The 55,683-nt window shown below is 67.3% G+C and carries 55 protein-coding genes (1 of these 55 only partly in view); 27 read left to right on the top strand and 28 right to left on the bottom strand.

Annotated elements, in window-relative coordinates; genetic code table 11:
• A protein-coding gene (locus A5645_RS23860) for an SDR family NAD(P)-dependent oxidoreductase (protein ID WP_065038362.1) crosses the window boundary here: on the bottom strand, positions 1 to 467 show its 5' portion. 310 nt of this gene lie to the left of the window's left edge; the window shows 467 of its 777 coding nt (coding positions 1–467); its start codon is at positions 465 to 467; the stop codon falls past the left edge of the window.
• The gene (locus A5645_RS23855) at positions 457 to 888 is read right to left on the bottom strand and encodes a tautomerase family protein (protein ID WP_065131272.1); all 432 of its coding nucleotides are present in this window, start codon (positions 886 to 888) and stop codon (positions 457 to 459) included. The genes A5645_RS23860 and A5645_RS23855 overlap by 11 nt, the downstream gene beginning before the upstream one ends.
• A gap of 121 nt (positions 889 to 1,009) precedes the next feature.
• On the opposite strand from A5645_RS23855, the gene A5645_RS23850 reads away from it, so the two are divergent.
• A complete protein-coding gene (locus tag A5645_RS23850; protein ID WP_065131271.1) occupies positions 1,010 to 1,843 on the top strand; it encodes a hypothetical protein in 834 nt (277 codons plus the stop codon).
• Between the two features lie 56 nt (positions 1,844 to 1,899).
• Positions 1,900 to 2,568 carry a hypothetical protein gene (locus A5645_RS23845; protein ID WP_436405521.1) on the top strand — a complete coding sequence of 223 codons (669 nt, stop codon included), beginning with the start codon at positions 1,900 to 1,902 and terminating at the stop codon, positions 2,566 to 2,568.
• 62 nt (positions 2,569 to 2,630) lie between these two features.
• Here the strand turns inward: A5645_RS23845 and A5645_RS23840 are convergent, their stop codons facing one another.
• The 3 genes from A5645_RS23840 to A5645_RS23830 form a co-directional block, all read right to left on the bottom strand.
• Positions 2,631 to 2,900, bottom strand: coding sequence for a hypothetical protein (locus A5645_RS23840; protein WP_065038359.1), 270 nt, complete (start codon positions 2,898 to 2,900; stop codon positions 2,631 to 2,633).
• A 95-nt stretch (positions 2,901 to 2,995) separates the two neighbouring features.
• Positions 2,996 to 4,420 (bottom strand): amino acid permease, encoded by a 1,425-nt coding sequence (locus A5645_RS23835; RefSeq protein WP_065131269.1) that lies wholly within the window; start codon positions 4,418 to 4,420, stop codon positions 2,996 to 2,998.
• Between the two features lie 71 nt (positions 4,421 to 4,491).
• Positions 4,492 to 4,761, bottom strand: coding sequence for an EF-Tu/IF-2/RF-3 family GTPase (locus A5645_RS23830; protein WP_065131268.1), 270 nt, complete (start codon positions 4,759 to 4,761; stop codon positions 4,492 to 4,494).
• 22 nt (positions 4,762 to 4,783) lie between these two features.
• Here A5645_RS23830 and A5645_RS23825 point away from each other — a divergent pair, with 22 nt between their 5' ends.
• Positions 4,784 to 5,152: a hypothetical protein gene (locus tag A5645_RS23825; RefSeq protein WP_065131267.1), complete on the top strand. Its 369-nt coding sequence runs from the start codon at positions 4,784 to 4,786 to the stop codon at positions 5,150 to 5,152.
• A 56-nt stretch (positions 5,153 to 5,208) separates the two neighbouring features.
• On the opposite strand, the gene A5645_RS23820 is transcribed toward A5645_RS23825, so the two are convergent.
• Together A5645_RS23820 and A5645_RS23815 are read right to left on the bottom strand one after the other, a co-directional pair.
• Entirely contained in the window at positions 5,209 to 6,444 is a 1,236-nt protein-coding gene (locus A5645_RS23820) for a TetR/AcrR family transcriptional regulator (RefSeq protein WP_065131280.1), read from the bottom strand.
• A gap of 45 nt (positions 6,445 to 6,489) precedes the next feature.
• Positions 6,490 to 7,383: a haloalkane dehalogenase gene (locus A5645_RS23815; RefSeq protein ID WP_065131279.1), complete on the bottom strand. Its 894-nt coding sequence runs from the start codon at positions 7,381 to 7,383 to the stop codon at positions 6,490 to 6,492.
• A gap of 83 nt (positions 7,384 to 7,466) precedes the next feature.
• On the opposite strand from A5645_RS23815, the gene A5645_RS23810 reads away from it, so the two are divergent.
• A complete protein-coding gene (locus A5645_RS23810) occupies positions 7,467 to 8,075 on the top strand; it encodes a TetR/AcrR family transcriptional regulator (RefSeq protein ID WP_065131266.1) in 609 nt (202 codons plus the stop codon).
• Here the strand turns inward: A5645_RS23810 and A5645_RS23805 are convergent.
• Positions 8,065 to 9,078, bottom strand: coding sequence for an NADP-dependent oxidoreductase (locus A5645_RS23805; RefSeq protein ID WP_065131265.1), 1,014 nt, complete (start codon positions 9,076 to 9,078; stop codon positions 8,065 to 8,067). The genes A5645_RS23810 and A5645_RS23805 overlap by 11 nt on opposite strands.
• A 91-nt stretch (positions 9,079 to 9,169) precedes the next feature.
• Between A5645_RS23805 and A5645_RS23800 the strand changes: the two genes are divergently transcribed.
• From A5645_RS23800 to A5645_RS23795, 3 genes are all read left to right on the top strand, one after another.
• Complete coding sequence (locus A5645_RS23800) at positions 9,170 to 10,018, top strand: class I SAM-dependent methyltransferase (protein ID WP_065131264.1); 849 nt, start codon at positions 9,170 to 9,172, stop codon at positions 10,016 to 10,018.
• Between the two features lie 165 nt (positions 10,019 to 10,183).
• Entirely contained in the window at positions 10,184 to 10,390 is a 207-nt protein-coding gene (locus A5645_RS27380) for a hypothetical protein (protein WP_081288536.1), read from the top strand.
• A 134-nt stretch (positions 10,391 to 10,524) separates the two neighbouring features.
• The gene (locus A5645_RS23795) at positions 10,525 to 11,574 is read left to right on the top strand and encodes a M48 family metallopeptidase (protein ID WP_065131263.1); all 1,050 of its coding nucleotides are present in this window, start codon (positions 10,525 to 10,527) and stop codon (positions 11,572 to 11,574) included.
• A gap of 25 nt (positions 11,575 to 11,599) precedes the next feature.
• Here the strand turns inward: A5645_RS23795 and A5645_RS23790 are convergent, their stop codons facing one another.
• The 4 genes from A5645_RS23790 to A5645_RS23775 form a co-directional block, all read right to left on the bottom strand.
• The gene (locus tag A5645_RS23790; RefSeq protein WP_065038351.1) at positions 11,600 to 12,403 is read right to left on the bottom strand and encodes a glycoside hydrolase family 16 protein; all 804 of its coding nucleotides are present in this window, start codon (positions 12,401 to 12,403) and stop codon (positions 11,600 to 11,602) included.
• A gap of 64 nt (positions 12,404 to 12,467) precedes the next feature.
• The gene (locus tag A5645_RS29170) at positions 12,468 to 13,658 is read right to left on the bottom strand and encodes a PPE family protein (protein WP_081288535.1); all 1,191 of its coding nucleotides are present in this window, start codon (positions 13,656 to 13,658) and stop codon (positions 12,468 to 12,470) included.
• Between the two features lie 26 nt (positions 13,659 to 13,684).
• Positions 13,685 to 14,872, bottom strand: a complete 1,188-nt coding sequence (locus A5645_RS23780) for a PPE family protein (RefSeq protein ID WP_065038350.1) — start codon at positions 14,870 to 14,872, stop codon at positions 13,685 to 13,687.
• A 34-nt stretch (positions 14,873 to 14,906) separates the two neighbouring features.
• Positions 14,907 to 15,206: a PE family protein gene (locus A5645_RS23775; RefSeq protein WP_065038349.1), complete on the bottom strand. Its 300-nt coding sequence runs from the start codon at positions 15,204 to 15,206 to the stop codon at positions 14,907 to 14,909.
• 756 nt (positions 15,207 to 15,962) lie between these two features.
• On the opposite strand from A5645_RS23775, the gene A5645_RS23770 reads away from it, so the two are divergent.
• Positions 15,963 to 16,202, top strand: a complete 240-nt coding sequence (locus tag A5645_RS23770) for a hypothetical protein (RefSeq protein ID WP_231123362.1) — start codon at positions 15,963 to 15,965, stop codon at positions 16,200 to 16,202.
• On the opposite strand, the gene A5645_RS23765 is transcribed toward A5645_RS23770, so the two are convergent.
• Positions 16,203 to 16,895: a cutinase family protein gene (locus A5645_RS23765; protein WP_065131262.1), complete on the bottom strand. Its 693-nt coding sequence runs from the start codon at positions 16,893 to 16,895 to the stop codon at positions 16,203 to 16,205.
• Between the two features lie 198 nt (positions 16,896 to 17,093).
• Here A5645_RS23765 and A5645_RS23760 point away from each other — a divergent pair, with 198 nt between their 5' ends.
• Positions 17,094 to 17,678 (top strand): rhodanese-like domain-containing protein, encoded by a 585-nt coding sequence (locus A5645_RS23760; protein ID WP_065131261.1) that lies wholly within the window; start codon positions 17,094 to 17,096, stop codon positions 17,676 to 17,678.
• 1 nt (position 17,679) lies between these two features.
• Here the strand turns inward: A5645_RS23760 and A5645_RS23755 are convergent, their stop codons facing one another.
• Together A5645_RS23755 and A5645_RS23750 are read right to left on the bottom strand one after the other, a co-directional pair.
• Complete coding sequence (locus tag A5645_RS23755; protein ID WP_065131260.1) at positions 17,680 to 19,065, bottom strand: MBL fold metallo-hydrolase; 1,386 nt, start codon at positions 19,063 to 19,065, stop codon at positions 17,680 to 17,682.
• A gap of 100 nt (positions 19,066 to 19,165) precedes the next feature.
• A complete protein-coding gene (locus A5645_RS23750) occupies positions 19,166 to 20,419 on the bottom strand; it encodes a L,D-transpeptidase (RefSeq protein ID WP_065131259.1) in 1,254 nt (417 codons plus the stop codon).
• 76 nt (positions 20,420 to 20,495) lie between these two features.
• Here A5645_RS23750 and A5645_RS23745 point away from each other — a divergent pair, with 76 nt between their 5' ends.
• Entirely contained in the window at positions 20,496 to 21,335 is an 840-nt protein-coding gene (locus A5645_RS23745) for a hypothetical protein (RefSeq protein ID WP_065131258.1), read from the top strand.
• Positions 21,336 to 21,352: 17 nt separating this feature from the next.
• Positions 21,353 to 22,135, top strand: coding sequence for a DUF1906 domain-containing protein (locus A5645_RS23740; RefSeq protein ID WP_065038342.1), 783 nt, complete (start codon positions 21,353 to 21,355; stop codon positions 22,133 to 22,135).
• 84 nt (positions 22,136 to 22,219) lie between these two features.
• Here the strand turns inward: A5645_RS23740 and katG are convergent, their stop codons facing one another.
• The 3 genes from katG to A5645_RS23725 all read right to left on the bottom strand — a co-directional run bounded on the left by katG (position 22,220) and on the right by A5645_RS23725 (position 25,726).
• Complete coding sequence (gene katG, locus A5645_RS23735; protein ID WP_065131257.1) at positions 22,220 to 24,457, bottom strand: catalase/peroxidase HPI; 2,238 nt, start codon at positions 24,455 to 24,457, stop codon at positions 22,220 to 22,222.
• Positions 24,458 to 24,491: 34 nt separating this feature from the next.
• Positions 24,492 to 24,926 carry a Fur family transcriptional regulator gene (locus A5645_RS23730; protein ID WP_155768144.1) on the bottom strand — a complete coding sequence of 145 codons (435 nt, stop codon included), beginning with the start codon at positions 24,924 to 24,926 and terminating at the stop codon, positions 24,492 to 24,494.
• Between the two features lie 95 nt (positions 24,927 to 25,021).
• Positions 25,022 to 25,726 (bottom strand): DUF899 domain-containing protein, encoded by a 705-nt coding sequence (locus A5645_RS23725; protein WP_065038340.1) that lies wholly within the window; start codon positions 25,724 to 25,726, stop codon positions 25,022 to 25,024.
• Between the two features lie 198 nt (positions 25,727 to 25,924).
• Between A5645_RS23725 and A5645_RS23720 the strand changes: the two genes are divergently transcribed.
• The 3 genes from A5645_RS23720 to A5645_RS23710 all read left to right on the top strand — a co-directional run bounded on the left by A5645_RS23720 (position 25,925) and on the right by A5645_RS23710 (position 27,923).
• Positions 25,925 to 26,788 carry a cyclopropane mycolic acid synthase family methyltransferase gene (locus A5645_RS23720; protein WP_065131256.1) on the top strand — a complete coding sequence of 288 codons (864 nt, stop codon included), beginning with the start codon at positions 25,925 to 25,927 and terminating at the stop codon, positions 26,786 to 26,788.
• A gap of 62 nt (positions 26,789 to 26,850) precedes the next feature.
• Complete coding sequence (locus tag A5645_RS23715; protein WP_065038338.1) at positions 26,851 to 27,132, top strand: hypothetical protein; 282 nt, start codon at positions 26,851 to 26,853, stop codon at positions 27,130 to 27,132.
• A gap of 104 nt (positions 27,133 to 27,236) precedes the next feature.
• Complete coding sequence (locus A5645_RS23710) at positions 27,237 to 27,923, top strand: class I SAM-dependent methyltransferase (protein WP_065131255.1); 687 nt, start codon at positions 27,237 to 27,239, stop codon at positions 27,921 to 27,923.
• Here the strand turns inward: A5645_RS23710 and mmpH are convergent.
• Genes mmpH through manT form a run of 3 tightly spaced genes read right to left on the bottom strand, consistent with a single transcriptional unit; the run spans position 27,904 to position 30,975 of the window.
• On the bottom strand, positions 27,904 to 28,980 hold the full coding sequence (gene mmpH / locus A5645_RS23705) for an MMP endo-(1,4)-3-O-methyl-alpha-D-mannosidase (protein ID WP_065131254.1): 1,077 nt from the start codon (positions 28,978 to 28,980) through the stop codon (positions 27,904 to 27,906). The genes A5645_RS23710 and mmpH overlap by 20 nt on opposite strands.
• Positions 28,967 to 29,725 (bottom strand): class I SAM-dependent methyltransferase, encoded by a 759-nt coding sequence (locus tag A5645_RS23700; RefSeq protein WP_065131253.1) that lies wholly within the window; start codon positions 29,723 to 29,725, stop codon positions 28,967 to 28,969. The genes mmpH and A5645_RS23700 overlap by 14 nt, the downstream gene beginning before the upstream one ends.
• On the bottom strand, positions 29,719 to 30,975 hold the full coding sequence (gene manT / locus A5645_RS23695) for an MMP alpha-(1->4)-mannosyltransferase (protein WP_065038334.1): 1,257 nt from the start codon (positions 30,973 to 30,975) through the stop codon (positions 29,719 to 29,721). Before manT ends, A5645_RS23700 begins: the two co-directional genes overlap by 7 nt.
• A 245-nt stretch (positions 30,976 to 31,220) precedes the next feature.
• On the opposite strand from manT, the gene A5645_RS23690 reads away from it, so the two are divergent.
• The 3 genes from A5645_RS23690 to A5645_RS23680 all read left to right on the top strand — a co-directional run bounded on the left by A5645_RS23690 (position 31,221) and on the right by A5645_RS23680 (position 34,051).
• The gene (locus A5645_RS23690) at positions 31,221 to 32,030 is read left to right on the top strand and encodes a lysophospholipid acyltransferase family protein (protein WP_065038333.1); all 810 of its coding nucleotides are present in this window, start codon (positions 31,221 to 31,223) and stop codon (positions 32,028 to 32,030) included.
• A gap of 1 nt (position 32,031) precedes the next feature.
• On the top strand, positions 32,032 to 32,466 hold the full coding sequence (locus tag A5645_RS23685) for a hypothetical protein (protein WP_065131252.1): 435 nt from the start codon (positions 32,032 to 32,034) through the stop codon (positions 32,464 to 32,466).
• A 199-nt stretch (positions 32,467 to 32,665) separates the two neighbouring features.
• The gene (locus A5645_RS23680) at positions 32,666 to 34,051 is read left to right on the top strand and encodes a PPE family protein, SVP subgroup (protein WP_065131251.1); all 1,386 of its coding nucleotides are present in this window, start codon (positions 32,666 to 32,668) and stop codon (positions 34,049 to 34,051) included.
• Positions 34,052 to 34,132: 81 nt separating this feature from the next.
• Here the strand turns inward: A5645_RS23680 and A5645_RS23675 are convergent, their stop codons facing one another.
• Complete coding sequence (locus A5645_RS23675) at positions 34,133 to 34,774, bottom strand: cutinase family protein (protein WP_065038330.1); 642 nt, start codon at positions 34,772 to 34,774, stop codon at positions 34,133 to 34,135.
• A 56-nt stretch (positions 34,775 to 34,830) separates the two neighbouring features.
• Positions 34,831 to 36,078, bottom strand: coding sequence for an Rv1453 family transcriptional regulator (locus A5645_RS23670; protein ID WP_216638337.1), 1,248 nt, complete (start codon positions 36,076 to 36,078; stop codon positions 34,831 to 34,833).
• Between the two features lie 196 nt (positions 36,079 to 36,274).
• Between A5645_RS23670 and A5645_RS23665 the strand changes: the two genes are divergently transcribed.
• Both A5645_RS23665 and A5645_RS23660 read left to right on the top strand, forming a co-directional pair.
• Entirely contained in the window at positions 36,275 to 38,092 is a 1,818-nt protein-coding gene (locus A5645_RS23665; protein WP_065038328.1) for an adenylate/guanylate cyclase domain-containing protein, read from the top strand.
• 53 nt (positions 38,093 to 38,145) lie between these two features.
• Positions 38,146 to 38,466: a hypothetical protein gene (locus tag A5645_RS23660; RefSeq protein ID WP_065038327.1), complete on the top strand. Its 321-nt coding sequence runs from the start codon at positions 38,146 to 38,148 to the stop codon at positions 38,464 to 38,466.
• Between the two features lie 4 nt (positions 38,467 to 38,470).
• Here the strand turns inward: A5645_RS23660 and A5645_RS23655 are convergent, their stop codons facing one another.
• Complete coding sequence (locus A5645_RS23655) at positions 38,471 to 38,932, bottom strand: PPOX class F420-dependent oxidoreductase (RefSeq protein WP_065131249.1); 462 nt, start codon at positions 38,930 to 38,932, stop codon at positions 38,471 to 38,473.
• A 57-nt stretch (positions 38,933 to 38,989) separates the two neighbouring features.
• Here A5645_RS23655 and hrpA point away from each other — a divergent pair, with 57 nt between their 5' ends.
• A complete protein-coding gene (hrpA, locus tag A5645_RS23650) occupies positions 38,990 to 42,901 on the top strand; it encodes an ATP-dependent RNA helicase HrpA (protein WP_065131248.1) in 3,912 nt (1,303 codons plus the stop codon).
• Positions 42,902 to 42,908: 7 nt separating this feature from the next.
• Here hrpA and A5645_RS23645 read toward each other — a convergent pair whose 3' ends face one another.
• A complete protein-coding gene (locus tag A5645_RS23645) occupies positions 42,909 to 43,988 on the bottom strand; it encodes a YihY/virulence factor BrkB family protein (RefSeq protein ID WP_065131247.1) in 1,080 nt (359 codons plus the stop codon).
• A 92-nt stretch (positions 43,989 to 44,080) separates the two neighbouring features.
• Between A5645_RS23645 and zwf the strand changes: the two genes are divergently transcribed.
• Together zwf and A5645_RS23635 are read left to right on the top strand one after the other, a co-directional pair.
• On the top strand, positions 44,081 to 45,580 hold the full coding sequence (zwf, locus tag A5645_RS23640; RefSeq protein ID WP_065038029.1) for a glucose-6-phosphate dehydrogenase: 1,500 nt from the start codon (positions 44,081 to 44,083) through the stop codon (positions 45,578 to 45,580).
• A gap of 90 nt (positions 45,581 to 45,670) precedes the next feature.
• Entirely contained in the window at positions 45,671 to 46,906 is a 1,236-nt protein-coding gene (locus A5645_RS23635; RefSeq protein WP_065038023.1) for an osmoprotectant NAGGN system M42 family peptidase, read from the top strand.
• An 8-nt stretch (positions 46,907 to 46,914) separates the two neighbouring features.
• Here the strand turns inward: A5645_RS23635 and A5645_RS23630 are convergent, their stop codons facing one another.
• Positions 46,915 to 47,763 (bottom strand): aldo/keto reductase, encoded by an 849-nt coding sequence (locus A5645_RS23630; protein WP_065131246.1) that lies wholly within the window; start codon positions 47,761 to 47,763, stop codon positions 46,915 to 46,917.
• 106 nt (positions 47,764 to 47,869) lie between these two features.
• Here A5645_RS23630 and A5645_RS23625 point away from each other — a divergent pair, with 106 nt between their 5' ends.
• Complete coding sequence (locus A5645_RS23625; protein WP_065131277.1) at positions 47,870 to 48,745, top strand: HpcH/HpaI aldolase/citrate lyase family protein; 876 nt, start codon at positions 47,870 to 47,872, stop codon at positions 48,743 to 48,745.
• A 6-nt stretch (positions 48,746 to 48,751) separates the two neighbouring features.
• On the opposite strand, the gene A5645_RS23620 is transcribed toward A5645_RS23625, so the two are convergent.
• Together A5645_RS23620 and A5645_RS23615 are read right to left on the bottom strand one after the other, a co-directional pair.
• Entirely contained in the window at positions 48,752 to 49,357 is a 606-nt protein-coding gene (locus tag A5645_RS23620) for a cyclic nucleotide-binding domain-containing protein (protein WP_065131245.1), read from the bottom strand.
• A gap of 101 nt (positions 49,358 to 49,458) precedes the next feature.
• A complete protein-coding gene (locus A5645_RS23615; RefSeq protein ID WP_065131244.1) occupies positions 49,459 to 49,716 on the bottom strand; it encodes a hypothetical protein in 258 nt (85 codons plus the stop codon).
• Positions 49,717 to 49,797: 81 nt separating this feature from the next.
• On the opposite strand from A5645_RS23615, the gene A5645_RS23610 reads away from it, so the two are divergent.
• From A5645_RS23610 to A5645_RS23595, 4 genes are all read left to right on the top strand, one after another.
• Positions 49,798 to 50,910 (top strand): spore photoproduct lyase family protein, encoded by a 1,113-nt coding sequence (locus A5645_RS23610; RefSeq protein ID WP_065131243.1) that lies wholly within the window; start codon positions 49,798 to 49,800, stop codon positions 50,908 to 50,910.
• A 24-nt stretch (positions 50,911 to 50,934) separates the two neighbouring features.
• On the top strand, positions 50,935 to 52,050 hold the full coding sequence (locus A5645_RS23605; protein ID WP_065131242.1) for a M42 family metallopeptidase: 1,116 nt from the start codon (positions 50,935 to 50,937) through the stop codon (positions 52,048 to 52,050).
• A gap of 86 nt (positions 52,051 to 52,136) precedes the next feature.
• Entirely contained in the window at positions 52,137 to 54,761 is a 2,625-nt protein-coding gene (locus A5645_RS23600; RefSeq protein WP_081288534.1) for an ATP-binding protein, read from the top strand.
• 77 nt (positions 54,762 to 54,838) lie between these two features.
• Positions 54,839 to 55,683, top strand: an 845-nt coding sequence (locus A5645_RS23595) for a PE family protein (protein WP_065131241.1), incomplete at its 3' end; no start/stop codon positions are given.

The raw sequence follows: 55,683 nt of genomic DNA, 5'->3' as shown, positions 1-55,683 counted from the left end.
GAGCCCCGCTGCGCGCTCGACGAGGACACCATCACGATCCTGCCCCACCCCGCGGCGACCATGTCCGGCAGCGCGACCTGACAGCAGTGGAAGGTTCCCGTCAGGTTGATGTCGATGATCTCGGCCCACGACTCGACGGTGATGTCGGCGAAGGGTGCAAACGCCGCCTTGCCCGCACTGGTCACCAGGACGGCGACTGGACCCAGCTCGGCTCGTACCGCGCCGAACGCAGCCTCGACGCCGGGGCGGTCCCGCACGTCGACCTCAATACCCGTTGCGGTGACACCGTTTTCACCCAGCTCTGCGGCGACCCGCCCGGCGGCGCCGCCGTCGATATCGAGCACCGCGACTCGGTGACCGCGGCGGCCGAGCTCATGACAGATGGCCTCGCCGATTCCCGACGCGCCACCGGTAACCACCGCCACGCGATCCTGCACCGACAACCCGGCACCCCCTTCAAGACTCATCCGTCAGATCCTGCACGTGGCGGCGGTATACGACTCTGCCGGCGCCCGCCCAATTTCCTTCCGGTATTTCGTGGATCAATGTCCACACGTGGTATGCGCGCGGACCCCCCGGGTCTATGTCCGCCGCCGCGCAGACCGCCGCATGTACATCAGCGGCCAGCTGCTCCTTACCCGCCGTCGACAATGCCGCGTCGAACGCTGTCACATCAACCCGGAACCGGGGTTCGCCGGGATGCCGCCCGCCGACCAACTGCGCCTCAGGGTCGGTCGGGTGCAGATAAACCACGGTGTTGTCCCGCAGGAACGGGGTGTCCGGCGCACGTTCGGCTCGCAGCAGCGCCGTGACCAGTTCGTCGGCCAGCGTCCGTAGCGCGTCATCACGTATCGATCCGCGCACGTACGTCAGATCGATCATCGGCACTTGGCGAGCGTAACCGCTGTGTCGATCGGCTTTTCTGCGGCCGTGCCGCGATAGTGTTACGCCCGGCAAACCCCGGTGGCGATGCGGTGCCGCGCTGGCCGGCCCGCGGGGAGGAGAGTGGATGGCAGCCGTCGCCCCCACTCCCGTCGCGTCGCGCCGCGCTCTCTGGCCGCGTCTGGTGGGTGGAGCCGCTGTTGTCGTCCTCGGTATGTGTGCGGCCGGCGTGCTGGTGACCGCACCGCGCTCGACCATCGGCAGCCTGGCCACGCGCACCAACTGGGCGCTGGCGACCGCGCTGCCGGTGAGCACCGATTTCCCGCAGGACTGGGGTTATTCGTTGACCGGACGGTTGGAGCGCCCCGCGACGGCGCCCGTATCCAAGACCGTCTCCAAAGCGTCGGGTCCGCAAAGCCAGGGTCCGGTTGCCGCGCTGTATGCCCCGGACAGCTGCAGGGACATCCCCGCCGTACTTGACCATGCCGGTTCCGCGCTGGCCGCGTTCGTACACGTGGACCGGTACGCCCAGTTGTTCGTCCAGGACGCTCCGCCGGCCGATGCCGCAGCTACCGGGGAGTCGCATGAGCACGGCCCCAACGCCCGCTTCGCGATCTGGGTCGTCGACGACGGTCCGGGGCAGATCGCCCAGTACTCGGACTGGCTGGACCGGTGCGGCTCATACCAAGTCACCAACCACTTCCTGGACGGCGAGGTCAAGAACCGGCGCGAGGTGACCACGTCGGTCGAGGCGCGTTCGGCCGAGGGCGCCGACGCAGCGGTCGCGGTGACCCGCACGTTCAAACCGATCGCCGGACGTGACCCGGCTTCGACTTACCACGTCGCGTACTACGCCGTGCGTGGCGTGCTGCTGGAGTGCACGATCTACCTGGACGGCGACGAACTCGGCCGGGCGAAGCAGATTGCGGCACGCACGCTGCAAAGGTTGCGTGCATTGTGAATTCGCGAACTCCCTGGCTGATCGCCGGCGCGCTGTGCGTCATCGCGGCGGCGGCGGTGCTGGTTTCGGTCCCGGCCGTGCTCAAATCCGAACGCCATCAAGATAATTCAAGCCAGGGCGCACTGGCCCCGAACCTTGCCGCACTCAACGATCGGCAGCTGGCCGACCTGCTGCCCAGGGAACAGGACTTCCCGGCCTCCTGGACGGTCAGCGAAATCAAGCAACTGTCGGATACGTTCGGTTACTTCAGGTATCACGTCGACGACGAGGGCCTGGGCATCAACCCGGTGGAGTGCTTCTCGGTGCTCGGCGTGGCGTCCACCGGCGCCTTCGACGCGGCCGAGGTCTTCGGACATGACCGCGCCGATCCGCCGGAGGTCGCCGCCCGCAGGGACATTCGACTGATGATCGGCCGGGAGTTCGACTCCGCGGGGTTCGACGCATTCACCTCTCAGGTGTCGCGGTGCCTGCAGTTCAGCAGTGCCGCCGCGGGTAGCTACACCGTTCGTATCCTCGAGGACACGCGCACCGGCGGCGGGCCGCAACGGTTCCGCTATTCGGTCACCACCACGATCGGCACCGACCCGTCCGACGAAACGCGCATCGACTATTACTCCTATGCGCGCACCTCGGGGTTGATCCTGACCGGCGCGGCCAGCACCGGCCATCAACAACCCTTCGACGCGCTGTTCGACAGCACGCTGAACCGGATCGTCGACCGTTGAGGCCGGCCCTCAAACGGGAGATGGTTCCGAACCTGAGGGTCCGGAACCATTCCAGCGGTCGGTCAACGCCGGTCTGAATCGGCGCCCTTGTAGTAGCGAGTCAGGAATCCGGTCGCGCCGATGGCCGCGGCGATTCCGACGATGGCGGTGAACACCAGGCTGAAGGCCACCGACCCGGCGAACCAGCCGAACGTCATGGAGATGTAGACCATCCAGAGCAGCCGGAAGAAGGACGCGGCGGCCACGACGGCCAGGCTGATGCCGATCCACAGGCTGCGCTGCCGGTCGACGCGGTTGATCTGCTGTTCGATGCCGGCGGGAACGATGTTCATGGTGTTGTCTTCCTCTCGTGGGGCGCGCCTCGTTGGCGTCGTCGTTGCGCCAACTACACATCCGCCGCACGGCTACCGATCCCAACCCTGCTGCCTCATACCTGTCCAGCCGGGCGGTTCATCTCGTCCTGGAACATCCGGTACCGCTCGGCGCGGCCGGGTCTGCGCCGAACGATCAACCAGCCCGCAGCCAACAGCACAAACCACGCCGGGAACCACATCATCCCGGCCGCTGTATCCGGTTCGGTGGACAGCGTCCAGACGACGAATACGAAGAACGCCAGGATCGCCCAGCACATCGTCACGCCGCCGGGCATCTTGTAGATCGATTCGGTGTGCCGCGCGCCATACCGCCGGCGATAGACGAGGTAACTGATCACGATCATCGTCCAGATGAACATGAACAGCAGCGAGGCGACGGTGGTGACCACGGTGAAGACATCCATCACCGAACCGCCGAAGTAGAGCAGCGGGATCGCGACCAGCAACAGTGGGGCGGTCAACAGCACTGCGGACCCCGGCACCCCGCCACGGTTGAGTCGCCTGAATACCGACGGGGCGCTGCCTTCGTCAGCAAGACCGAAAAGCATTCGCCCAGTGGAGAATACGCCGGAATTGGCCGACGAAGCCGCCGATGTGATCACGACGAAGTTCACGATCGACGCCGCGGCGCCCAGGCCGGCCAGAGCGAACATGGTCACGAACGGCGACTCACCACTGGCGACCTTCCGCCACGGCACCACCGCCAGAATCGCCAGCAGCGCACCGATATAGAAAATTGCGATGCGCATCGGAACGGCGTTGATGGCCCGGGGAAGAGTGCGTCGGGGATCGGCTGTTTCGGCCGCGGCGGTGCCGACCAGTTCCACGCCGACGAAGGCGAAGAAGGCGATCTGGAAACCACCGACCAGGCCCATGACTCCGGTGGCGAAGAATCCACCGCCCGTCCAGAGGTTTCCGACCGTAGCGAGGTCACCGGTGGGGGAGACGAAGCCGACGGTTACCAGGACCACCCCGACCACGATCAGTCCGAGGATCGCGATGATCTTGATCAAGGCGAACCAGAACTCGATCTCCCCGAAGTTGCGGACGCTGAACAGATTGATGAGCACCACCAGCAGGACCGTGATCAACGCCGGTACCCACAACGCGATGTCGGGCCACCAGAACCGCGAATAGCCCACGATCGCAACGATTTCACCGATGCCGGTGACCACCCAGGCAAACCAGTAGGACCATCCGACGAAGAATCCCGCGGCCGGTCCCAACAGGTCGGCGGCGAAGTCGACGAAGGACTTGTAGTTGAGGTTGGACAGCAGCAGTTCGCCCATCGCGCGCAGCACGAAAAATACGAAGAATCCGATCACGGCGTAGACCACGACGACGGCTGGGCCGGCCTGGGTGATCGTGCGTCCCGACCCCATGAACAAGCCGGTGCCGATCGCACCGCCGATCGCGATCAACTGTATTTGGCGGTTGGACAGCTCCCTGTGCAGATGGGGGAGACCGCCGGTCGCCATGGGACGACAATAGAGGTCGCGCCGGGCAATTCAACCGCTTTGCCCAACCCCGCCCCGCGGGTCTCTTCCGGCTAGGACAGAAAGGCACCCGACGAGGTGATGACGTCCCCGGCGGCCAGGTCGTCCTTCTTCAGTTTGGACAGCAGGATGCCGATGTTGTCGCCAGTGGTCGCGGTGTCCACCTTCTTCCGGAATTGCTCGATGGCGTCCACTCGTACCGAAGGCCCGTCATTGATGCGTACCTGATCACCGACGCGCAATTCTCCGTACTCGACCCGGCCGGTGGCCACCGCACCGCGGCCGCGGATGACGAATACGTCCTGCACGGTCATGCGAAACATGCGCCAACGCTACTCTGACCCCATGGGCTGGTTCGAGAGGGCACGGAAGGCCAGCGCGGGCCAGCGGGTCACCCGTGCCGACAAGCGGGCGGCGCTGGGATATCTCGCAGAACTCAACGCGCTCAACGCCGATCGGGAACGGCTGATGCGAGACGGTCTCAGCGGCGTCGCCACCATTGCCGGCATCCGGCGCAACGTCGCGACTACCGCACTGGGCGCTTGGCACGAGTTGGTGCTCGATGTCCGGCTGCCCGAGCGCGATGAATACCGCGCCACCCGACGCGTCGCATTGGAACTGTCGACCGCGCCGCACATCACGGCGGGCGCCCAAGTGCCCGTCCGCGTCGACCCGCGGGATTTGTCGACGGTCCTAGTGGTGGCGGACCGGTAGCCAGGAGTGCGCGAGCAGACGTAAAAGCCCGCGACACGCCGGGCGTGCGCGGACTTTTACGTCTGCTCGCCAGTCACGGCCCTGCCTAGGAGGGTGATCTCCATCAGCCGCCGCAGCACGGCATACGCGCTCTGGTCCGCACCCGGCCCGGACAACCGGCCGACATCGACGGCGAGGGCGAAGGCCGCGTGCACGGCGTAACGGGCCCGGCCCATGGTCAGCTCCGGCCGGGCGGCCACGGCGAGCCGGGCCCAGGATTCGACGGTGGACCGCTGGATGTTGTAAAGCATCACCGCGTCGGCCTCCGGAAGATTGTGCCGCTCGGTGAAATACACATGCGCCAGTTCGGGGTTGGCCAGTGACCGCGCGACGTAGGCGTCGATGAGCCCCGTCAGCGCCGCCTCGGGATCGCTGTTGAGGGCCAGCACGGTGGACAGGTCACCGGACTGTTGATCGGCTGCCCGCCGGTAGGCGACACCCAGGATGTCCGCCTTGCCCGGGAAGTACTGATAGATGCCGGCCACCGGGATACCGACCGCGGCCGCGATGTCCTCCATGCTGGTCTCGCGGTAGCCGCGCTCGTGGAACAGCCGCATCGACTCGTGCAGCAGTAGCTCGTAACTCCCCGCAGACCTCGTGATCGCCTGTGGCCGTTGTGGTTTGACATCGCCGGCGGGCCTGGTGGGGAGCTCGGCGAACAGCAGCGCGGTGGTGATGTCGGTCAGCGTGGCGCGAATCTCGCCGGTGGCAAGGCGGGATCGGTGATCGGTGATGCTGCCGATCACGCTCAGCGTCGCCGCCGACAGCGTCCAGCGCTGGCGTGAGGTCAGCTCCGGCCGAATCGCCATCAACGGCCGCTGCAGGCGCCGGTTGGCCACCTTGATCTGGTTCGCCAGCGCTTGCTGGTCATCGCCGTGCAAATAGCGGCCTTCCCAGCGGTACAGCCCGCCGGCGGTGCGGTTGACAATCGTAATGTCGATCAGGGCACGGATCAGTGCCCGCAGTGTATGTTCGGGGTCCGCGTCGGCGGGCAACCCGTCGACGAATGCCGTGGCGTCCACCAGATGTTGACCGAGTGCCAGCACGGCATCCCGAAACAGTTCGTACTTGCCTTGGGAGTGCCGGTACAGTGCCGCGGCCGAGATCCCAACGCGCGCCGCGATGTTTTCCATGCTGACCGCGTGGTAGCCGAGCTCGCTGAACGCATCGGCCGCGGCCCGCGCGATCTGGGCCTTGCGGTCCTTCGGGCGCCGCTTCACCTGATCCGTGGGCGGGCGGCTGGCCGGGGGCATATAGATCACCGTAGCGGCGCGGCGACCTCGGGCAATTCTGGCCCGCTAGTTGAGCCGGGTGAGCAGCTCGGCGGCGAGTTGTTCGCCCCGGTCTTCCTGCAGGAAGTGCGCCGCCCCTTCGATACGCACCTGCTCCCCGGCGGTGGGGATCAGCTCACAGAACAGCTCGCCGGACTTTGGATAGGGGAATACCGGGTCGCTGTCCGAAAAGGCAACCAGCGCAGGCTTATTCCAGCGGGACAGCTGATCGGCGATCTCCAGCATCCGGGCAGCGCCGGGTGCGTCTTCTTCGATCGGGACCAGCAACGGGAACTGGGCGGCGCCGGCCTTGGACTCGGGAGTGGGGAACGGCGCGTCGTAGGCGGCGACGATCTCGTCGGGCAGCTCGGTCGTGGTGGCGCTCTGAATCACGAAGCCCACCGGCAGGTCCGGATTCTTCTCGGCGAAGTTGCGCCAGGCCATGAAGCCCTTGGACACCCGACCGGTGAACAGGCCGGTGTTCATCACCATCAAGGCGCCCACCTGTGGCTCGTGCTCGACCGCCCAGCGCAGCCCGATCGGGCCACCCCAGTCCTGGACGACGACGGTGGCTTGCTCCAGCTCGAGAGCGCCGAGCACCTCGGCGACCAATTCGCTGTGCCGGTCGAAGCTGTACCAGCGCCGGTCGGTCGGTTTGTCGGACCGTCCGAAGCCCGCGTAGTCGGGAACGATAACCCGGCGCCCGGCGGCGACCAGCGGCGGCAACATCTTCCGATAGAGAAAGGCCCACGACGGCTCGCCGTGGAAACACACGACCGGTGACCCATCCCTCGGCCCTTCGTCCAGATAGTGCATTCGCAGGCCGTCGACCTCGAGGTAGTGCGGGGTGAAGTCGTATCCGGGGAGGTTTTCGAAGCGGGTATCGGGAGTGCGAAACACCTCTGGGGCGGGGGAATTCATAGCGGCGATCTCCATTCGACGTGCTGCCGCGCCAAGGTAGCCGACTTTTGACTGACCAGTCAACTATTCGCTACCATTCCCATGTGCCACGCACTTCGGACGCTCGCGATCGCATCGTGTCGAACGCGGCCCGGCTGTTCCTCGAACGCAGCTACCACGCCGTCGGCGTGGAGGAACTCTGCGCGGCCGCCGACGTTCGCAAAGGCAGCTTCTACCACTATTTCCCGTCCAAGGCCGACCTGGCGAAAGCCGTCATCGATCTGCATCTGCAGTTGTTCGCCGCCCGGCTGGCCGGTCAGCCGGGGGATACGCCGGGCGACACCCTGTCCTCGATCCCGTCCGCGATCGGCGGGATTCAGGCCGCGCTCCATGCTCAGTTCGGACGATTCGTCGGCTGCCCGTTCGGCAACCTCGCCGCCGAACTGTCCACCACCGACGAGGCCGTCCGCAGCCACCTCGCCGACCGACTCGTGGAGCTGCAGGGCCGGCTCGCCGCTATCTGCCGCGACGCCGCGGAGCGGGGAATGCTGCGCGCGGACGTCGACCCGGACCAACTGGCCCACGCCCTGTTCGCGCACTACCAGGGTCTCATCCTGCTCGCCAAGCTGCACGGCTCAAGCGTGTCGGAGTTGGAACCCGCGCTGCGGAATTTCCTCGACGCGTATCTGGCCGGGCCGGCCGCTAACCGTTGATCTTGACCATCAGCTTGCCGACGTTCTTGCCGTCGAACAGCATGTTGATCGCGGTCGGCAGCTGCTCGAAACCCTCCACCACCGTTTCCAGCGGCGTGAGCTTGCCCGCCGAAATCAGCCCGGCGATCTCGCTCACCGCTTCCTGCGCGCGGCCGAGATGGTCCAGCACGATGAACCCCTGCAGCGTCGCGCGCTGGACGAGCAGGTTGCCGAAGGCCCGCGGCCCCGGCGGCGGCTCCGCGTCGTTGTAGCCAGAAATCAAGCCGCACAACGCAACTCGTGCATTGATGTTCAGCCGCGCGAAGATCGCGTCCATGATGTCGCCGCCGACGTTCTCGAAGTCGACGTCGATGCCGTCCGGGGTCGCCGCGGCCAACTGTGCGGCCCAGTCCGGAGCCTTGTGGTCGACGGCCGCGTCGAAGCCGAGTTCATCGGTCAGCAGCGCGCACTTCTCGGGGCCGCCGGCGATCCCGACGACACGCGCGCCGTCGGCCTTGGCCAGCTGTCCGGCGACCGAACCCACCGCGCCGGCGGCAGCCGAGATCACTACCGTCTCACCGGGTTTCGGCTTCCCGATGTCGCGGATACCGATCCACGCGGTCAAGCCGGTCATCCCGAGCGCCCCCATGTACGCACTCGGCGACACGCCCTCGGCAACCTCGACCGGCATCACCATCGTCGACGCCGAAGCGACCACGTACTCCTGCCAGCCGAGCAGGCCCTGCACTACCTGGCCCACCGGAAGGTTCGGGTTCTTGGACGCGATGACCTCGCCGATCCCACCACCGCGCATCACCTCGCCGATGCCCACCGGCGGCAAATACGAAGGCAGGTCGTTGATCCAGGCACGGTTGGTCGGGTCGAGAGAGATCCAGTCGACGCGGACCAGCGCCTCACCGTCGCCGATGTCGGGTATCAGCTGCTCGTCGAGCTCGAAGGTATTGGGCCCGATCCGCCCGGTGGGACGTTCGCGGAGCAGGAAACGACGGTTTCGGTCGGCCATGAGCGAACCGTACCGGACCCCGCAACGGGGGCGAATGCGCCCGCGCGCACGATCGGGCTCGTTGTCACCGCCGGCTGCTATAACCCAACGTATGGCAGGCACCGACCACGTCATCACTCACGTTTCCGATACCGCGCGGTGGACCGCCTTGCACCGGGCCACCGAGTCGGCTCGGCCGGATGCGTTGTTCGACGATCCGCTCGCCGAGCGGCTCGCGGGCCCACAGGGCCGGGCCATCGTCGCCCACGTTCCCCGCTCTACCCGCAACGGCTGGTGGCTGGTCGCGCGCACCAAGATCATCGACGACACGATTCTTCGCGCCATCGGCGACGGCTGCGACCGGGTGCTGAACCTGGCCGCAGGCCTGGACACCCGCCCCTACCGGTTGCCCTTGCCGGCCGAATTCCCCTGGGTCGAAGCCGATCTGCCGCCGTTACTGGCCGAAAAGACGCAATTGCTCGCCGACCAGACGCCGCACTGCCGGCTCACCCGTGCCTCCGTCGACCTGGCCGATGCCCACGCCCGCGATGCGTTCCTGCACGAAGCGCTCGCGGGCGCCACCAAGGCGCTGGTGCTGACCGAGGGGCTGTTGATGTACCTCGAGGAACGGGACGTGGCTGCGCTTTCGGCGGCCATCAAGCGACCGGAGGTGGGTTGGTGGATGCTCGATTTCGCCGGGCCGGGCCTGAAAAAAATGATGAACAAACGGATGGCCGGGCTCCTGCAGAACGCGCCGTTCCGGTTCGCCCCCGACAACGGGCTGGCCTACTTCGAAGGACTCGGGTGGCACGTCGTCGAAGCCGAATCGCTGCTGGTCGCGGCACGCCGATTCGGTCGCCTACCAGTGCCGATGCGCGCCGCGGCGCTGCTTCCCCAACCGGATCCGCGCCAACCCGGACCCCGTAGGCCATGGAGCGCGGTCACCCTGCTAACTCCCTAGACCCGTCGCATATCGGACCCGGATCATCGTGCGATAACGAATTCACGGCAAATTCTCATCTTGGGACACGGTTAGGTCTCAGCTTTGCTGGGCATCCTGGCAAACAGAGCTTGAAAACCACAGGTTGGTGGTTTTCGGTGCTAGATCGGAGAGGAGTTGACAATCGTGGCGAATTCTTCTGAGGCGAACGTAATTTACCTGCAGTCCCATCCTCGCTGGGCCGCAGCTCAACGCCGCGAACGCCAACTTCAGGAAGCGATGCGCAGGCATCCCGCGCATATCGGCCGGCAACGCGCCGCCGCGGCGGGCGGCGCCGTGCACGCCCGCGACCGCGCATTTGGCCTGTACTCGACCGGCGACGCACCCGCCTAGCATTTTCGGTCGCGTAGCCGCTTCATCCACTGCCGCTTAACCGATACCCCGACGCACGTCTTACCCCGGTATTTGCTGCCTTTTTACGCCTGGCTACCCCCTTATCCTGAGAGCGACCAACGAGGGGAGCCGCCATGTCCTACCCGCCGGCCACGACGCGCGCGCTTTTCCCCGATATCAGCTCCCGGGCATGGGAGCACCCCGCGGACCGGACCGCGTTGTCCGCGCTGCGCCGGCTCAAGGGCTTCGACCAGATCCTGAAGCTGCTGTCCGGCATGCTGCGGGAACGCCAACACCGGCTGCTCTACCTGGCCAGTGCCGCGCGGGTGGGCCCGCGCCAGTTCGCCGACGTGGACACGCTGTTGCAGGAGTGCGCCGACGTGCTGGACGCGCCGGAGAAGCCGGAACTCTTCGTCATCCAGTCACCGGAGGCCAACGCCTACACCATCGGCATCGACCAGCCCTTCATCGTGCTCACGTCCGGGCTGTACGACCTGATGACGCACGACGAATTGCGGTTCGTGGTCGGCCACGAACTCGGGCATGCGCTGTCCGGCCACGCCGTCTACCGCACCATGATGATGCATCTGATGCGGCTGGCACGGTCGTTCGGATTCATGCCGGTTGGCGGCTGGGCGCTGCGCGCGATCGTCGCGGCCCTGCTGGAATGGCAGCGGAAGTCGGAGTTGTCCGGAGACCGCGCGGGGCTACTGTGCAGCCAGGACCTGGACACCGCGATCCGGGTGGAGATGAAACTCGCCGGCGGCAGCCGGCTGGACAAACTGGACTCACAGGCCTTCCTGGCCCAGGCCCGGGAGTACGAGCGGTCGGGCGACATGCGCGACGGCGTGCTCAAACTGCTGAATCTGGAACTGCAAACCCACCCGTTCTCGGTGCTGCGCGCCGCCGCCCTGACCCAGTGGGTGGACACCGGCGGGTACGCCAAAGTGCTGTCCGGCGACTACCCACGCCGCGCCGACGACGACAACGCTTCATTCGCCGACGACCTGGGGGAGGCCGCTCGTCACTACAAGGACGGCTTCGACCAGTCCGACGACCCGCTGATCAGGGGGATTCGCGACGGCCTCGGCGGCTTGGTCGACGGCGTCGGGCGCGCGGCCACCACCGCGGCGGATTCGTTAGGCCGCAAGATCAACGAGTGGCGGCAGAAGCCGGAGGAGTGACGTCGACGGATGACCGGCGGGCTAGTTACCAGACGCGCACATAGTCGACGAGCATCTGCGCGGGGTAGGTGCCCGGTCCGGGATCACCGCCGCCCGAGCCGGCCACGGCGAGATTCAGAATCGGGAACAGCCGGTAGCCGGGGCTGTTGAACGGCCAGTCGGCCAGGGAATTCGCCGGAACGGTGAAGTACGGCTGGGCACCGTCGGTGTAGTCCTGCCAGAACCGCATGCCGGCGTCATCCCACTGGACTCGCCACGTGTGCCAGGCACTGTCTAGGGCGAGGTTGTGGGTTTTCCACTCCGAGCCGTTGGCTTTGGCGTGCACGGTGGTCGCGGCGGGCCACTTGCCGTTGCCGTACCACTCGAGGATGTCGATTTCACCCTGGGCGTCACTGGACAACCACCACGCGGGCCAGCAACCGGCTGTCAGGCAGTCCAGTTTGATGCGGGCTTCCCAGGTGTGGCCGATATCGCCTTCCCAAGGGCTGAAGATCTTGCCGCCGTAGTAGGTGTTGCCGTCTTTCGCCGCGCGGATGACGAGGTTGGAATTGCCGTCTATGAAGACGTTCTGCCGGTCGTCGCGGTACTGGCCGACGTGCTCGGGCAACTCCCAGTAGGTGGGGTCCTTGATCGTCTCGCGGGCCTTGGACACGGTCCACTTGGACGGGTCGGGCGCAGAGCCGGCCGGCCCGTCGAACTCGTCGTGGAAGATGTACGGTCCCGATGCGCCGCTGGGCGCCGCGGAGACCTTTGCAGCGGGGGCCAGGGCGGCGGCACCTGTCATCAGGCCCGCCAGCTTGAGCATGCGGCGTCGATCCATTTCGGGCATTAGCAAGCGACCATAGCAGTCACGCCAGACGCGTTGAAAATTCGCTGATCCGCCGCACTGGGCGTTAGCCGGCCGCCGGTGGCCGTGTCATGAAGGTCAGTCGGTGTCCATATGCCGGCGTCTTGCGTCCGTTGCCGGCGTTGATGAACTGCCCGAACGGTGGGGCTACCGGGGTGTTGCCGACGACGGCTCCCTCCGCCGCGGCCGGGATGGCGGTGCCGTTGCTGATCGCCGTCGCCCCGGTACCCGTTGCCGCGTTCACCGAGGTGGTCCAGCTCGCCGGCACCGACAATCCGCTGAGCGGTACCGCCCTGCCGAGTCCCGCGGTGACGCTGCCGACCTTGGTGCCCAGGGTGCCCGCCGCCGATCCTGCGGCCTGAGCGGCACCTTCGGCCACCTGAGCCGCCTTGGCCGCGCTGTTCATGAACGTGGTGATGGCGATCGAACCGCTGCTGGCCTGGCCGAAGGCCTGCCCGGACTGGAACACCGCCGTGATCGCCGAGACGTACGGCGAGAGGTATTTGCTGTACAGCGGCACGATGTCGTCCAGCGGTGTGTTGGCCATCAGCCATTGGTCGATCGCCGAGCCGTTGATGGGCGAGGAGAGTGTCTGTAGGACGTCGGCCACTCGCGGGTTCACCTGACCGGCGATGTTCATGATGTTGCTGAGACCGCTGTTGTACTGCGACTTCAACACAGCGATTGCCTGATCGATCAGCGCGTAGGGATCTGCGACGTCCGTCGGCTCGGGCAACTCCACCAGCTCGGTTGCGGCCGCCGAGTTGCCCGCATAGGTGTACATGGCCGTGGCGTCCTGGGCCCAGAATTCGGCGTACAGGGCTTCGGTGGCCGCGATCGCCGGGGTGTTCTGCCCGAGGAAGTTGGTCGCGACCAACACCGCCAACAGCGCGCGATTGGCCTCGATCACCGGCGGCGGGATCGTTGCCGCGAACGCCGCCTCGTAGGCGGCCGCGGCGGCGAACGCCTGACTTGCCGTCTGCTCGGCCTCCAGCGAGCTGTCGTCCAGCCAGGTGATGAACGGCGTCACCGCGGCCAGCAGAGACGCCGACGACGGCCCCAGCCACGGGCCGCTGGTCAGTTCGGTGATCACCGACCGGTGGCCTGCCGCGGCGGACTGCAGGTCGGCGGCGAGTGCACTCCAGGCGGCCGCGGCAGCCAGCAACGGACCCGATCCGGGACCGGCGTACATGCGCCCGGAATTGATCTCAGGCGGCAACAAGCCGTAGTCAACCATCAGCTTTTGTCCCCCTGCTCCGGCCGTTAGCCGGCGGCCGGTGGCTTCGCCATGACCGAAGGCTTGAAGCCGTAGGTCGGTTGGTTGCGGCCGTAACCGCCGTTGACGAACTGGCCGAACGGCGGGGCCATCGGGAAGCTGTTGCCTTCGGCGCCGGTCGAAATCGCGGACACCAAGCCCGGGTTGGTGGTGGCCTGCCACGGAACCCAATTCGCCGGCACCGAAAGGCCACCGATCGGAGTTGCCTTACCCAGGCCCGCGGCCACGGCGCCAACCTTGGATGCCACCCCGGCAGCTGCCGACCCGGCGGCTTGCGCGGCGGCGCCGGCGGCCGACGCCGCACCTTCGGCTGCCTTGCCCGCCGCCGCGGCGGCGGGTTTCGCGAAGTTGGCCATGGCGGTCAGACCGTTGCTGACCTGACCGAAGGACTGCGTCGACTGGATCATCGCCGCCAGCGAGTTCACGTACGGGGACAGGTACTTGCCGTACAGCGAGACGATGTCGTCCAGGGGAGTGTTGGCAACCAGGAACTGGTCGATGGCCGCGCCGTTGATCGGCGCAGACAGCGTCTTCAGCATGTCACCGACCCGTGGCGTGATTTGCGACGTCACGTTGTTGACGTTGGTGTAGACGCTGTTGACCTGCGCCTTGAAGACCGCGATGGCCTGGTCGGCGACCCCCAGTGGGTCGGCGACTTCGGCCGGTGCGGGCAGCTCCGACAGCTGGGCGGCCGACGCCGACCGGCCGGCGTAGGTGTACATCGCCCCCGAGTCCTGCGCCCAGAATTCGGCATACTGCGCCTCGAGTTGCGCGATCGCCGCACTGTTCTGGCCCAGCAGATTCGTGGTGATCAGTTCCTGCAACTGGGCACGGTTGGCCGCGATCAGGGGCGGCGGCACGCTGGCCGCGAAGGCCGCCTCATAGGCGGCCACGGCTGCGCTCGCCTGGCTGGCCGCCTCACCGGCCTGCTCGGCGCTGGTCTCCAGCCAGGTGATGAACGGACTCACGCTCGCCAGCAATTTCCCCGCGGCCGGCCCGAGCCACGGTCCACTGGTCAACGCGGTGACCACCGATCGATGCCCGGCCGCTGCGGCTTGCAGATCAGCCGCCAGCCCACTCCAGGCGGTGGCGGCCGCGAGCAGCGAACCTGCGCCCGGACCGGCGTAGATGCGCCCTGAGTTGATCTCGGGCGGCAACAGGCCGTAATCAACCATCGCTATTTATCCCCTAAGTCCCGGTGTTTGTGCGCTAGTGAGCGGCAGCGGCGTTGGCGGCTTCGGTCTCCGCATACGAACCCGCGCTGGTGGCCAGCGTGGCCGTCAGAGCCGCTTGGATCTGGGCCGCACGCGCGTGCAGTTCTTGGAACCGCGCGGCGTGGGTGGCGAACTGCGCCGCCGTCAGGATCGACACCTCGTCCGCGGCCGCCGGAACGACGCCCGTCGTGGGCGCGGCCGCTGCCGCGTTACCCACGTTCAGGGCTGCCCCCAGGGACCGCAGGTTGCTGGCGGCCGCGGCCAGGTGCTCTGGATAAGTGCGGACGAAAGACATAAAGTTCCTCCATACGAGCTGTGGGGACAGACGCTCGGCTCAATACACGTCAATGTGCTGCCGTTGTCTAGGACGGTATTGACAGAGCGTCCGCCCGTTCAACGAGCCCGATTCTCCGGAATGGACCCTGATCTTGATGTTTCCTCAACATTCATGTTGATTTTTAGTCACATCTAGTTCATAGAAATCCCGCAGCCTCCCAGCAGTTCTTCGGCGGATAATCTGCGGCTCCCGATCGAGCGGCGCCGAGCGGCCACGCCGCCGGAGAGCCGGTCGATCTCCCGAGGCATACCGGGCCTGCATCCAGGCCAACGCTTCTGTCTAAACCCTTGTAGTGACCGTTTTTTCGCAGGGCGACAGGCTGACCCATAAACCTGCCGACTGGCGTTGCCGCAGTGAGGCTGGCATCCAGGCCGGCCACCACGCAATGCCCGCACGGCCAGATTCGCTCACCCGCAACCGACCAGAGGCGGCACCGGTGAACGCACCGGTATCCGCTGCGGCCGCCACGCCGACCGACCCTATAGCACAGCAAGGTGAATCATTGAATATAAATTCGCACGGCGACGATATGACATTCCGTTGCAATAGTTCGGCGCGGCGTGAACTTATTTACCCGCTGGGGGTTCCCTAAAATCCGTCCGCGATGCCGTATTCATCACGATGATTTTATTTCGGGCACCGGGGCGCCCCATGTTGGCCGAGGTGTGGCTGGCGTGTGACCCGGTTGCGACGCCGGCCGAGGACGCTGATCTCATGACCGTGCTCTTCGTTGGCTGTGCGCTGGGGATGGCCCTGTGCATCGGTTACCAGTGGGGCCGTCGCACCGCCGGCAGACCGATGACCTGGAAACAACGAACGAGCCGGGTCGCCCTCGGCCGCCTTGCCGTGCAGCTGGCCGGACTGGTGGTGGCTCGCCGCGTTCAGCGCATGGTTGTCGTGCGCGGCGCGGCGCCGGTGATCGGCTGGACTGCGCTGCGGTCCAGAAACCGGTAATTACAGCTTGCCGGCGACGAAGTCGGCGGCCTGGTTGGCCATCCCCGCGTCGACGTACGCGCTGGCCAGGTGTTGCGGCCAGTTCTCTTTCCAGGTGTTCGGGTCGGCCGGGTTACACACGGGATCGGCCCCGTGACAGAGCTCGATGGTCCGGTCGTTGTAGATCGGACTGAAGTTGGTGATCGGCCCGACCCACTGAATACCGTTGCCGAACAGGGCAACCGCGGCGATGTGTTGATCGGTGCCTTCCGGCAGCGGGCTGTCGAATCCGAAGGCGGACAGCGGGACCGCCAGCACCACGTCGGTCACCGCCGCACCGAGTGAGTAGCCACCCAACACCAGACGGGTGTTCGGGCAGCTGTTCGCCATGTATTGGACGTGCCGGCTCATGTCGTTGGCGCCCACATCGACTTCGGTGTCGGCGGGGTACTTCACGGCGTAGGTGCCCATACTGCGTCCGCCAATCTTGGAACGCAGCGAGCTGATGAAGGCGTTGCCGAGCGTGCCCGGTCCCGCAGACTCGAATCGGCCGCGAGCAAACACGACCTCGACATCGGGGCAACTGGCCGACGCCGTTGCCGGGGCACCGGGCGTACCAGGCGGCAACACCACGCCAGAGAGGAAAACCGCAACCGCCGGCACGGCGGCGGCGAAACCGCGAACGAGCAATTTCCGGGCACCGAGAGCAAGCACAGCAAGATGTTAGCGACTCCGGCGCGGCCATAGCGCGGCTTAACAACAATGTTTCACCCGAGCAGGAGCGCCGGACGACGGGCTAAAAGTCGCGGCGATTTCAATTGGGGCCTGCGAGCGCCTCGCCGGGTATCCGAATAAGGACAGTTCACCGGATCGCGGTGCCCACCGGCGACCCAGTTGACGAGGGAGAACGGCATGAATGCATCGGCTACGGCCACCATCAGCCCGGCGGAACTCGACAAGCTGCTCGACTCGTCCAGGCCCCCACGGGTGCTGGACGTGCGAACGCCCGCCGAGTACGAGTCGGCCCACATCGCCGGGTCCTACAACGTGCCCCTGGATGTGCTGCGGGCACGTCGATCCGAAATCTCCGAGCAACTCACACAGGACGAAGTGGTGCTGGTCTGCAAGTCGGGTCAGCGGGCGGCCAAAGCCGGGGAGTTGCTGCGCGGCGCCGGTGTGCCCTCCGGCCGGGTGCTGGAGAACGGGATCACGGGTTGGCAGGGCGAGGGTCGAGCCCTCGACCGTGGGCGGCAACGTTGGGAACTCGAGCGGCAGGTGCGACTGGTCGCGGGCTCCATCGTGCTGTCGTCCGTGATCGGCAGCGTCGTGCTGCCGAAGCTGAAGTGGCTCGCGGCCGCGATCGGCGGCGGATTGACGTTCGCGGCCGTCACCGACACGTGCGCGATGGCCGGCGCCCTGTCCAAGCTGCCCTACAACCGGGCCGCAGCTGCCGACGCCGACACCGTCGTGGCCAAACTCGGCGGCCGAGGTCGGTGACCTAGACCGTCGACGGGGCCCCCGCAGACCCCCGGCCAGCCTCGGTCAATCCGAGTTCCTCGGCGGCGCCGAACTTGTCGTCGACCAGAACCGCGGTGCGGCCGTACTTGTCCAGGATCGAGGCCGCCACCGAGGCGCGGTATCCGCTCGCGCAGTGCACCCATATCTCGGCGTCGGGTAGTTCGTCGTGGCGCCGCGTCAGTTCGTGCACCGGGATGTTGATCGCCTTGAGCACGTGACTGTCGAGGAATTCGTCCTCGCGGCGGACATCGAGCACGGCGACGTCGTCGCGACCGATCTCGGAGACCAGCGCACCGAAGTCGGCTACCCGATAGGACCGCAATTCCGATCCATCGGCCAGCTTCTGGATGTCTCCGGTCGCCGCGCCGCGCACATCATCCACCCCGATGCGCACCAGTTCCCTTCGCGCCGTGGCGATCTGATGCGCGTCGTCGCCGATCAACGTCAACGGCTCACCCCAGGCGTACAGCCAACCCAGATAGGTGATGAAGGGGTCCGAGAGCTCGAACCCATAGGAGCCACCGAGGTGCCCCGCGGCGAAAGCGGTTCGGGATCGCAAGTCGACCACCCATTCGCCGGCTTCGATGCGTCGGCGCAATTCGGCGGGATCGACCGGCGCGGGATCCGACAGGTCGACCGCCTCGGGGCCGTTGCGGTTGATGACGCCCATGTGCTCGTAGTAGGCGGGATAGTCCGACAGCCCGGCAAGTAACTCCTCGACGAAGGTTTCTTCATCCTTGGTCAGCGCCGGGTTGGTCCGGCGTTGCTCGCCCACGGTCGACGAGTCGCGGCCGGCGGTGTCGGCCGAGCAGAAACTGCCGAAGCCGTGGGTGGGGTAGACCGCGGCGTCGGCGGGAAGTTCGTCGGCCAGCCGGCGCACCGACCGGTACTGGTCGACGGTGAGTTCGTGGGCGTGTTCGGCGCCCAGCAGGTCGGTGCGCCCGGTGGTGTCGAAAAGCATTGACCCGCCAGTGAATACGCCCACCACCTGACCCGAGGCCGCGGTGAGCACATAGCTGACGTGCTCGCGGGTGTGGCCGGGCGTGTGAACCGCCCGCAGGCTGAAATCGCCGGCCTTGATGATGTCGCCGTCGCGCACCCGGCGGGCGGGGTAGCCGAGCTGTTCGTCGCCCGCCGGCACCACATACTCGGCGCCGGTGGCTCGGGAAAGCTCGAGCCCGCCCGTCACATAGTCGTTGTGCAGGTGTGTCTCCAGCACGTGGGTGATGCGCCCGGCGCGGTCGCCGAGCAGCCGGGTGATCCGGTCGATGTCACGCTGAGGATCGATCACCACCACCGCGTCATCGCCGACCACCACGTAGCTTCGATCACCCAGACTCGAGGTTTCGATGACTTCGACTTGCATACGACCGGACATACCCCCCAGGGCGGGGTCCTGCGAGCGCATCCCGGATAACCGTCCGCGACCTGCATAAACTTGACTTCTCGGCGATTCGAACTGCGCGCTATTGGGTTTGCAGCGCGCTGCCCTTGCGCCACTGTTCCCAGCTCAGAGTCCAGTCGCCGTTTTGCTCGGTCTTCAGCGGCGGGCCACCGCTGTTGCGGACCTCCACAACATCGCCGGGCACCGAGAAGTCATAGAACCACTTGGCGTTCTCACCGTTGAGGTTCAGGCAGCCATGCGAGGTGTCGGTGTGCCCCTGCGCCCACACCGTTGAGTCAAGCTGGTGCAGATAGATGCCGTCGATGCTGATCCGGGTGGCGTAGTTGATGGTTTCGCGATAGCCGAGCCGGGAGTTCTTGGGCAGGCCGAAGGTCGAGGAGTCCATCACCACCGGGTTCGCCTTGTCCAGCACGGTGTAGACGCCGGGCGGGGTCCAGAAGGACAGGGTCCGGCCACCGATCGTCTCGGTCCCGCCCATCCCCATGGACGTCGGCATGGTGCGGACCAGTTTCCCGTTGTCGAAGACGCTGATCAGCTTGGTGGCGTCGTCGGCGATGGAGACGTGGGCGTCGCCGATCCGGAACGACACGCGGCTGTCCTCCTGGCCGAACAGGCCGTTGCCCACCGGGATTCCGTAGATCTTGGCCTCGGTCGTGACGGTGGTCCCCGGTGAGTAGTACCGTTCCGGACGCCAATGGGCGTGTTGGTCGTCGACCCAGAACCAAGAACCCTGCACCGCGGGGTTGGTGGTTACCGTCAACCGCCGTTCGGCGGCGGCGCGGTCGGAGATGGGCTCGTCGAAATGCGCGACGATGACCGTTCCCACCCCGTAGGTGCCGCCCTCCCGCAGGGCCGCCTCCGAGGTGGTGGTGAACGTGACCTTGGTCTGATTCGACGGCCGCACCGTCGAGAACGACGAAACCTGGGTGTTCTCTTCGCCATTGGGCCCGCGGCTGGTGACGGTGAGGGTGTAGGTCCGTGCGTAGCCCAGCGCGGTGACGGGCTTCCAGACGGTGTTGTCCGGGGTCATCACACCGTCGACCGGTTTGCCCGCATCGTTGACCATCCGAACGTCGGTGAGGCTTCCCGTCTCGGCCTTCACCTCGACCTGGGTGACCGGCTGAACATCATGCGCGTCGGCACCGGGCGTCACGGTAACCCGGGCGGGTCCCGTTGCGGTGGTCAGGCCGCCGGCGCAGCGGCTGTCCGGGCACCGCCAGTGCGATGCCAGCTGAACTGCGCCGACTACGCCGAGCACAACAAGCAGGCACAGCAGCAACCAGCGGCGTCGGCCGTGAACTGGGTTGGTTTTCATCACGGCGTTAGGTAGCCCTTGGCCTGCTCTTCGAAACAGTTGCATTACTCACCCGGGCGGGGGAGATCATGGCGGTATGGCCGACGACGAGCTCGACACCCTGTACTGGGCGCCGCCCGACGAGTTCACGGCCGAGCGCAAGAAATTGGCGAAAGCGGCCAAGGACCGCGGGGACGCGGCAACGGCCAAAGAGATCTCGGCCGCCCGCCGACCCACCACCGCGGCGTGGATGGTCAACCGGCTGGTGATAGGGCAGCGGGATGCCAAGTCGCGCCTGGCTGAGCTCGGCGACAGCCTGCGGGCCGCCCATGCCGCCATGGACGGCGTGCAGATCCGGGAACTGTCGGCCCGTCAGCACACCCTGATCAACGAACTCACCCGGGCAGCCTTCGACGCCGCCGACCTGAAGAAACCCTCGGCGGCGGTGCGTGACGACGTGGCCGGCACATTGCAAGCCGCCATCGCCGACCCGGACGTCGCGGCGCGGCTGGGCCGGCTCGCCAAGGCCGAACAATGGTCCGGATTCGGTGATTTCGGCGACGTGACAGCCGTGTCGAAACCGGCGCGCGGCGACCGGCCGGCGACACCGCCGAAAGCGAAACCGAAGCCGAAACCGAAAGCGGCTGGGGCACCCGAACGCGACAAGGATGCCGAGGCCGCCCGCCGGCAGCGGGAAAAGCTGACCGCTGCGCTGGCCGCCGCCGAGCGCGCCGAAGCCAAGGCCGACCGGGCGCTGTCCGAACGGCGTGCCGCGGTCGAGGCGGCCGAGCAGCGCCGCGACGAAGCGCTCAAGACGCTGCGGGCGGCCGAGCGCGAACTGAGCGCGGCCGAGGACCGATACCGGTCCGCGCGGGACGCCAGCGAAGCTGCCGCGGACGCGGCAGCGGAGGCCAGGGCTCGGTTGCAGCGAGGCTGACGCGTTACCATCGCGCGATGCACGACTCGGCAACCCAGCACACCCCCGGCTCCGTTTCCCGACGCGACGTTTTCCGCTACGCACTGGCCCCGGTATTGCTGGGCGCGGCGCCGCTGGCTGCGGCGTTGAGCCCACCACCGGCTTCGGCGGCGGCCACCCGGCTCATCGACTTTGCCGAGCGCAGGATCGCCCCCGAGGAGATCAAGGCCGCCGGCTACGACGGGGTGGTGAATTACGTGTCCGAGGCGCGGCCCGGCTCCAACTTCGAGGCCAAGCCCATCACCCGGCAGTACGCCGACTCGCTTCGGGCGGCCGGCCTGCAGATCGTCAGCAACTTCCAGTACGGCAAACCCGGCTGGCCCGACCCGTCCGACTACACCCGCGGCTACGACGGCGGCGTGGCGGACGCGAAAACGGCGCTGAACCTGCACAACGCCGCGGGTGGCACACCGTCGGCGCCGATCTTCTTCAGCGTCGACGACAACATCGACCGAAACACCTGGAATGACATTGCGGTGCAATGGTTCCGCGGCATCAACTCCGTGCTGGGCGTCGGCCGCACCGGCATCTACGGGCATGCCCAGGCGTGCGGCTGGGCGATCGGCGACAACGTCGTCGGAAACTCGACCACGCCAGGGCACCGCTGGGCATGGCAGACAAGAGCATGGTCGAACGGGCAGCGCGAGCCGGCCGCGGTGCTGTATCAGGGCGTGCTGGACGGCCCCGTGCTGGGCGGGATACACGTCGACGTCGACGACGTGCTGGCCGCCGACTTCGGCCAGTGGGACCTCAACCGCTGACTTTGGGCGAATAGCGAACACCCCGCGAGCGCATTGCCCGCGGGGTGTCGCCTCACCTCAATGTGTTATCTCGGGTCGAAGTGTTTATCTCAGGTCAAACCGGTCGTTGTTCATCACCTTGACCCAGGCCGCAACGAAGTCCTCGACGAACTTGCCCTGGTTGTCGTCCTGCGCGTACACCTCGACCAGTCCGCGCAGCACCGAGTTCGAACCGAACACCAGGTCGTTTGCGGTCGCGGTCCACTTGGGCGCACCCGTGGACCGATCCACGCCCTCGTAGACGTTCTCCGCTGTCTCCGACGCCTTCCATTCCGTGCCCATGTCGAGCAGGTTGACGAAGAAGTCGGTGGTCAGCGCGCCCGGCCGGTCGGTGAACACGCCGTGCTTGGAGCCGCCGTGATTGGCGCCCAGCACCCGCAGACCGCCGATCAGCACCGTCAGCTCCGGCGCCGTCACACCCAGGAAGTACGCCCGCTCCAGCAGCAGCTGCTCGAGCGGGGCCTTCTCACCCGGCCGCACGTAGCTACGGAACCCGTCCGCTCGCGGCTCGAGCACCGCGAACGACTCCACGTCGGTGCTTTCCTGCGTGGCGTCGGTGCGGCCGGGAGCGAAGTGCACCGAGATCTCGTAGCCCGCGTCCTTGGCGGCCTTCTCGACCGCCGCGGACCCGGCCAGCACGATCACGTCGGCCAGCGAGATCTTTTTACCGCCGGATGTCGACGAGTTGAAGTCCTGCTGGATCCGCTCCAGGACGGGCAGCACCTTGTCCAACTCGGACGGCTCGTTGACCTCCCAATTGCGTTGCGGCTCCAAGCGGATGCGTGCCCCGTTGGCGCCGCCGCGCTTATCGGTGTTGCGGTAACTTGCCGCCGACGCCCATGCCGTCTTGACCAGCTGAGGAATCGAGAGACCGGACTCGAGCACCTTGGCCTTCAGGGCCGCGATGTCCTGCTCGTCGACCAGTTCGTGGTCCACGGCCGGCACCGGATCCTGCCACAGCTGCGGCTCGGGAATCCACGGCCCGAGGTAGCGGGAGATCGGCCCCATGTCACGGTGCAGCAGCTTGTACCACGCCTTGGCGAAGGCCTCGGACAACTCGTCGGGGTTCTTCAGCCAACGGCTGGTGATCTCCCGGTAGATCGGGTCTTCACGCATTGAGATGTCGGTGACCAACATCGTCGGGTTGCGACCCGGCCCGCCGAACGGGTCGGGAATGGTGCCCGCGCCGGCGCCGTCCTTCGCGGTGAATTGCCACGCCCCGGCGGGGCTCTTGGTCAGCTCCCACTCGTAGCCGTACAGCGTCTCCAGGAAGCTGTTGTCCCACTTGGTCGGTGTCGGCGTCCACACCACTTCCAGACCGCTGGTGATGGCGTCCTTGCCCACCCCGCTGCCGTAGGCGCTCTTCCAGCCCAGGCCCTGCTGCTCGATCGGGGCGGCCTCGGGTTCGGGTCCCACCAGTTCGGCGTCGCCGGCACCGTGCGTCTTGCCGAAACTGTGGCCACCGACGATCAGCGCCGCGGTCTCCTCGTCGTTCATGGCCATCCGGCCGAACGTTTCGCGGATGTCGTGCGCGGCGGCGATCGGGTCCGGTTTGCCTTCCGGGCCTTCGGGATTCACATAGATGAGGCCCATCGTGGTCGCACCGTACGGTTGCGCCAGCTCGCGCTTGCCCGAGTAGCGCTTGTCGGTGCCCAGCCATTCGTCCTCTTCACCGAAGAGGATGTCCTCCGGCTCCCAGACATCCTGCCTGCCGAAGGCGAACCCGAATGTCTTGAAGCCCATCGACTCCAGGGCCACGTTGCCGGCGAAGACCAACAGGTCCGCCCAGGAGATCTTGTTGCCGTACTTCTTCTTGACCGGCCACAGCAGCCGGCGCGCCTTGTCCAGGCTGGCGTTGTCCGGCCAGCTGTTGAGAGGCGCGAACCGCTGCAGGCCCTGGCCGCCGCCGCCGCGTCCGTCGTAGATGCGGTAGGTGCCGGCCGCGTGCCAGCTCATGCGGATGAACAGACCGCCGTAGTGGCCGTAGTCCGCCGGCCACCAGTCTTGCGAGGTGGTCATCAACGTGACCAGGTCCGCCTTGAGCGCCTCGGGGTCGAGCTTGGCGAACTCCGCGGCGTAGTCGAAGTCGTCGCCCAACGGGTTGCCCTGCGGCGAGTGCGGGTGCAGCTTCGACACATCGACCTGGTTGGGCCACCAGTCCTGGATGGTGCGCGGCGTGTCCGACGCCGGCTTGGGCGACGGGATTCCCGGGTTTTCGCTCTCGCTGGTGCTGGCCGAGTTGTCGGGGTGGGGTGGGCGGCTATCGGATGTATCGGATGACACTGCATTCCTTCCGGGTGTTGGTGAATCGGGCTGATCAGGAATCAGAACAGTCGGGGCACAGGCCCCAATAGATGACTTCGGCCTCGTCGAGAACGAAACCATCCAAGACATTGCTTTCGTCGGACGGTGTCAGACATGGCGCGTCGCCGACCGCACAATCGACGTCGGCGATCACCCCGCATGACCGGCAGACCACGTGGTGGTGGTTGTCGCCGACGCGCGCCTCGTAACGAGCGACCAAGCCGGACGGCTGGATTCGGCGCACCAGGCCCACCGACGTCAACACGTTGAGGACGTCGTAGACGGCTTGGCGCGACACGTCGGGCAGCCCTTGCCGCACCGCCGAGAAGATCGTGTCGGTGTCGGCGTGTGGGTGGGCGCGCACCGCCTCCATCACCGCGACCCGAGGACGCGTCACCCGCAAATCCGCCATCCGCAACTGCGCGGCGTAATCCTGGGCTGAGGACACAAACCCCTATATTTCGCCCTTATCTGGAGTCGGTCAAGACTTTGCGAGCGCCGAAAGTGGGGCTCACGTACGAAGAACTGGGGGGCGGTCTCCGCCTAAGCCCCACGCTCGGCGTCGGCGGATCCGGGTCCGTAGGCGCGAGCGATGTCGGGCGAGTCGAGCCAGCCCGAGTAGGTGGGCCGCGACGGCCAGCCTTCAGGCGAGTCGAGCCATTCCTCCTGCCGGCCCCAGGGCAGGATGTCGATCAGCGCGAAGGAGTGGCTGAGCTGCTCGGTGCCGCGGCCGGCGGTGTGCCAGGTGCGGTAGACGGTGTCGCCGTCGCGCAGGAACACGTTCACCGCGAACCCGCCGCCGGGCGGCGCGTCCATGTCGGCGCCGAAGGTGCTGTCGGCAGCTGAGTACCACTCCATCGTGTTGCCCACCTTGCGCTTGTAGGCCAGCGCCTCGTCGATCGCGCCGTTGGTGACGATGACGAAGCGGGCGTCGTAGTTGTCCAGAAATTCGAGCCGGGTGAACTGCGAGGTGAACCCGGTGCAGCCGCCGCACTGCCATTCGGCGCCCGGCGTCCACATGTGGTGGTAGACGATCAGCTGCGCGCAGCCGGCGAAGATATCGGCCAGCCGGATCGGTCCGTCAGCACCGATCAGGGTGTAGTCGGGCAACTCGACCATCGGTAGCCGGCGCCGCTGGGCCGCGATCGCGTCGAGCTCACGGGTGGCGGCCTTCTCGCGTTTGCGCAGCTCGTCGAGCTCGGCACGCCAGGTCTGCAGGTCCGCCACCGGCGGCAGGGCGTTCGGCATGGCATTCCCCTTCGCTGTTGATCCGTTCGTTCTAGAAGTTATGACCGGCGGCGCGCGCGGAACTCATCGCTCGGTTTGGCCGCGGCTGCGGCGGGAATTCTGCTGCGGGCCGGCGTAGGGCGCGCGGGTTGACTTACGCAGCTTCGGGGCAGCTCCGGGGCAGTTTCGGGCAGCTTCGGGCCAGAAAGGCACACCCTCATGTCTGAGCGACTGACGCCGCATTTCGCCGATGTGCAGGCACACTACGACTTGTCGGACGACTTCTTCCGCCTGTTCCTCGACCCCACCCAGACGTACAGCTGCGCCTACTTCGAGCGCGACGACATGTCCCTGGAAGAAGCCCAGCTCGCCAAGATCGACCTGTCGCTGGGCAAGCTCGGGCTGGAACCGGGCATGACGCTGCTGGACATCGGCTGCGGTTGGGGCGCGACGATGCGGCGGGCGATCGAAAAATACGACGTGAACGTCGTGGGCCTGACCCTGTCCAAGAACCAGGCGGCCCACGTGCAACGGATGTTCGATCAGCTGGAGACCCCGCGCAGCCGGCAGGTGCTGCTACAGGGTTGGGAGGAGTTCGCCGAGCCGGTGGACCGCATCGTGTCCATCGGGGCATTCGAGCACTTCGGCCACGACCGGTACGACGACTTCTTCGGGCGGGTCACCAAGCTGCTGCCGGGCGACGGGGTGATGTTGCTGCACACCATCACCGGACTGACCATGACGGAGCTGCTGGCGAGCGGCTTGCCCATCTCCATGGAGCACATCCGCTTCGTGAAGTTCATCAGCACCGAGATCTTTCCCGGCGGACGCCTGCCGTCGGTGGACATGGTGGCGGAAGGCTCGGCGCACGCGGGTTTCCGGCTGACGCGTCGCCAATCGCTGCAGCAGCATTACGCCAAGACCCTCGACATCTGGGCCCAGTCACTGGAAACCCGCCGGGACGAGGCTCTCGCGATCCAGGGCCAGGAGGTCTACGACCGCTACCGCAGGTACCTGACCGGCTGCGCGAACGCCTTCCGCACCGGCTATATCGACGTCAACCAGTTCACGCTGCAGAAATAGCGCGTTTGGGGGAACCGCGCGGCGGATAATTAACAGCTGAGACTCCGACTTGAGGAAGGGTAATGATGAAGCGCCTTGCACCTGCCATGGTCGCCATCGCCGCGCTGATGTTCAGTGGGTGTTCGGCCTCAGAAGTCATCAATACCGGTGGCGACACCAAGTGCAAGGACTACACGACTCAAGACGAGAAGAAGCAGAGCGAGGAAGTCAGCAAGATGCTCAAGGACAAGAGCGGGGCTGAGCCGAGTTCGCTGGAGATCACCGCGACCCGGGCTTCGGTGCAAGCCTACTGCCAGACGGTCGGGAAGCCGGACAGCAAGATTTCCGAGGCGCCGCACGGCTAAGGCCTGCGCCGGACGGCTGTCCAGCAAGCATCGGCAACACCAAGCGCCAGCAAGGACTGCGACCAGGCTGTCGGTGCCGCTTGGGCGCCCGATAGGTTCGGCTGATGGGTGACAACCACACCACCTCGACCGAGCGCTTGTTCGCATTGGCCGAGCAGGTTCGGGGATTCATGCCGAGCCACGAGGGCCGGGCACTGTATGAGGCGGCGCGGCGCTTCCTGAACGGCGGGGTCGGCGTCGAAATCGGCACGTATTGCGGCAAGTCCACGCTGTTGCTGGGCGCGGCGGCGCAGGAGACCGCCAGCGTGCTGTACACGGTCGACCATCACCACGGGTCCGAGGAGCATCAGGCGGGCTGGGAATACCACGACGCGTCGCTGGTGGATGAGGTCACCGGATTGTTCGACACCTTGCCGGCCTTCCGCCGGGCGCTGGACACCGCCGGACTCGACGACCATGTCGTCGCCGTCGTCGGCAAGTCACCGGTCATCGCCCGCGGGTGGCGGTCCCCGTTGCAGTTCCTGTTCATCGACGGCGGTCACACCGAGGCGGCCGCTGCCCGTGACTTCGAGGGCTGGGCCAGGTGGGTGGATGCCGGCGGGGGACTGGTGATCCACGACGTGTTTCCCGATCCCGCGGACGGCGGCCGCGCGCCGTATCAAATCTATTGCCGTGCAATAGATTCTGGCCAATTCCGTGAGCTCGGTGTGACGGGATCGCTGCGGGTGCTGCAGCGGGTGGGCGGTGCGGCCGGGGAGCCGGTCGAGGTTCTCAGCGACCAGGGCCGGTAGACACGCACTCGCAGTCGAAGTCGGTCTGCAGCCCCATCGGCAGTCCGTCGCCGCGGAAGATGCCGCTGCCGGGTGTGGTGTCAGACAACGAGTCGGCAGCCAGGATCACGGCCGCACCGGTCCAGGTGGTGCGCTCCTCGGGCCACCGCTTGCCGTCGGCGAACACCAGTCCGGTCCAGTAGGACCCGTCGTTTTCGCGGAGATGTTGCATCGCGCCGAACTGCTGGTGCGCGGCTGACCTTTGGCCGATGGCATCCAGGGCCATCACCAATTCGCAGGTCTCCGCACCGGTTACCCACGGCCGGTCCAGCACGCAGCGGATACCGAGCCCGCCGACTACAAAGTCGTTCCAGCGCTGGGAGATTCGGGCTTCGGCCGCCGGACCCCGCAGGGCACTACCGAGAATCGGGTAGTACCAGTCCATCGAGTAACGGTCCTTCTCGGTGAAAGCCTCGGGGTGCGCGACGATCGCGTGGCCCAGCCGGCCCAGCGCCAGCTCCCATTCCGGTTGCGGTTCCCCGATCAGGGCGGCCAGCGCGAGCGCGCACCGGATACTGTGGAAAATGCTGGCGCACCCGGTCAACAGCGCCTCTGATAACGGCCCGGCTTCGCTTCGGGCCCAACTGATTTCGCCGTATCCGGTCTGCAGGTCGATGACGAAGTCGATCGCCCGCTGCACCACCGGCCACATAGTCTGCGCGAAGCTCTCGTCACCGGTGACAAGCACATGGTGCCAGACGCCAGCGGCAACGTACGCGCAGAAGTTGCTGTCGCTGTTGGCATCTTCGATCACACCCGCGCGCAGCTGGATCGGCCAGGATCCGTCGGGCCGCTGCGCGCGGCGACACCAGTCGTAAGCCGCCCGTGCCGGCTCGAGCAGGCCCGCCGCGGTGAGCGCCATCGCATTCTCGACGTGATCCCACGGATCGGTGTGCCCACCGGTGAACCAGGGAATGGCCCCGGATGGCTCCTGCGCGGCAGCAATCGACAGCGCGGTCTGTCGGCACTGCTCGGGCGTCAGGACTCCCGCAACGGCCGGCACGCTATCCCGACGCAACTGAGTACCCCTGCGGCGCTTCGGCTTTCGCGGTCAGCGGTTTGGTGAAATACATCGCCACGCTCTTGCCCACCAGTGGATTGAGCACCGTCTCGGCGAGCTGGGTGATCTTGGGCCGCCGCATCAGGTCCCAGACCAGCAGCTTGTGATAAACGGTGACCGCGGGATGGTCGTTCTTCGACGGCCCCACGGCGCATTTGAGCCACCAGAAGGGCGAGTGCAGTGCGTGAGCGTGGTGGGTGTGGGTCAATTCCATGCCGCGGCCGGCGATCTTGTCGCGCAGATCGGAGGCCCGGTAGATGCGGACGTGGCCGCCCTCGTTGCTGTGATACTCCTCGGACAGCAGCCAGCAGACCCGCTCGGGCAACCAGCGCGGCACGCTGACCGCAAGTGTCCCACCGGGTTTCAGCACCCGGATCAGTTCGGCGATCGCGGCGTCGTCGTGCGGGATGTGCTCGAGGATCTCCGAGGCGATGACGCAGTCGAACATGCCGTCGGCGTAGGGCAGGTTGAGCGCGTCGCCACGCACCACTTTCGCCGATGCCGCCGCCGGCGCCTCGCCCGTCTCGGCCATGGCCCGCAGCAGGGTGTCCACCGAACGCAGTTCGGCGGCATCCTGGTCGAACGCGACCACGTCGGCACCCCGCCGGTAGGCCTCGAAAGCGTGCCGGCCGGCGCCGCAGCCCACATCGATCACCGTGGTGCCCGGGCCGATGCCGAGCCGGTCGAAGTCAACCGTCAGCATCGCGCTTCGCCCTCGATGGCGCCGCGACGCGCGATCGCCCGCTCATAGACGCGCACCGTCTGCGCGGCCACGGCTTCCCAACTGAACACATTGACGGCTCGCGCCCGCCCGGCGGCGCCCAGACTCCGGCGTCGCTCCGGCGAATCAAGCAGCTTGCCGAGGGCCTGGGTCAGGGCGTCGACATCGGCGGGGGCCACCAGTTCCGCGCACGCACCGTCGGTGCCAAGGACTTCGGGTAGCGCACCGACCCGGCTGGCGACGATCGGTGTTCCGCTGGCCATGGCTTCCACCGCGGGCAGCGAAAACCCTTCGTACAGCGACGGAATGCACGCGACCTCGGCCGAGGCGAACAGGGCGGCCAGCTCCGCGTCGGGCAGGCCACTGGCGATGTGCACGATGTCGGAGATCCCGAGTTCGGCGATCAGCTTGTGCGTGGGGCCGTTGGTCTCCACCTTGGCGACCAGACGCAATTCGAGATCCCGGCTGGTCCGCAACTTCGCGACGGCGTGCAGCAGGGTGCTGACGCCCTTCAACGGGGTGTCGGCGCTGGCGATCGCCATCACCCGGCCCGGTCGCCGCGCGGTCGATCCCGGTTTGAAGAGTTCGGTGTCGACCCCCAGGGGCACCACGTGCAGTTGCTCGGCGCAGACGCCGAAGTCGGTGACGATGTCGGCGGCCGACGACGACGAGACCGTCAGCAGGTCCGGGATCTGGCGGGCCACCTGCTTCTGCATGTTGGAGAACCCATACCAGCGGTGTACCAACGGCTTTCGCCACCAGCGCGCGGCGGCCAGGTCGAGCAGCCGGTCGCGGGTGATGGGGTGGTGCACGGTGGCGACCACCGGCATCCCCGTCTCGGCGAGCGTGAGCAGGCCGGTGCCCAGGCTCTGGTTGTCGTGCACGACATCGAAGTCGCCCGCCCGCTCGGCCAGTAGCCGCGCTACCCGCAGCGTGAACGTGCGCGGTTCGGGGAATCCCGCGGTCCACATTGTCGCGAGTTCCAGCAGGTCGATCGAATCACGGATCTCGCTCGGGCGGGGCACCCGGAACGGGTCCGGTTCCCGGTACAGATCCAGGCTGGGCACCTTGGTCAAGCGCACCCGCGGATCCAGTAACTCGGGATACGGCTGGCCGGAGAACACCTCAACCTCGTGACCGAGATCCACCAGGCCGCGGCTGAGATGCCGCACGTAAACACCCTGCCCTCCGCAGTGGTCCTTACTCCGGTAGGACAGCAGAGCAATTCGCATACTCAACCCTTCGCTGCCAGCGGGCCACCGCGGAAACGCGCCGGGTGCATTGCGGTCAACGGGTCCGCAACGGCCGCGACAGCAAACTGGACATGTGTCCAGATGATAGTTCGATCAGCTAATCGACGCAAACCCAACCCCCGAAAGGCACCGTCGCAACAATAGCCGCTGCTCGCGCAGACCCCGGTGCGGCCACCGCCAACGATCGTGATTAAAACTTCGCCCCGCGGGATAGTGTCAATCGGGTGACCCGGCAACGCCTTCCGCAGGAACTTCGCCAGCGAGATCCCGAGTTCATCCGCTCCGTCCTGCCCCCGCTGTGGCTGGCGGCCACCGTGTGGTTCCGCGCGGAGGTGCACGGTTTTGAGAACGTTCCCGACGAGCCGGTGCTGTTCGTCGGGAACCACAGCGGTGGCGGCGCCACCCCGGACACGTTCATCTTCCTGCTCGCTTACAACACATACTTCACGGTCGAGGGCCGCCCGCTTTACGCCCTCGCCCATGACACGATCACCGCCGCGCCAGGGATCGGGGGACTGACCCGCAAGCTCGGTGTGGTTCCGGCCGCGAACTCGTTCGCCGAACGCGTCTTCAACAGCGGCGGCTCAGCGCTGGTCTATCCCGGCGGCGACGTCGAGGCGCTGCGACCCTGGCGCGACCGAAACAAGATCGTCTTGTCCGGCCGAAAAGGTTTCCTACGGTTGGCCCACAAGTGCAACGTCAAGATCGTCCCGGTGGTGGCCACGGGCGGCCACGACACGTTGATCGTGCTCAACGACGGCCGCCGCACCGCACAACTGCTGCGGTTGGACAAACTCGCCCGGGTCAAAAGCCTGCCGATGACGTTGAGCATTCCGTGGGGCCTGTCGCCGGTGCCCCTGCCACACTTCCCGCTGCCGGCCAAGATCCGCATGCAGGTGCTCGATCCGGTGGACCTGCGTGAGCGATACGGCGACGACCCCGATTGGGATCACGCCTACGACTATGTCTCCAGTGTGATGCAGGTCGGGCTTTCGAAACTGGCCAGCAAGACCATCGTTCCGCTGGTCCGGTGAGATGACCCAGACCATCACGGTTAGCCGCCATGTCCGCTGCCCTCTGGACGAGAGCAGCAGCTTCGTCACCGACCCGCACCAGCTGATCCCGCAGGTATCCACGTTCAGCCGGTGCCGGTTCGTGAAATCCCGTGCGGACGGCGAACTTTGGGATGTCTATATGGACGGGGGCACGATTCAGCTCGGTGGCCGGGTGCTGATCGCTCCGCCCCGCGGCAGCCTGCTCAAATGGCGGTCGGTGCAGGGCACCCGGCACTCGTTCATGGCGCTCGTCGAGCCCGAGGCCGACGGCAGCCGGCTCACCCTGAGCCTGACGTTCTCGACCAAGGGCCTGGGCCTCGCCCGGCTCAGCGAATGGATCGGCCGGGGCCTGGTGAACCGCAACCTCGAGGCGGCCGCCGAGGAAATCCGCCATCACCTGGAGTTCGAGCGGTAACTGCCACGGTCTGGCTGCCGGCGCGGCGGTGCAGCGAGGCGGGCCGCAAAGACGAAATGTGTGATTTATTTGTGACCGCTGTGGGAACAACAAGCGACTAGCTGGTAGCCCGGGCCTTGCATGCGCCGGCGGTGGCGCGGCGCGCCGATTACCGCGTGCAGGGCGGCTAGCAGCCGCGAGACCGATCGGAGAGGGTGCGATGGACTTTGCACTGTTGCCACCGGAGATCAATTCGACCCGGATCTACACCGGGCCCGGCTCGGGGTCCCTGCTGGCCGCCGCCGCGGCCTGGGACGAAGTGTCGACCGAGCTGTATTCGGCGGCCAGCGCATATCAATCGGTGATCTCCACCTTGACCGCCGGACCGTGGATCGGCCCGTCGTCGGCCGCGATGGTCGCGGCCGCCGCTCCCTACGTCGCATGGCTGCAAGGCACCGCCTTGCAGGCCGAGGAGACGGCCGCGCAGGCCACCGCCGCGGCCGTCGCCTACGAAACGGCGTTCGCCGAAACCGTACCGCCCCCGGTGGTCGCGGCCAACCGGTTGCTGCTGATGACGCTGGTCGCCACCAACTTCTTCGGACAGAACACCCCGTTGATAGCGCTGACCGAAACCCAGTACGCCGACATGTGGGCCCAGGACACCGCAGCCATGCAGGGCTATGCCGGCGCCGCAGCCAAAGCCACCACGCTCTCGCCGTTCAGCGAGCCGGCCGCCACCACCGACCCAGCGGGTTCGGCCACGCAGTCCACGGCGGGCAGTCAGGCCGCCGGCACCGCGGCGGGCAATGCGCAGAGCAGCATCGCCAATGCCGCCCAGGCGTTCTCGGCGGTGCCGAACTCGCTGACCAGCCTGGCCGCGCCGGCGGCGGCCGCCGACGCGGTCGACCCGATCCAGGTCCTGGACATCCTGGGCGACCTCAGTGGCCTGTTCCTCGACCCAGGCATCGGCACGGCCGGTTTGTCCACCGACGCGGTGCTGGCCGGCGCGGCACTGCCCTATGACATCAACGGGTACTTCGTCGGCCTGCACACCGACGACATCGTCAGCGGCTGGGCGGGGGTCGAGAGCTGGCCCGGCACGGCTGCGGTGCCGCCGACACCGTTCCCGGTGATCACCAATGTGGGGTCGACCGCCTCTGCCGGCCTTGGCGAGGCCAGGACGATCGGCACGTTGTCGGTACCGCCCGGGTGGACCACCGCGGCCCCGGCCACCCGGCTGGCCGCGTTGGCGCTGCCTATGACCAACACCGCCACCACCGCGGCCGCCGCCGCGGAAACCTCCGCCAGCGGCGCGGGAACGCTGTTCAGCCAGATGGCGCTCGCCGGCCTGGCCGGCCGGGCGATGGCGGGCACCGTCGGCGGCGGAGGCGCCGGCCCGCGCACCCGGGAGCGGGTCGCGGTGACCAAGACCGATGTGCAACCGCCCGAGCCGACCGAGGAGTCGGCGGCGACAGCGCCGGTCCCGGCGGGTGGGCCAATCACCAGCATCTCCGCAGAACTGCGCGAGCTGGCGTCGCTGCGCGACGCGGGCATCCTGACCCAGGACGAGTTCACCGAGCAGAAGCGACGCTTGCTCGCCCCGTGAGTCGTGCGGCCCAGCCCGGTGAGCAGACGCGTAAGCCCCCGCACGCGCAGCGTGTCGGGGGCTTACGCGTCTGCTCGTCAGCTACTTGAGCCGGTTTGCCGCGAACGTGGCGGCCTGGTTCGTCATGCCGTTCTCGATGTAAACCACGTGCGCCATGATGTTGCCGCCGCCGGTGCAGATCGGGTCGTCCGGGGCGCACTGGCTGATCAGCTTCCCGCTGTAAAGCGGGCTGATGGCCGGCAGCGGTCCGCCCCACAGCGCGCTGGAGAACCCGCTGGACGGTTCACCGAAGTAGGCGACCGCGGCGACGTGGTTGGCGACCGGGGCCGGCATCTCAGTGGTGGCCAAATTGATCACGGTCGCGCCCTGGGAGTAACCGCCCAGCACGATCTTGGTGTTGGGGCAGCTGGCCACGGTGCCTTGAATGTGCGCGCTCGCGTCATCGGCGCCGCTCGGTGCACTGTGCCGGTAGTCGTCGTTGGCGGGGTAGTTCACCGCGTAGACCTCGACGGAACGCCCGGCGATCTGCGAAGTGAGGTCGTCGACGAACGCCTGGCCGACGTTGCCGAGTCCGGGCTCCTGATGGGTGCCGCGGGCGAACACGATCGACACGTCCGAACAGGGGTCGGCCGCGGCGGTCGGGCTCGCGATGGGCACGGTCAGCAACGCCCACATCGCCACGATCAGAACTCCACCGAAACGTGCCAAGCTGCGCAAAGTCATGCCGAGAATCCTGGCATACGCCGGTCGCACCACCTGAGGCGGCCAAGACGGTCGCCTCAGGCCAAGGTGTCGTTGCTGAGGTCTTGTTCTTGACTACCAGACCATTTCAACGCCTCCAGCGCGACGGCCACCCGAACAGTGGTGCGGTCCAATGGCCGAGGCAGTAGCCGTTGTGCCGTGTCGAGGCGGCTCAGCAGCGTGTTGCGGTGAATGTAGAGCTGTTGGGCGGCCCGGGCAGCGTTGCATTGCTCGTTGATGTAGGTCAGCAGGGTGTCCCGCAGCACCGAGCCGGCCGACGCAAATGCGCCCAGGGTGCTGGTGATGAAATCGTCTGCGTAGTCCGGCTTTTGCGTGAGCAACGCAACCATTTGCACGTCGTCGAAGAACGCGACCTGTTGTCGTGACCGCAGCCGGACCATCATGTGCTGTGCGGCGAGGGCCTGTTGATGGCTGCGCCGGAAACCTTCCACACCGCGAGCGCTGGTCCCAATTGCTATGCGTAGCTTGGGCGTTTCGTCGAGCACCGGGCGAACCTGATCGCTGTCGATATCGCTGACGTCTTTGAACCACACCCACCGGGTCGCCTCGGCGGCCAATACGGTGAGTGGTTGCGCAGATCCAACGGCGTGGCACACCGCGGCGGTGGTTCGATCCAACATGCGGTATTCGTCGTCGGACTCGTCGCACCAAATCACCGCTGCCGTATGCGATCCGGCGAGGGAATAGCCGAGCCGGGCCTCGGCGCGCTTGTGGTTCATCGACTCGCGGGCAAGGATGAACTCCACAATCTTCCGGCGTTCGATGAGCGCCCCCTGGGCCAGCTCGGTGTGCTCCAACTTCATCTGCCTGGTGATGCCGGCCAGGGTGGCGTCCACGAAGTCACTGGCCGACTTGGCGACCAGATTGAGCAACTCGTGCAACTCGTGCGGCGTCGAGGTGAGGTCGAAGACGATGTCCATCCACCGTTGTAGCGCGACGTTCTGGCCGATGCGGAAGACGTCGTGCACGGACGCCCCGAGCCCACGGCGCACCAGGACCCGTGCCATGCGCAGCGGTTCGGGGCCCAGATACGCGGTGACGGGGGCACCCGGGTCACGCAGGTGACTGGTGGCGAAGTGCACCAGGGTTGCCCTGTTGGACGAGCTGACCGCCACGGCCAGGGTGGGGTCGCCGGCGAGGGCGGGGTTTGCGGCCACCGTGGCCCGGTCGAGTTCGGCGAGCCATTCCGGGCTGGGGTTCAGAGCGATCCAGGCTCCCTGCCGGATCAACTCACGGGTTTGCGGTGCCAATCTGCTGTCTACCACGGAAAACCATTCGGTCGTAGGCGTGCTGTGCAGTGTCATCGAGGTCTCTCGCCTGGGTGGGGGAATCGAGGCGGGGCGTGCCCACTGCATAAGCTACATCGATGTATTGTATACAGTCAAGTATTATATACTTAAATGTATCCGTTCTAATTTGGCCGTGTCCCTACCCAGCCGCCGAGGGTTACAGTCGCAAGCGATGCGCCGCACCTGGACCTGGACATTCGATCTTCCGCCGGAGCAACTCTGGCCGTTGCTGGCCGACACCAATCGGCTCAACGAAGCGCTCGGCCTGCCGCCGTACACCCTCGAGGAGACGCCGCAACCCAACGGCACGGTGTTGCGCACAGGCCGGGGGAAGGCCGCCGGCTTCGCGCTGGAATGGGAGGAGAAGCCCTACAACTGGGTCACCGGCCGGCACTTCAGCCACTCCCGGGTGTTCAGCAAGGGCCCGTTCCGTCGTTTCGGGCCGGTCTTCGACCTCGAACCCGACGGTCAGGGCGGCTCCCGGGTCAGCTACGCGCTGGAATGGGAACCGCTGAGCTTGACGGGCCGGATGTTCGGTGCGCGTCTGGCGACCCAGGCAGGGGAGAACGCGGCCAAGCGCATCCTGGAGGCGGTCGCCTTCGCACGCGGCGACCGGGACGCGGAGCGCCTCACCCCGTTCGTCGTCCCGGAGCCGAAACTGCCCTTCGGCGCGCGTGAGCGGGCCACCGCGATGACGCGCGAAATCGACCGCAACCCGTACGGAAACGGACTCGGTGGCCCGCTTGCCGACCTCGTCCTGCGCGGCATGGCCGCCGATCTGGCCCGGCTGCGGCCCAAGAGCCTGGCCAGGGATTTCGGCGTGCCACCGCGCGCCGCGGCTGAAGCCTGCTTCTCCGGGGTCAAGGCCGGTCTGCTCAATATGAAATGGGATGTGCTGTGCCCCAACTGCCGTGGCGCCCAGGCCAGCGTCACCACGCTCGCCGACCTGCCCCGGGGCGCGCACTGTTCGTCGTGCAACATCGACTACGAACGCGACTTCGAGCGCAACGTGGAGCTGACGTTTGCCCCGGCACCGGCGGTGCGCCCGCTGCCCATGGGGAACTTCTGCCTGTCCGGCCCGCTGGCCACACCGCATGTGGCGATTCAGGTGTTGCTCAGCCCGGGGGAGCAGCGCACGGTCGCCATCGACCTGCCGCCCGGTTCCTACCGGCTGCGCACCCTGCATCCCGGTGACGTCGTCGACGTCGACTACGAGTCCGGATCCTTCCCGGGCTTGTGCATCACCGAGTCGGGGGTGGAGCTGCTGCCCGTCACCGGCGAGCCGGGAACCGTGACCTTCGTCAACGACGCCGGCTTCGAGCTGGCCGCGGTGGTAGAGAACCGCACCTGGACGCGGGACACCCTGAGCGCCCCGGAAGTGATCTCGCTGCAGGCTTTTCGCGACATGTTCGCCGAGGCGACGCTGCGCCCGGGGGACGACGCCGGCGTCAGCCAGGTGACGCTGTTGTTCACCGACCTGCGCGGCTCGACGGCGCTGTACGAACGGGTCGGTGATGCCGCCGCCTACAACCTGGTGCGCGAGCACTTCACCCTGCTGGCGATGATCGTGCGTGAACACGACGGCGCGGTGGTCAAGACGATCGGGGACGCGGTGATGGCGTCGTTCAACGATCCCGCGCAAGCGGTGCGCGCGGCGCTGGCCATGCAGGACCGGATCGCGTCGTCGGCACATGGCGGCGAGGATTTGGTGCTGAAGGTGGGTGTGCACGCGGGACCGAGCGTGGTCGTCACGCTGAACGACCGCCTGGACTACTTCGGCTCGACGGTGAACATGGCCGCGCGGTTGCAGGGCCAGAGCGAGGGCGAGGACATCGTGCTGTCCGAGGCCGTAGCCGCCGATCCGGCGGTGCAACGGCTCCTGGCCGGTGTGCCGGCGCGCCGGGAAACGGTCGCGCTGAAGGGATTTGCCGAGCCGGTCGGGTTCCTGCGGTTGCTGAGTTTGGGATCTGCCCCGGAGGGCAAGATATAGCAGTGCGCTAGCGCCCTAGGTTGCATGAACCGTTGCACGAAGCGAGGTGTGCCATGTGGTCAGTCGTTTGCCGTCTGATGGCCGTCGCGGCCATGGTTTTGGCGCCGATGGCGGTCATCACCGCCGTGTCGCCGGGAGTGAGTCACGCCGACTGCGCCGACGGCGAATGGTGGGATCCGACCGGCAAGGTGTGCCGCCCCCTGGGCGTGGGACCGCAGCCGCTCAACTGCGCGGCGGGCGAATGGTGGGACCCCACCGCGAATGTGTGCCGCCCGCTTGGGGTGGGACCGCAACCGCTGGCATGCGACAACGGCTTCTGGTGGGATCCCGGCACCAACACCTGCCGGCCCCCGCTGATCCCGCCGGCCGGATAACGGCTCAGCTCGCCGGCGGCGGAAATCCGCCGGTCGCCACGGGTCCCCAGCGGCGCGGTGTCACCCGGATCAGGCATTTGCCCTGGTCTGCCATCGCGCGCCGATAGTCCTGCCAGTCCGGGTGCTCACCGGCGATCGCGCGGTAATAGTCGACCAGCGGCTCAATCGCCTCGGGCACGTCGATCACTTCGGCGGCACCGTCGACCTGCACGTAGGGGCCGTTGAAATCATCGGACAGCACCACGACGCTGGCTTCCGGTGTGCGCCGGATGTTCACGCTCTTGGCGCGCTGCGGGTAACTCGCGATCACCAGCCTGCCTTGCGCGTCGACACCGCCGGTCACCGGCGAACTCTGCGGCGACCCGTCGGCGCGAAACGTGGTGAGCAGCATGCGGTGTCGCGGCCGGATGAAATCCAGCAACTCGGATTGGCTCACCGCGTCGGCGGTCGCGAATTTCGGTGCCATGCCACCAACGTAGCGGGCAGGGCGCGGACGTTCGGTCCGCCGCCTATCCTGGCCCGAGTGGCCGAACTGACCCTCGCGGAGTTGCGCAGCCGCCTCGGCGACGTGACCGTCCGCGACGCCACCCGGCTGCGCCGACGCCTGCAGAACATGCGCGGCGGTAACCCGGCAAAGCTGCAACAGCTGGCCGACCAGATCGCCGCCGCACAGACCCTGGTCGCCAACCGTCGGGCCGCCGTCCCGACAATCACCTACCCCGACCTGCCGGTCAGCGAGCGCCGCGAGGAGATCGCTGCGGCGATACAACAGAACCAAGTGGTGGTCGTCGCGGGCGAAACCGGCTCGGGCAAGACAACTCAGCTACCCAAGATCTGTCTCGACGTCGGCCGGGGGGTGCGGGGCACCATCGGGCACACCCAGCCGCGGCGGCTGGCGGCCCGCACGGTCGCCCAGCGCATCGCCGACGAACTGCGCACCCCGCTCGGTGACGTGGTCGGCTACACGGTCCGGTTCACCGACCAGGTGAGCGACCGGACCCTGGTCAAGCTGATGACCGACGGCATCCTGCTCGCCGAGATCCAGCGCGACCGGCGGTTGCTGCGCTACGACACCCTGATCCTCGACGAGGCGCACGAGCGCAGCCTCAACATCGACTTCCTGCTTGGCTACTTGCGCGAATTGCTGCCGCGCCGCCCGGACCTCAAGGTGATCGTCACCTCGGCGACCATCGAGCCGCAGCGATTCGCGGCGCACTTCGGTGGGGCGCCGATCGTGGAAGTGTCCGGGCGGGCCTATCCGGTGCAGATCCGCTACCGGCCGTTGGAAGTGCCCGTCGCGGCGGGCCCGGACGACGATCCCGACGACCCCGACCGGGAGATCGTGCGCACCGAAACCCGCGACGAGGTCGAGGCGATCGTCGACGCCATCGAGGAACTGCGCTCCGAACCGCCCGGCGACGTCCTGGTGTTCCTATCCGGCGAACGCGAAATCCGCGATACTGCAGAGGCTTTGGGTGGATTGCGGAGCGGGCCGATACCTACCGAGGTGCTGCCGCTCTACGCCCGGCTGCCGACCGCCGAGCAGCAGAAGGTGTTCGCGCCCCATACCGGGCGACGCGTCGTGCTGGCCACCAACGTGGCGGAGACATCGCTGACGGTGCCCGGGATCCGCTACGTGGTGGACCCGGGCAATGCCCGCATCTCACGCTACAGCCGGCGACTGAAGGTGCAACGGCTGCCGATCGAGCCGATCTCGCAGGCATCGGCCGCCCAGCGGGCCGGTCGCTGCGGTCGGGTGGCGCCCGGGGTGTGCATCCGGCTGTATTCCGAGGAGGATCACACCGCCCGGCCGCGCTACACCGAACCGGAAATACTGCGGACCAACTTGGCCGCGGTGCTGCTGCAGATGGCCGCGCTGCAACTCGGTGACATCGAGAATTTCCCGTTCCTCGACCCGCCGGACCGGCGCAGCGTGCGCGACGGCGTCCAACTGCTGCAGGAACTCGGCGCGTTCGACCAGCACGGCGCGATCACCGAACTGGGCCGGCGGCTGGCCCGGCTGCCCGTCGACCCCCGGCTGGGCCGGATGATCCTGCAGGCCGAGACCGAGGACTGCGTGCGCGAAATGCTGGTGCTGGCAGCGGCATTGACGATCCCCGACCCGCGGGAACGGCCGGCCGACCGTGAGGACGCCGCCCGCCAGAAGCATGCCCGCTTCGCCGACGAACACTCCGACTTCATCGCCTACCTGAACCTGTGGCGCTACCTGCGCGAGCAGCGGAAAGAATTGTCCGGTAATGCTTTTCGACGCATGTGCCGCACCGAATTCCTGCACTACCTGCGCATCCGCGAATGGCAGGACCTGGTCGGGCAGCTGCGCAGCATTTGCCGCGACCTGGGCATCGTCGAGTCCGACGAGCCGGCCCAACCCGCTCAGATTCACGCGGCGCTGCTGGCGGGGTTGCTGTCTCATGTGGGGATGCGCCGCGAGGACGGGCGCGAATACCTCGGTGCCCGCAACGCGCGGTTCGTGCTGGCGCCGGGCTCGGTGCTGACCAAGAAGCCACCGCGCTGGGTGGTCGTCGCGGACCTGGTGGAGACCAGCCGCCTCTACGGCCGGATCGCCGCCCGCATTCAGCCCGAGATCGTCGAGCGGGTCGCCGGCGACCTGGTGCAGCGCGCATACAGCGAGCCGCACTGGGACGCTAAGCGCGGGGAAGTGATGGCCTTCGAACGTGTTTCGTTGTACGGCCTGCCGCTGGTGGCGCGCCGCCGCGTCGGGTACGCGCGGGTGGAACCGGCGGCTGCGCGGGACTTGTTCATCCGGCATGCGCTGGTGGAGGGCGAATGGCACACCCGGCACCACTTCTTCGGCGACAACACCCGGCTGCGCACCGAACTCGAGGGGCTGGAAGAGCGGGCGCGCCGCCGCGACCTACTGGTCGGCGACGAGGAGATCTTCGCGTGGTACGACGCGCGCATCCCGGCCGAGGTCGTCTCTGCCCGGCACTTCGACGGCTGGTGGAAGAAGCAGCGGCACAAGACCCCGGACCTGCTGACGTTCACCCGGGACGACTTGCTGCGCACCGAGGATCCCGACGGCAGCGACCGCCCGGATGCCTGGCGCACGGGTGACGCCGCCTTGCCGTTGACTTACCGGTTCGAGCCCGGCGCCGCCGATGACGGCGTCACTGTGCACGTCCCGATCGACGTGCTGGCCCGCCTCGGCGGTGACGAATTCGCCTGGCAGGTACCGGCGCTGCGGGAGGAACTGGTGACCGCGCTGATCCGCTCACTGCCAAAAGATCTGCGGCGCAACTTCGTTCCGGCACCCGACACCGCACGCGCGGTGCTGGCCCGGATCGACCCGGACAAGGAGCCGCTGCTGGAGGCGTTGCAGCGCGAATTGCGCCGTGGCACCGGGGTTGTGGTGCCGATTGAGGCCTTCGACCTGGACAAGCTGCCCGCACATCTGCGGGTGACGTTTGCCGTGGAGTCCGCCGACGGCAAAGAGGTGGCTCGCGGCAAGGACCTGCGTGCGCTGCAGGAACGGCTCGCCGCCCCGGCCCGCCAGGCCGTCGCCCGCACCGTCGCAGCCGAGCTGGAACGGACCGCATTACGCACCTGGCCGGATGATCTCGCGGAACTGCCGCGGGTCGTCGAGCGCGCGGTGGACGGGCGTGCGGTGCGCGGCTACCCCGCACTGGTTGACACGGGGACCGACGTCGATCTGCGGGTGTTTGCGACCCCGGCCGAGCAGCAGAGCGCGATGCGGCCGGGACTGCGGCGACTGCTCCGGTTGAGCGTGCCCTCACCCATCAAAAGCGTTGAACGGCAACTTGATCCGCGCACTCGGTTGACGCTGGGGAGCAACCCGGACGGATCCCTGGCCGCGCTGCTGAACGACTGCGCCGACGCCGCCACCGACGCGCTGGTGCCCGAACCGGTGTGGACGGGTGCGGAGTTCGCGGCGTTGCGCGATCGCGTCGGGCAGGCTTTGGTGTCCACGACGATGGACCTGGTGGGCCGCAGCGAACGGGTGCTGGCCGCCACGCGGGAGGTAGAGCTGCTGCTACCCACCCAGCCGCCACAGGCGCAGGCGCAGGCGATCGCCGACATCCGGGCCCAGCTCGACCGGCTGTTGCCACCGGGGTTCGTCACCGGCACCGGGCGGGGGCACCTCGACGACCTCGCCCGCTACCTGACCGCGATCCAACGGCGCCTCGAGCGGCTGCCGCATGCGCTCGCGGCCGACCGGGAACGGATGCAACGAGTGCACGCGGTCCAGCGCGCCTATGAGGACCTCGTGCACACCCTGCCGTCGGCCCGGGCCGCGGCCGCCGACGTCCGTGATATCGGCCGCCAGATCGAGGAACTGCGGGTGAGCCTGTGGGCCCAACAACTCGGCACCCCACGCCCGGTCAGCGAGCAGCGCATCTACCGAGCGATCGACGCGGCGGCGGGCCGCTCCTGAACCAGGGCTAGCCTCGCCGCCCCCGGGTGCGGCGCAGCCACCGCCCGCGCTTGATGTCCTTCTCCTCGGCCGCCTCGTTCTTCTCGACGGCGCGGGTGTCCTTGGGCGGCAGCTTGAGTTGCCGTTCGGCCGCGATCCCCGCCTGCAACTGCCGGCCGCGCTCCAGCTCGGCGTCGAGCTCCGCGCCGAACAGCAGGGCGAGGTTGGTGAGATAGAGCCAGAGCAGGAACACGATGACCCCGCCGACCGCGCCGTAGGTCTTGTTGTAGCTGCTGAAATTGCTGACGTAGAAACCGAATCCGAACGACGCGACCGCCCAGAGCAGAATCGCGATGGCCGCGCCGATGCTCAGCCAGCGGAACTTCGGCTGCTGCACATTGGGAGTGATGTAGTAGAGGATCGCCACCGCCAACGAGACGAACACCAGCATGACCGGCCATTTCGCGATGGTCCACAGCGTCTGTGCGGCCTCGCCCAGTCCGATCGCCGCCCCGACCGCGTCGGTGACCGGCCCGCTGATCACCAGCATCAGTGCCACCGCGGCGACCAGCACGAGCCCCGCCAGGGTGAGCGCCAATTGCAGCGGGCGCAGCTTCCAGATCGGCCGCCCTTCGACGACCTCGTAGATCCGGTTCATCGCCCGCCCGAACGCGCCGACATAACCGGAGGCCGACCACAACGCGGCGAGGATGCTGAAGACGAGCGCGAACCCCGCGGACTGGTTCTCGACGACCTGTTCGATCGGCTGACGCAACAGGTCGACCGCCGAGGCCGGCACCAGATCACCGGCCGCGTTGAGCAACGCATCGGTGGTTCGCCGCCCCTCACCGAAGACACCCAGCAGAGACACCATCACCAGCACCGCCGGAAACACCGACAGCACCGCGTAGTACGTCAAGGCCGCGGCCAGATCCGTGCACTGGTCGGTGACGAACTCTCGTGCCGTCTTGCGCAGCACGAAAAGCCAGGATGCCCAGGTCAGGTCGTGCGGAGACTCCGGCTTGCTCGGGTCGTCGGGATCCGGTGCCCGCTCCTTGTCCTCAGTGCGGGCCTCGGTGCGGGGATCATCAGTTCCGCTGGGGGCCATACCCGTCCGTTCCCGCCAACCGCGGCGTTCACACCGATGCGATGCGGGCAACTCTGGTGCACATCAGGCGGGGCGGTGGAAGTATCGCGAGGGTGCCCTCCAAGAAACCGCAGACGATCGCCTATCCCGCTCCCGACCATCGCCCGCACCGAAACGATGCCGAGCCGCTCGACCCGCACGTCATCGTGCTGTTCGGCGCCACCGGCGATCTCGCCAAACGCAAGCTGCTGCCCGGTCTGGCGTATTTGGACCAGTCCGAGCTGGCACCGAACATCGAGATCGTCGCGACGTCGCTGGAAGACCTCAGCGACGACGATTTCCGGGAGCTGGCCAAGAAGGCGATCGACTCGTTCGGCACGCACAAGCTGACCGACGAACAATGGGCGAACTTCGCCAAGATCGTCACCTACGTTCCGCAGGGCGCCGGCCCCGAAGCCCTGGCCGCAGCGGTCGCCCGCGCTGAGGAGAATCTGGGTACGAACGTGCGGCGACTGCATTACCTGTCCGTCCCGCCCAAGGCTGCGCGCGCCGTCATCACCATGCTGCGCGACGCCGACCTCGTCGACCGCTCCCGGGTGGTGATGGAGAAGCCGTTCGGCACCGATCTGGACAGCGCGGTTTCCCTCAACGACTTCCTGCACGAAACCTTCGACGAATCCCAGATTTTCCGCATCGACCATTTCCTCGGTAAGGAGGCGGCGCAGAACATCCTGGCGTTCCGTTTTGCCAACGGGCTTTTCGAGCCGATCTGGAACCGCAACTTCATCGACCACATCCAGATCGACATTCCCGAGGCTCTCGGACTCGATGAGCGCGCGAACTTCTACGAGGAGACCGGCGCCTACAAGGACATGGTGGTGACCCACCTGTTCCAGGTGATGGCGTTCGTGGTGATGGAGCCGCCGACGGCGCTCGAGCCGCGCGCCATCAGCGAGGAAAAGAACAAGGTCTTCCGGTCCATGCTGCCGGTCGAGACGTCCCATGTGGTGCGCGGCCAATATGCCGGTTACCGCCAGGAGAAGGGCGTGGCAAAGGATTCAGACACCGAGACCTTCATCGCGCTGAAGGTCGGGATCGACAACTGGCGCTGGGCCGGGGTACCGATCTACCTGCGGACCGGCAAGAAGATGGCCGAGGGGATCCGCATCATCTCGATCGCCTTCAAGGAAGCGCCCCGAACGATGTTCCCGCCCGGTTCGGGGGTAGGTACCCAAGGCCCCGACCACCTGACGTTCGATCTGGCCGACAATTCGAAGGTCTCGTTGTCCTTCTACGGCAAACGGCCCGGCCCCGGTATGAAGCTGGACAAGTTGTCCATGCAGTTCTCCACGCAGGAGACCGACTCGGCCGAAGACGTGCTCGAGGCCTACGAACGGCTGATCCTGGACGCGATGCGGGGGGATCACACGCTGTTCAACACCGCCGAAGGCATCGAATCGCTGTGGGAGCGATCCGAGCAGTTACTCACCGACCCGCCGCCGGTCAAGCTGTACCAGCCTGGGACGTGGGGCCCGAACGCCATTCATCAACTGATCGCCCCCAACGCGTGGCGGTTGCCGTTCGAGCGGGAATGGCGCGAACGCAAAGGGTGAGCCGCACCACCGGCCCCGGCAGCCACCCGATCAATCGGTGCCGTTAACCCGATAAGTTGAACACCGTTCCCGGGAAGAAAAGGAGGCACGGTGCCCGAAACCGCGGCCATGGCCGAGGCTGATCGCGCGTGGATGATCGACACGCTGCTCGCACTGCTGCAGACGCCCAGTCCGTCCGGGCGTACCGACGCGGTGATGCAGCTGATCGGCGACACGTTCGACGACTTCGGCGTGCCGTTCTCGCTGACCCGCCGCGGAGCGTTGACCGCCGAACTCGCGGGGAAGTCGGAGACCACCGACCGGGCACTGGTCGTGCACGCCGACACGATCGGCTGCATGGTGCGTCGGTTGAAGGACAACGGCCGCCTCGAGCTGGTGCCGGTCGGCACGTTCTCCGCGCGGTTCGCCGCGGGCGCCCGGGTCCGGATCTTCATCGACGACCCCGACGAATTCATCACCGGTACCGTGATGCCGCTCAAGGCCAGCGGGCACGCCTTCGGCGACGAGATCGACACGCAGCCCACCGACTGGGAACACGTCGAAGTCCGCGTCGACCGCAAGGTGTCCTCGCGGGAGGACCTGGTCCGGCTGGGGCTGCACGTGGGTGATTTCGTGGCGCTGATCGCCAGCCCCGAACTCGCCGCCGACGGCTTCATCGTGTCCCGTCACCTGGACGGCAAGGCGGGCGTGGCCGTCGCGCTGACCCTGGCCAAGAACTTTTCCGAGAACAAGGTGGTGCTACCGCATCGCACCACGATCATGGTGACCATCACCGAGGAGGTGGGCCACGGCGCCAGTGACGGCCTGCCCGCCGGCGTGGCCGAGCTGATCTCGGTGGACAACGCCGTGTGTGCGCCCGGCCAGCACTCCCTCGAGGACGGCGTCACGATTCCGATGGCCGACCTGCACGGCCCGTTCGACTACCACCTCACCAGGAAGCTCTGCCGCCTCGCCGAGGAGCACGGGATTCCACACGCGCGTGACGTGTTCCGCTATTACCGCTCCGACGCCGCGGCGGCCATCGAGGCCGGCGCGGGCACCCGCGCCGCGCTGGTCGGGTTCGGCCTGGACGGCAGCCACGGCTGGGAGCGAACCCACATGAGTTCGCTGGAGGCGACGTACAACCTGCTGCACTGCTGGCTGCAGACGCCGCTGACGTTCGCCAAATGGGACGCCAAGCCGTCGGGCAAGCTGCGCGACTTCCCGTCGTCCAAACAGCCCGCCCCGACCGAACAGTGGGTGCCGTTGGCCCGCGGCGACCATGCCGAACCCGGCGACGCGTCACCCGGTGCCCCCTGGCCGCCGGCGGAGGGCCCGCACCACTGAGCCCGGCGTCAGTCCGGGATGTAGTCGAAGGTGTCCGGGTGGGCGCCGGTGCGGCCGTTCTCGCCCCGGTCCAGCTCGGTGATGGAAGCCACGTCGTCGTCGGCCAGGTCGAAGTCGAAGACCTCGAAGTTGGACTTCACCCGGTCGGGTGACACCGACTTCGGAAACACGATGTCGCCGCGCTGAATGTGCCAGCGCAGCACCACCTGCGCCGGAGTCTTACCCAGCTTTCCCGCGATCCGGGTGATGACCTCGTCGTCGAGCACCTTCCCCTGAGCGATGGGCGACCACGCCTCGGTCGCGATTCCGTGTTCCCTGTTGTAGGCCCTGACCCGCTCATTGGTGAGGTAGGGGTGCACCTCGATCTGATTGACAGCGGGCACGATCTGGGAGCCCTCGGCGAGCCGATCGAGGTGGTCGGGCTGGAAGTTGGAGACGCCGATGCTGCGGGCGCGTCCGTCGCGGGCGAACTCTTCGAGCGCGTTCCACGTCGAGATGAAATCCCCGTCGTACAGCGTTGGGAGTGGCCAGTGGATCAGGAAGAGGTCGACGTAATCCGAACCCAGCGCGGATAGTGTCTCGTCGAACGCCCGGCGCGCGTCGTCGGGCCGGTGGGAGCCGTTGTTGAGTTTGCTGGTGATGTAGACGTCGGCGCGGTCGACGCCGGCATCGCGGATGCCTTGTCCCACTTCCTTTTCGTTGCCATACATTTGCGCGGTGTCGATGTGGCGATAACCCACTTCGAGCGCGGCGCGCACCGCGGCGGCGGTCTGATCGGGTTCAATCTGAAAGACACCGAAGCCCAGCTGCGGGATCGCGTTTCCGTCGTTGAGAGTGACTGTCGGAACATTGGTCATAGACGTGGGGTGCCCACTTCCGGGGGTAACCCAACACCGGCGCCCCGCAGCCGGGAACGCGACGTTCGCCACCCGACCGGCAACCCGACAGAAAGTGATCGACCGCATGGCACCGACAGTGCGTCCCCGCCGATCCGCGCTCTATTTGCCGGGCAACAAGCCCCGGGCCCTGGAGAAAGCCAAGGCGCTGCCGGCGGACGTGTTGATCTTCGACCTCGAGGACGCCGTGGGACCGGACTCAAAAGCGGAATCCCGGACCCAGGTGCGCGACGCCGTGTCCTCGGGCAGCTACGGACCCCGCGAGGTGGTGGTGCGCATCAACGGGCTGGGGACCGAGTGGCACGACGATGATCTCGTCGCCGCGGCCGATTCGGGCGCCCACGGAGTGCTGGTGCCCAAGGTCGAGACCGGCGAACAGGTCACGGCGCTGACCGGCGCGCTCGACCGGCTCGGCGCGCCCGACGCTATGCAGCTGTGGGCGATGATCGAGACACCCCGCGCCTTCCTTCGGGTGGACGAGATCGTCTCGGCCAGCGAACGATTGGCGGTGCTGGTGATCGGCACCAACGACCTGGTGAACGAACTGCACGCGGTCCACCTACCCGGACGTGCCCCCGTGGTACCCGCCCTGGCGCTGGCGGTCCTGGGGGCGCGTGCGGCCGGGAAGGTCATCCTGGACGGCGTCTACAACGACATCACCGACGACGCGGGTTTCCGGGCGGAGGCTCGCCAGGGCCGCGAGATGGGTTTCGACGGCAAGTCGCTCATCCATCCGTCCCAGATCGGTCCGGCCAACGACGTGTTCGGACCCTCGGAGGAGGAGGTCGCGCACGCCCGCAAGGTGGTGTCGGCCTACGACGAAGCCCGAGCGCTCGGCAACAGCGTGATCACCGTCGACGGGCGCATGATCGAAAGCCTGCACGTGCGCGAAGCGCAGCGCATCCTGGCGCTCGCCGAGCTCATCGCCGAGCGGGAGGCCTAGCGGTATTCAGCGCGCGGACTGCGCGGTGGTGTGCTGCTCGATCCACTGCGACAGCGCGTCCTCGAGCGCCGTCGCCGCATCGATCCCGGCGTCATCGGCGGCTCGCTCGAACTGCTCGACGATCTCGGTCGGGATGGACGCATTCACCCGCGAACGGGTCGGCTTGGGCCTCGGCGGCGGGGCCTCCGACACGTGGCGGGCCGCGGTCGCTTCCATGGTCTCGCGCAGCGCCGGTATCTCACTGAGCAGCCGGGCCAGGTCGTCGCGCTCGATGCGCAACATCTCGGCCGGCCCGATGGTGGTCACGGTCGCGGAGCGCAATTTCCCTTGCCGCAGCGCGGATTCGCCGATCACCTCACCCGGCCCGACCACCGCAACGCGGTCGTCGCCGACGTACACCCCGGCCTCACCGCTGAGCAGGATGTAGCACGCGTCCGACGGGGTCTGCTCCCGAATGAGCGGCCAGGGCACCGACTGCGAACTGTGATGGGCCGCCCGCACCAAGCGTTCGAGGTCACCGTCCGAAAACTTCTCGAAGGCGGAGAAGCCGCGCAGCCGTTGAGCGTCTTGACGCGCCTTCTTCAGATCAAAGTCCTCGTCGTCGTGTTTCATGGTGGGCTCCCGATCCGCGATGTGACCCTGACGTCGCAGAGCCTAACGCGAATTGCGGCATTTTCCTCGAACTGATTTTGCGGCGCCCGCCCACGCCGGTTTCAGTGGTGCCGGCTGTTCGCCGTCGGACTTTGCGCGGATTCCCACTTCGACGCCAGCGACCGTTTCACCGTGGTCCCGGCCGCCAACTCAATCTGGAAGGTCTCGCCCTCGTCTCCCTCGAGCGTGACGATGAAGCCGCCGCTGGCCGCGTCCTTGAACACCACCTTGTAGGACCCTTCGCCCTTGCCGCGGTCCAGCGCGATGACATCGCCGGGGGAGACGTCATCAATACGGTCGGTTCCAGAGAGTTCAGACATGTCCTCGAAGGTAGCCGATCGGCGCGCAGCGACCGGTCCGCGGCGGGAACCCCACCGGACGCGCGTCCGTTGGACGGGGCAATGACTGCGACGCTTCCAGACCACGAAACTCGCGAACGGCGGCCGGTTGAGTTGGCCGACCGCCTGCTCGACATCAAACGCATCTACCACGAACCTGGCATCGAGCGGTTCGACCGCGGCCGCGCGGTTCTCGACCGATTCCCGGACGCCGAGCGCATCGAGGTCGCTTCACACCAGGCGATACCGGGCCTGTACGGCAACGAAGGCAATGTGGAGGACTGGGTCCGCATCAAGCGGGAGACGCTGGTGCTGGGGGAGAAGAAGAGTCTGTCGGCCCGCCGCAACGAGCGATCGAGCGACTGGATCGCGCCGTCGACGGCGAACGGCTGTGCAATGGCCTGCTCGTACTGCTACGTGCCGCGCCGCAAGGGTTACGCCAACCCCATCACGGTGTTCGCCAACATCGACAAGATCGCCGGGTACCTCGAGCGGCACGCCGCCCGCCAGGGCGTGAAGCCCGAGCCCAACCAGTGCGACCCGGTCGACTGGGTGTACGACATCGGTGAGAACAGCGACTGCTCGGTGGACGCGATGGTGTCGGACAACGTCCGCGATCTCGTCGACCTCTTCGCGCGGATTCCCAACGCCAAGGCCAGCTTCGCGACCAAATTCGTCAACCGGGACCTGCTCGACTACGACCCCCGCGGCGGCACCCGGGTACGGTTCAGCCTGATGCCCCAGGAGACATCGCGCCTGGTCGACATCCGCACGTCGAAGGTGGCCGACCGGATCGCCGCGTTAGACGCCTTCGTCGAGGCCGGCTTCGAGGTGCACCTGAACTTCAGCCCGGTCATCGTCCACGAAGGCTGGCAGGAGGACTGGGCCGAACTTCTCCAGCAGATCGCCGACGGCACCAACGAGCGCACCAAGCGGCAGCTGGCGGCCGAGATCATTTTCCTGACCCATAACGAGGGCTTGCACGAGGTCAATCTCGGTTGGCACCCCAAGGCGGAAGAATTGTTGTGGCGCCCCGACCTGCAGCAGCTCAAGCGCAGCCAGAGTGGTCAGTGGAATGTGCGGTACAAGAGTCCTTGGAAGGGCCGGTGGGTACAGGAGCTCACCGATCTGCTTGCGGTCAAGCTGCCGACCTGCCGGGTGCGCTACGCATTCTGAGCGCTCGGTCGCGGAGAGGATTCCATGACACCGACACCGGACTCGACCGACGCCCTACTGCAGGAACTGCTGTGGACCTATGGTCCCTGCGGCCAGGAAGACGAGGTGCGCGCGGTCTGTGCCCGTGAACTGCGTCCGTTCGTCGACGACATGTGGACCGACGACGCGGGAAACCTCATCGGCTACATCCGGGGCGAACACGCGGGCGAGGACAGCGACGCGCCGGCAGGGTACCGGTGGAACCCGGCCGGCGGGCCGGGCGCGGGGACGCGGGTCATGGCGCACCTGGACGAGTTGTCCATGCTGGTCAAGCGGGTCGAGTCCGACGGCACGCTGCACCTGACCCAGCTGGGCGTGATGTATCCGGGCAACTTCGGGCTGGGCCCGGTCGCGGTGCTCGGCGACCACGACGTCCTCACCGCGGTGCTCACCCTCGGCTCGGAGCACACCACCAAGGAGAGCACGCGGATCTGGGAGACCAAACCGGATCAGGGTGACCGGGCTTTGGATTGGCAGCACGTGTACGTGTTCACCGGCCGCAGTCCGGACGAATTAACGGCCGCCGGCATCCAGCCCGGCACCCGGGTCTGCGTCCATCGCAGCAAGCGAACCCTGGTCGAAATCGGCGACTACGTCGGCTCCTACTTCCTCGACGACCGCGCCGCGGTGACCGCGCTACTCAAGGTTGCGCGACTGCTGCACGACGGCGACCGACGCCCCGCCGAGGATCTGTTCCTCGTCTTCACCACGAGCGAAGAGGTGGGCGGGATCGGCGGTTCCTACGCCAGCGTTACGCTGCCCGGCACACTCACCCTGGCTCTGGAGGTCGGCCCGACGGAGCAGGAGTACGCCACCAGCGTCGCAGGCGGCCCGATCGTCGGCTACAGCGACGCGCAATGTGTCTACGACAAGGGTGTCGCCGACCGCCTGATGAAGATCGCCCGCGACCGTGGGCTCGCCCCGCAAGCGGCGGTGCTGGGGGCCTTCGAATCCGATGCTTCACACGCCAAGAGCGCCGGCCTCACGCCGCGCGCGGGCCTGCTGTGCCTACCCACCCTGAGCACCCATGGTTTCGAGGTCATCGCCCGTAGCGCCATCGACGACATGGCCGCTGTCGTCACGGATTTCGTCCTCCAATAGCGGCACAGCATTTCGGCGCCGAACTCACAGATTCTGCACATCGATTAGCGGCCGCAGCCCGGCCGCACGGTCCGTAAGGTGCGCGCATGGAGCGTTTGCTGGAGCGGAAGGCGGTGCTGAGCCAGCTCAGCGCTCTGACGCGCGCGACGCGACGGGGAACGGGCCGGGTGGTGCTACTGCGCGGTGAGGCCGGGGTCGGCAAGACCGCCGTGATCACCCGTTTCACTGCCGGTCTGGATGCCGGTCTGGATGCCGGCCTGACCGTGCTGCGCGGTTGGTGTGACCCGCTGACCGCCCCGCGGCCGTTGGGCCCGCTGCTGGACGCACTGACCGGGGTCGGTCCCCGGGCCGCTCGGGCGCTGGACGCGGCGATCGAATCCGGCGACACCGCGGCGCTGTACCGGCGACTGCTGACCGTGTTGCGCGACGGACACCACTGGGTCTGGGTGATTGAGGACTGCCACTGGGCCGACGGCGCCACGCTTGATCTGGTGCGTTTTGTTGCCCGCCGAATCGATTCACTGCCGCTGCTGCTGGTGCTGTCGTATCGCGATGATGAGCTCGACCGGCAGCACCCGCTGTCAATCGCCTTGGGCGACATAGCGACCTGTGCCGCAATCAGCCGGATCGGCCTGAAGCCGCTCAGCCGCGAGGCGGTCGCGATACTGGCCGCCGACAGCGGTGTCAAAGCCGATCAACTGCACCAGCTCACCGGCGGCAATCCGTTCTATGCCACCGAAGTGCTGGCGGCCGGACCTCAGGCGCTACACCGAAATACATTGCCGCGCAACATCACCGAGGCGGTATGGGGACGACTCGGCCGACTGTCGCCCGATGCCCGCGACACCGCGCACGCGGTGGCCGTCTGCGGCCCGCGGGTAGATCCGAGCCTGCTGGACGAAGTCTGCCCGGCCGCCGGCACGGGCCTGGCCGAATGCCTGGACGCCGGAGTCCTGCGCAGTGAATGGGACGCGATCGGGTTTCGCCACGAACTTGCCCGGCGCGCGACGCTGCTCCAGATTCCCGACCATCAGCGCAGGACTCTGCACATCCGCGCGCTGAACGCCCTGGCGCAACCGCCAATCGACCCGAACACATTGGCAACACTGGCTTTTCATGCCAACCAGGTGGGTGATGCGACCGCCGTGATCCGGTACGGAGTGGCTGGGGCGGAACGCGCCGCGGACTTGGGAGCCCATCAGCAGGCCGCGGATCTGTACGCGCTGGCACTGCGGCATGCCGACACCGTTACTCCTGGGCAGCGGGCGGCCTGGCTCGAGCAGCACGCGGAGGCCTGTTATCTGTCCGGGCGGGGTGAGGATGCGGTGACGTCGTGGGGCGCGGCGATCCAGCTTCGTGGTGAGCTCGGCGATCGGCTGCGAGAAGGTGACGACCTGCGCTGGCTGTCCCACGGGTTGTGGGGCTTGGGCCGCGTCCGGGAGTGCGCTGCTGCGGGGCGGGCTTCGCTGCTACTGCTGGAAGGCGGCGATGCGTGCCCCGCGCTGGCGTGGTCGCTGGTGAACATGGCCGAGCAGGGTCTGTGGAACTTCGACCCGGCGTGCGCCGACTACGCCAGGCGGGCGATCGCCGTCGGCGACCAGCTCGGTGACGACGCGGTGGTGCTGCGCGCGCGTGGGTACATGGCGCTGGCGGAGGTGGTGCGGACCGACACGGGCTGGGAAGAGCTGGAAGCGGTCTGGCTGGATGCAATGGCCAAGGACACCCGCGGCGAGACGGCCGCCTTTCTCGGTGCGGTCACCGGTTACATCGCGGCGATGCATTACAACCCCGATCGGGCTGACCGCTTCACCGCCGAAACCGTCGCATATTGCCGTGACCACGGCATCTACTTGTTCGAGGGCATCGCCGGCGGCGCGGACGCTCTGGTCGGGCTGCACCGGGGGGAGTGGACTCGCGTCAAAGCCCGCGCGGAAGACCTGCTCAGCCGCCCCGGGCTGACTCTGGTGAACCTGCTCGCACCTCGGATAGCCCTGGCGCTGGTCAACGCCCGCTGTGGCAACCAACCGGTCGACTCGCTGCTCGACGACATCGAATCAAGTTCGGAGCTCGACCAGCAGCGGTTTTTCCCGGTCTGGGCTGCCCGGGCCGAAGCCGCGTGGTTGGCCGGTGATGACGACACCGCCCGCTCCGTCGCGCGCATCGCGTTGGTCCAGATGGGCGACGACCGCAATCCGTGGCTGCTCTGGCAGCTGCGCCGGTGGGCGAAGCTGCCGGGGTCCGCGGCGATGCCCATCGAACGCGACGAGCCGATGACGCCCTTTCAGCTGGAAGTCAGCGGTGACTGGCACGCCGCCGCGCGGGCCTGGCGAGACCTTGGCTGCCCGTACGATGCCGCCATCGCGGAGCTCGGCGGGGACGTCGGGGCGGTGGAGTCGGCGCTGGCCACGTTCCGTCACCTCGGTGCGCGCGCGGCGGCCCGGCGGGCCCAGCAGCGGTTGGCGGAAATGCGCGGCTCGAGCCGGCGCGGTCGACGCGCCGACACGCTATCCGATCCGCATGGGTTGACGCGCCGCGAACGTGAGGTGTTGGCGTTGCTGTCGGCCGGTGACAGCGACGCCGAGATCGCGGCGAAGCTGAGCATCAGCCCGAAGACCGCCGGACACCACGTCGCGGCAATCCTGGCCAAGCTCGGCGTGGACAATCGCACCCAAGCCGCGGCCCGGCTGCGGGCACGACTGCCGCAAACATAGGGAATTCTCCCGATCAATCCGGCGGTACAACCGGCGCACACTGACCCCAGAAAAGCCCGACTAACTGGGGGTTCGCTATGTCGTATGTGATTGCCACACCGGAATACGTCGCGGCGGCGGCGGAAAATCTCGCGGGCCTCGGCTCGACAATCAGGGCGGCCAATGCCGCCACCTTCGGACCGACGTCGAACGTGTTGGCCGCCGCGGCCGACGAGGTTTCGGCGAACATCGCCGCCCTTTTCGGCGCACACGGGCACGCCTACCAAGAGCTCAGTACCCAGGTGGAATCCTTCCACCAGCAATTCGTTGGGCTGCTCAGCGGCGGGGCCGCCCAGTACGCCGGGGCCGAAGCCGCCGCCGCGAATCCACTGCAGGCCCTCGAGCAGGAATTCCTCAACGTCGTCAATGCTCCCAGCCTGTTCCTGACCGGACGCCCCCTCTTCGGCAACGGCGCCAACGGCGCACCGGGGACCGGGGCGAACGGGGGCGACGCCGGCTGGCTGTTCGGCAATGGCGGGGCCGGCGGGTCCGGTGGCGGCGCGCAGGCCGGTGGGAACGGGGGAGCCGGCGGACTGTTCGGCGGTGTGGGCGGAGCCGGCGGCACCGGCGGAACCGCCGGTTCGGCGGGAGGCAACGGCGGCGCCGGCGGCCTGTTCGGCGGTGCAGGCGGTGCCGGGGGAACCGGCGGTCAAAGCGGCGCGACCGGCGGCGTCGGCGGCACTGGCGGTGCCGGTGGCCTGTTCGCCGTGGGCGGCGCCGGCGGCACCGGCGGGTTCGGCAGCATCAACGGCGGCGCCGGGGGCCAGGGCGGAACCGGCGGAGCATTTGCCAGCGGCGGAGCGGGCGGCTCGAGCATGTTCGCCAACGGTGCCGACGGCGCATCAGGCGGCTCCGCCCACACCGCCGAACAGTCCGCCGGCTC

It is taken from the genome of Mycobacterium asiaticum (genome assembly GCF_001673635.1).
Classification (GTDB): Bacteria; Actinomycetota; Actinomycetes; order Mycobacteriales; family Mycobacteriaceae; genus Mycobacterium; species Mycobacterium asiaticum_C.
The sequence above is the reverse complement of the archived record's forward strand: the minus strand, read 5'-3'. Positions and strand labels throughout refer to the sequence as shown.

What these genes read in the sequence shown, in the direction of transcription:
- A5645_RS23850 (WP_065131271.1), top strand. Translation starts at nt 1,010, where the DNA reads ATGGCAGCCGTCGCCCCCACTCCCGTCGCGTCGCGCCGCGCTCTCTGG.
- A5645_RS23625 (WP_065131277.1), top strand. Translation starts at nt 47,870, where the DNA reads ATGGCACCGACAGTGCGTCCCCGCCGATCCGCGCTCTATTTGCCGGGC.
- A5645_RS23805 (WP_065131265.1), bottom strand. Translation starts at nt 9,078, where the DNA reads ATGGCCGACCGAAACCGTCGTTTCCTGCTCCGCGAACGTCCCACCGGG.
- A5645_RS23680 (WP_065131251.1), top strand. Translation starts at nt 32,666, where the DNA reads ATGGACTTTGCACTGTTGCCACCGGAGATCAATTCGACCCGGATCTAC.
- A5645_RS23795 (WP_065131263.1), top strand. Translation starts at nt 10,525, where the DNA reads ATGTCCTACCCGCCGGCCACGACGCGCGCGCTTTTCCCCGATATCAGC.
- A5645_RS23655 (WP_065131249.1), bottom strand. Translation starts at nt 38,932, where the DNA reads ATGGCACCGAAATTCGCGACCGCCGACGCGGTGAGCCAATCCGAGTTG.
- manT (WP_065038334.1), bottom strand. Translation starts at nt 30,975, where the DNA reads ATGCGAATTGCTCTGCTGTCCTACCGGAGTAAGGACCACTGCGGAGGG.
- A5645_RS23675 (WP_065038330.1), bottom strand. Translation starts at nt 34,774, where the DNA reads ATGACTTTGCGCAGCTTGGCACGTTTCGGTGGAGTTCTGATCGTGGCG.
- A5645_RS23600 (WP_081288534.1), top strand. Translation starts at nt 52,137, where the DNA reads ATGGAGCGTTTGCTGGAGCGGAAGGCGGTGCTGAGCCAGCTCAGCGCT.
- A5645_RS23630 (WP_065131246.1), bottom strand. Translation starts at nt 47,763, where the DNA reads ATGACCAATGTTCCGACAGTCACTCTCAACGACGGAAACGCGATCCCG.
- A5645_RS23825 (WP_065131267.1), top strand. Translation starts at nt 4,784, where the DNA reads ATGGGCTGGTTCGAGAGGGCACGGAAGGCCAGCGCGGGCCAGCGGGTC.
- A5645_RS23780 (WP_065038350.1), bottom strand. Translation starts at nt 14,872, where the DNA reads ATGGTTGATTACGGCCTGTTGCCGCCCGAGATCAACTCAGGGCGCATC.
- A5645_RS23620 (WP_065131245.1), bottom strand. Translation starts at nt 49,357, where the DNA reads ATGAAACACGACGACGAGGACTTTGATCTGAAGAAGGCGCGTCAAGAC.
- A5645_RS23750 (WP_065131259.1), bottom strand. Translation starts at nt 20,419, where the DNA reads ATGAAAACCAACCCAGTTCACGGCCGACGCCGCTGGTTGCTGCTGTGC.
- A5645_RS23665 (WP_065038328.1), top strand. Translation starts at nt 36,275, where the DNA reads ATGCGCCGCACCTGGACCTGGACATTCGATCTTCCGCCGGAGCAACTC.
- A5645_RS23755 (WP_065131260.1), bottom strand. Translation starts at nt 19,065, where the DNA reads ATGCAAGTCGAAGTCATCGAAACCTCGAGTCTGGGTGATCGAAGCTAC.
- A5645_RS23710 (WP_065131255.1), top strand. Translation starts at nt 27,237, where the DNA reads ATGGGTGACAACCACACCACCTCGACCGAGCGCTTGTTCGCATTGGCC.
- A5645_RS23725 (WP_065038340.1), bottom strand. Translation starts at nt 25,726, where the DNA reads ATGCCGAACGCCCTGCCGCCGGTGGCGGACCTGCAGACCTGGCGTGCC.
- A5645_RS23760 (WP_065131261.1), top strand. Translation starts at nt 17,094, where the DNA reads ATGAATGCATCGGCTACGGCCACCATCAGCCCGGCGGAACTCGACAAG.
- A5645_RS23835 (WP_065131269.1), bottom strand. Translation starts at nt 4,420, where the DNA reads ATGGCGACCGGCGGTCTCCCCCATCTGCACAGGGAGCTGTCCAACCGC.
- A5645_RS23685 (WP_065131252.1), top strand. Translation starts at nt 32,032, where the DNA reads ATGACCCAGACCATCACGGTTAGCCGCCATGTCCGCTGCCCTCTGGAC.
- A5645_RS23840 (WP_065038359.1), bottom strand. Translation starts at nt 2,900, where the DNA reads ATGAACATCGTTCCCGCCGGCATCGAACAGCAGATCAACCGCGTCGAC.
- A5645_RS23645 (WP_065131247.1), bottom strand. Translation starts at nt 43,988, where the DNA reads ATGGCCCCCAGCGGAACTGATGATCCCCGCACCGAGGCCCGCACTGAG.
- A5645_RS23830 (WP_065131268.1), bottom strand. Translation starts at nt 4,761, where the DNA reads ATGTTTCGCATGACCGTGCAGGACGTATTCGTCATCCGCGGCCGCGGT.
- A5645_RS23615 (WP_065131244.1), bottom strand. Translation starts at nt 49,716, where the DNA reads ATGTCTGAACTCTCTGGAACCGACCGTATTGATGACGTCTCCCCCGGC.
- A5645_RS23610 (WP_065131243.1), top strand. Translation starts at nt 49,798, where the DNA reads ATGACTGCGACGCTTCCAGACCACGAAACTCGCGAACGGCGGCCGGTT.
- A5645_RS23715 (WP_065038338.1), top strand. Translation starts at nt 26,851, where the DNA reads ATGATGAAGCGCCTTGCACCTGCCATGGTCGCCATCGCCGCGCTGATG.
- A5645_RS23800 (WP_065131264.1), top strand. Translation starts at nt 9,170, where the DNA reads ATGGCAGGCACCGACCACGTCATCACTCACGTTTCCGATACCGCGCGG.
- A5645_RS23700 (WP_065131253.1), bottom strand. Translation starts at nt 29,725, where the DNA reads ATGCTGACGGTTGACTTCGACCGGCTCGGCATCGGCCCGGGCACCACG.
- A5645_RS23775 (WP_065038349.1), bottom strand. Translation starts at nt 15,206, where the DNA reads ATGTCTTTCGTCCGCACTTATCCAGAGCACCTGGCCGCGGCCGCCAGC.
- A5645_RS23660 (WP_065038327.1), top strand. Translation starts at nt 38,146, where the DNA reads ATGTGGTCAGTCGTTTGCCGTCTGATGGCCGTCGCGGCCATGGTTTTG.
- A5645_RS23745 (WP_065131258.1), top strand. Translation starts at nt 20,496, where the DNA reads ATGGCCGACGACGAGCTCGACACCCTGTACTGGGCGCCGCCCGACGAG.
- A5645_RS23815 (WP_065131279.1), bottom strand. Translation starts at nt 7,383, where the DNA reads ATGAATTCCCCCGCCCCAGAGGTGTTTCGCACTCCCGATACCCGCTTC.
- A5645_RS23740 (WP_065038342.1), top strand. Translation starts at nt 21,353, where the DNA reads ATGCACGACTCGGCAACCCAGCACACCCCCGGCTCCGTTTCCCGACGC.
- A5645_RS29170 (WP_081288535.1), bottom strand. Translation starts at nt 13,658, where the DNA reads ATGGTTGACTACGGCTTGTTGCCGCCTGAGATCAATTCCGGGCGCATG.
- A5645_RS23820 (WP_065131280.1), bottom strand. Translation starts at nt 6,444, where the DNA reads ATGCCCCCGGCCAGCCGCCCGCCCACGGATCAGGTGAAGCGGCGCCCG.
- A5645_RS23790 (WP_065038351.1), bottom strand. Translation starts at nt 12,403, where the DNA reads ATGCCCGAAATGGATCGACGCCGCATGCTCAAGCTGGCGGGCCTGATG.
- A5645_RS23605 (WP_065131242.1), top strand. Translation starts at nt 50,935, where the DNA reads ATGACACCGACACCGGACTCGACCGACGCCCTACTGCAGGAACTGCTG.
- A5645_RS23770 (WP_231123362.1), top strand. Translation starts at nt 15,963, where the DNA reads ATGACCGTGCTCTTCGTTGGCTGTGCGCTGGGGATGGCCCTGTGCATC.
- A5645_RS23720 (WP_065131256.1), top strand. Translation starts at nt 25,925, where the DNA reads ATGTCTGAGCGACTGACGCCGCATTTCGCCGATGTGCAGGCACACTAC.